Source organism: Pseudomonas sp. MS19, from assembly GCF_013277615.1.
GTDB classification, from domain to species: Bacteria; Pseudomonadota; Gammaproteobacteria; order Pseudomonadales; family Pseudomonadaceae; genus Aquipseudomonas; species Aquipseudomonas marincola.
In genome coordinates this window covers 1-57,671 of the sequence record NZ_VBTO01000008.1, presented here as the reverse complement: position 1 = coordinate 57,671, position 57,671 = coordinate 1, and the positions used below count along the sequence as shown (strand labels likewise).

Here is a 57,671-nt window from a genome sequence, read left to right as displayed (position 1 = left end):
CACAGCGTCGTTCATACCTTCGGTCAGTGATTCTTCAGCTAATTCTTCTGCTGACAGTCTGGTCGACAGCCAGCCGCTGCAGTTTGAACTGGATCGCGAGGCTAATCAGCGTTGGGTTTTCTGATCGTTCAAGGGCTTTAGGTTCAGCGCGGATTTTGCCGTGCGCCAACCGATTTATCTGCGTGCACACTGGAGGGGAATATGTCGAAAGCAGGGCTGGGATTATTGATACTGAGCGTTGTGCTCGGGGCTGTACTGGCAACGGACGCGATCACCGGCGTGTCCAGTTCAGCGGTCATCAAGGGCCTGTTTGGCCTGACATTGGGCGCATCAATTGTTGCGCTGGCATTGGGCCGGCGGATCAAGTTTGACCCGGTGCTGCGTTAAGGCAGCACCCGTCCAAACCTCTCTGAGCGTTAGCTCAAGCTGCGCATCGGCAAGTTGATGCAGAACAGCGCGCCTTCACCCGGGCGTGATTCAAGGGTGATGTGGCCACCGTGCAACTGAATGATCTCCTGGCACAGCGCCAAGCCCAACCCAACCCCGCCTTTACGTTTGCCGACTTGTACGAACGGTTCAAATATCCGTGACTGTTGGCTGAACACCACCCCGTCGCCGTTATCCTTGACGCAGATGATGATCTCGTTGTTCTGGTGCTGCGCATTCAGCAGAATATCGCCGCCTGCCGGCGTGTGGCGCAAAGCGTTGACCAGCAGGTTGTCGAGCACGCGTTCAATCTGAGCGCGGTCGATGGGCAACAACGGCAGGTCATCATCCGGTTCACAGCGCAGGGTAATGCCTTTCTCGGCGGCCTCATTGGCGAAGCGTTGGCCGGTCTGATTGAGCAGGTCCGCAAGGTCGCATGGCGCCAGATCAAGCTTCTGCAAGCCGCTTTGATAACGCGAGAAATTCAGCAGATCGGTGATCAGATCAACCAGGCGCTGCATTTGCTCGTCAACCGTCTGCGTCAGGTCTGCCTCGCGTGAATCCGGGGCAAACTTGAGCCGTTCCTGAAGTAAGGCAAAGGCCATGTGCATGCCGGTGACTGGCGTGCGCAACTCATGCGAGGCGCGCAGTACGAACTCGCTGCGTACTCGCTCGAAAGCCCGCTGTTTGGTCACATCGCGCAGCACCATCACCGCACCTTGAATATTCCCGCCACCTTGGCTTACGGGCGTCAGACTGTAGCTCAGCAGGCGATGTTCGCCGTGGGCGTCTATCTCAAGGTCGGCAATCGCCGACTCCAGGGTTTTGCCCTGCAAAACGCGGCTGATCTGTTCATCGAGGCCTTCTTTGTCTAACGCCTGATCAAGGCGTTCACCAATGTGCTCAAGGCCCCAACCAAGCTGACGCCCGGCAACCGGATTGAAGTGTTGCAGCAAGCCGTTGCGGTCGAACATCAGCAGGCCGTCATCAATGCTGTCGAGTACCGCTTGCAAGCGTTGCTGTTCGGCCATCAAGGCTTCGATATTGCTGTTCTTGAACTGTTGCAGCGATTGCGCCATGAGGCCAAAGCGCCGGCTCAGCGCCGAGAGTTCAGCCACTGGCGAGGTGGGCAGGGATATCTGCAAGTCACCCTTACCAATCTGGTCGGCGGCACTGGCCAGTGCCTCGATTGGGCGGGCGACGCGTTTGGCGATGTTGTGCGCGGTAAGAAAGCCGATCAGCAGCAGCGCCAGACCGATCAGACCCAGCAGGGTGCTGACGATGGTCGCGCGTTCGCGGGAGTTTTGCTGGGCATTCTGCACGGCTTCGACGTAGCGCATTTGCACGGCATTGATGCGATCGCGCAGCGCTTGCAAGGCACGCGTGAACGCATCGTTATGCAGTAAATCGCGGCGTACTTGCACCGGTGAGTCGAGCAGTTTGCCGAACAGCTCATAGGAGCGGGCGATTTCGCTGATGGCCTGACGATCAGCCTCTTCGGTGCTGCTTTCAAGCGCTTGAGTCAACCAGTTGCGAAAACGTACATCTGATTCCTTCAACGCCAGTGGGTCGAAGCTATCCTCCAGCAGCAGGATCACCTGCGTGCCCATTTCCTGACGAAAGCCGATGGTCGCATCAATGATCTCGAGGTTGCGACTCATGGCCTGGTTTTGTACGCGGGTGATCTGCCACACGCTGACCATGCCCAGTATCAGGCCGATCAGCGCCACGGTTAGCAGCGCGCTGCCGCTGACGAACAGCCGGGTTCTTAACTTCATAGGTCGTACTGTTTGCGTTTGCGATACAGGGTCGAAGCGTCGATACCCAGTGCCTTGGCAGCTTGATCGAGGGTTTCGCTGCTGGCCATGACGGCGGCGATATGGCTTTTTTCCAGCTCTTCAAGGCTCAGTGCGCCGCCCACGCGTGGCGCCTGATTGCTGGTGGATTCGGTCAGGCCCAGATGAATCACCTGAACCATTTCTTCCTGGCAGATGATGCTCGCCCGTTCGATCACGTTGCGCAGTTCGCGGATATTGCCCGGCCATGGGTAATTCGCCAGTACGCTCAATGCCTCATCGCTGAATCCGCGCGCGGGGCGGGCGTAGTCCTTGACGAAGCGGGCCAGAAAGCGCTCGGCTAGCGTCAGCACGTCTTCAGTGCGTTCGCGCAGCGCTGGCAGTTTCAGGGTGATTACATTGAGGCGATAGAGCAGATCTTCTCGGAAACGCCCCTGACGAACCATCTCGTCAAGATTGAGGTTGGTGGCCGCGACGATGCGCACGTCGGCCTGACGGGTCACCGGATCACCGACGCGCTCGTATTCCTTGTCCTGAATAAAGCGCAGCAGTTTCGGTTGCAGGCTGAGCGGGAAATCGCCGATTTCGTCGAGAAACAGCGTACCGCCGTCGGCTTGACTGACCCGACCGAGGGTGCTTTCGCTGGCGCCGGTAAACGCGCCTTTGGTGTGACCGAACAATTCGCTTTCCATCAGCTCAGCGGTCAGTGACGGGCAGTTGATGGTGACTGAATTCTTCTTCGCGCGGCGGCTCCAGTGGTGAATGGCGCGGGCCAGTTCGCCTTTACCGGTGCCGGACTCGCCAAGAATCAGGATGTTGGCGTCGGTTACTGCCACCTGGCGGGCGGTTTCCAGCACCGCCATCATCGACGGGCTGCTGGAGTCGAGGTCGTTCTTGCGCTGGCGCACCTGACCTTCCAGAGTTTCCAGGCGCGCTTCCAGTTGCCGTGCTTCTAGCTGTTTGGTGGCGGCCAGACGCAGTTGTTCAGGGCTGCAGGGTTTCACCAGATAATCGGCCGCGCCAGCCTGCATGGCGTCCACGGCGGTATCGATGGCTGAGTGTGCGGTCACTATCACCACGCGCATCCAGGGCGCTTGTACGCGCATCTCGGCGAGCACGTCGAGGCCGTTGTCATCGCCGAGGCGCAGGTCAAGAAAGCACACATCAAATACCTGGCGTTGCATCAGGCTTTCGGCCTGCGCTGCGCTGTTGGCGGTCGCTACGTTGTAACCCTCGTCCTCGAGGCAGTAGCGGAAGGTACGCAGGATCGCCGACTCGTCATCGACCAGCAAAATACGTCCGCTTTTAGGTTCTACCGCATCCATTTCAGGCTCCAATTGATGTGTGCAGAGATTAGTCCACAAGAAATCGTGCAAGTTGCACGGCGAGTATGACCTTATCTTGCAGGCTGCATGCTGGCACCCTGTCTTTTTATGTCGTAAGTGCATGATTTTATTGATAAAAATATTTATCAAAAAGCTGGCACAACGCTTGCGATATCTACTGCATATCCCGCTAAACGCGGATTGTTTATGCACAGAGACAGGAGGACAACATGCATAAGTTGAAAACTCTGGTATTGGCCACAGCGTCGGTTGGCATGTTTGCTCTGACCCCTTTGGCGGCCAACGCAGCAGAAGGTGACATGAGCCAGCAGTTGAGTGAAGCGCGCCAGGAAGGCTCGATCTGGACTGCAATTGCGCTCAACCGTCATCTCAACCCTTTCAGCATCGACAGTGAAGTCGACAACGGTACCGCCGTCCTCACCGGTACAGTCGAGAGCAGTGTCGAGCGTGACCTTGCCGAGCAGGTAGCGTTGAGTATCGAAGGTATCAACAAGGTTGATAACCAGCTCAAGGTCGACAGCAAGGTTGAGCGCAAGACTAACGATTCGAAGTCTCTGGCCAATCGTCTGGATGATGCCAGCATCACCGCCACGGTGAAGTCCAAGTTGCTCTGGAACAGCAACACCGAAGGCCTCGACATCAGCGTTAAAACCGAAGAGGGCGCCGTGACGCTCACCGGTAATGCACGTACCCCGGCGGCCAAGGAGTTGGCCGGTAGCCTGGCTTCCAACACCGAGGGTGTGCGTGAAGTGTTCAACCACCTGAGTATCAGCAAGGCCGACAGCACTGCTGCCGAGGCGCAAGCCGCCGCCGATGATGCCAGTGCCGCGATCAGCGATGCCTGGATCACCAGCAAGGTGAAATCGAGTTTCGTCTACACCCGCAACCTGGATGCGTTCGCCATCAGCGTTGAAACGCACGACGGTGTAGTCAAGTTGAGCGGCACGGTATTGAGCAGTGCAGCGAAGAATCTGGCGGTCGAAACCGCCCGCGATATCCGCGGTGTCCGGGGCGTCGATGGTGATGCCCTGCGCGTAGAGAGTTAAGGATCTTATGTGCCAGGGAAGGCAAAAAGTGACTGATTGTTTAGAACCCGAGTGTCACCCAGCTTCAGGCGTTGCCAGTTGGCTGCGTCCAATCTGAAGGAGAAACATCATGAGCAATAAAACAGAGCAACTGAACGAACTGATCGAAATTACCCGTGACGGTAAGCGTTTTTACGACCACGCGATCACTGAAGTGAAAGATGTCCGTTTGCAGACCATGTTCCGTGATCTCTCAACCGTGAAAACTCAAATCATCGAAGCGCTGGCCGTGAAGGTCGCCGCCAACCAGGACTCGCCAGCATCCGGCGGCACCATGGTCGGCAAAATGCGCGAAGTCTATGCCGATGCGCGGGCAACTTTGTCCAGCGACGAGGAAGCGACTTACGTCGCCCAACTCGAAGAAGCCGAAGACCGCATCCTGCACGCATTTGAAGATGCGCTGGAAAGTGCTGATCCGGATGTGAAGGCCCTGCTGGGTGTGGAAATGCCGAAGGTGCGCGCTTGCCATGACCGCATGCGCAACCTCAAGCAGTCCATGCAGTAAGCCTGTATGCGGGGCAAGGATGCCCCGCTTTCACGGCGGACTCTCAGGGAGTCGTGCAAAACGCCTGATGAAAACGCCAGACCGTGCAGGATGCAAGCTTCAATCGCTTTATTTTATTTCTAAGTAGCTGTTTTTATTGAGTTTTTATTTTTAGCAAAACTGGCACAACCACTGCAATTACCAGGTTAACGAACATAAACGAGCAACCCTGAAGGTTGCTTGCAGGAGCAAACAGATGAGCCGTCAGATTCCCAGCCCCAGTTCATGCATCAAGTATCTGCTTAGCAGTGCAGCTCTGCTGCTGGTGATGATTGGCGAAGGCAGCCTGATTAATACGGCGCAACCTGTGCACAAGGCTACGGCCAATGCTGCTGCGTTAGCGGTACAAGCCGCGAAGCCACAGGCGCAGGGTTTGTTTGCCCAGCGCGGCGCGGTGACGAACATGTTCACCGAACAATCGCCACGTCGGGCGCCGGGCCAGAACATCTGAAGTTAATCGTGGTTGCGCCTTTTCGGGCAGGCACACAAACGAATTCAACCTGATACACCGCAGGACTTACTAAAAACCAAGGAGATACGCCATGTTGAGCTGGGCAATTACTTTTCTGATTATCGCCATTGTCGCTGCAGTACTGGGCTTCGGTGGTATCGCAGGCACCGCAACCGGTATCGCCAAGATCCTGTTCCTCGTGTTCTTGGTGCTGTTTGTCGTGTCGCTCATCATGGGCCGTCGCCCACGAGGTTGACCCTGATGGGTCACATTGAGCAACCATTCACATTAACTAAGGAGCCCCTATGAACGTTCTCAAGACGCTCACTGCCGCCCTGATGATTAGCGGCAGTGGAGCGGCCTTGGCCGCTGACACAGTGACTGATGTTCGCCTTAACGATGTACTCAAGAGCGATCCCCAGTATCAGGAAGCCTGGAATGATGTGCTCGAAGAGCAGGAACGGATGCCTGAATGGTTGATCAACCTCGACGGTGTTGCGCCGCCGATGGAGGCCATGCTGGAGGATGATGACAAGTACCTGGTTGGCGAATTGTGTCAGGCCAGTAACTGTTTCAATCAACGCATTTATGTGGCTTTCAGCTGGGACAAGGAAGAAGCCTACGCGCTTTGGGTGCAAGTGCCGGATGCACTGCCTAAAGGCAAGGCACCCAGCAATTACGCGACCGAGAAATGGCTGGGCGAGCCCGACGAGGGCATGCAGAAGCTGTTGCACGAGCAACTCAAGAAAGACCCTAACTGGTACTAAGTTGCACCTTGTCGCTCCCCGCGACGATCAGGTCATGGCGCCGTTCCAGGCGCCAGTGGCCAGGAGCTGAACCCTTTTCAGCCCGCACACTTCCCTCACGACTCGATAAGCTGCCCCCGCGCAAGCCCTGGCGCGTTATCATCTGCGCCATTGATTGGGGGGATGGAACATGCTCAACGGCTTGTGGCTGAGCTTTTTTATGGTAGCGGCGGTGGCAGGTTTGTCGCGCTGGTTGATTGGAGATGATCCGGCGGTATTCGCGGCCATGGTTGAAAGCCTGTTTGCGATGGCCAAGTTGTCGGTCGATGTGATGATCCTGCTGTTCGGCACGCTCACCCTCTGGCTGGGCCTGCTGCGCATTGCTGAAAAGGCCGGTCTGGTCGAAGCGTTGGCCCGCTTGCTCGGCCCGCTGTTTGCGCGGCTGATGCCGGAAGTGCCGCGGGGGCATCCGGCACTGGGCCTGATTACCATGAACTTCGCGGCCAATGGTCTCGGGCTCGACAACGCCGCCACGCCGATCGGCCTCAAGGCCATGCGCGCGCTGCAAGAACTCAACCCGAGCAGCACCACCGCGAGCAATGCGCAAATCCTGTTTCTGGTGCTCAATGCCTCGTCCCTGACACTGCTGCCCGTGACCATCTTCATGTACCGCGCGCAACAAGGTGCGGAAGACCCGACGCTGGTATTTTTGCCGATTCTGCTGGCCACCAGTGCATCGAGTCTGGTCGGCCTGTTATCGGTCGCCTTCATGCAGCGTCTGCGTCTCTGGGACCCGGTGGTGCTGGCGTACCTGCTGCCCGGCGCGGCGCTGCTCGGGTTGTTCATGGCGGTGTTGGGCACGATGTCGGCCACGGCGCTGGGGGCTTTGTCTTCGCTGACGGGCAATCTGACCCTGTTCGGCATCATCGTGCTGTTTCTGCTGCTCGGTGCGCTGAAAAAGGTGCCGATCTATGAAGAGTTTATCGAAGGCGCCAAAGAGGGCTTTGACGTGGCCAAGAGCCTGCTGCCGTATCTGGTGGCGATGCTCTGTGCGATTGGTGTGCTGCGCGCCTCGGGTGCTTTGGACTTCGGCCTCGACGGCATTCGCTGGCTGCTCGATATGCTGGGCTGGGACACGCGTTTTGTTGAGGCGTTGCCCACCGCGATGGTCAAGCCTTTCTCCGGCAGTGCCGCGCGCGCCATGTTGATCGAGACCATGCAAAGTCAGGGTGTGGACAGCTTCCCGGCGTTGGTTGCAGCGACGGTGCAGGGCAGTACTGAAACCACTTTTTACGTGCTCGCGGTGTATTTTGGCGCGGTGGGCATTCAGCGTGTCCGCCACGCTGTGGGTTGCGCCCTGCTGGCCGAGTTTGCCGGCGTGGTCGCGGCCATTAGTGTGTGCTACTGGTTCTTCGGTTAAGCCGAATTTCCAGGATTAAGGCGCGACTGAGCGGCTCAAAGATGCACGTAAATTGAGCCATTCAGTCGTCAGTTTTTCGATGTTCGTGCTTGCACCAAGGCCTGGCAGTTAAGGGGTCACCTTGAAGCGCAGCACCCCGATCATCTGGCCGCCTTCGGTGAGTACCTGAATCTGCCAGCGACCGGTCGAGTCTTTGGGGTAGTTGCGCTTATGGCTCCAGGCCCGATAACCCTGTTTGCGCCCGCCTTTTATGTCCAGCGCGATGCGGTCAACCTCTTTACCGTTGAGGCGCCACACGTGATAAATCCGCTCGTTCAGGCCGCGCGGGGCGTTTATTGCGGTGTAGGCATACAAACCCTGAGCGCCAAGCTCGGCTACCGACAGCTGTTTGATGCGCTTGCCGGGCTCGCGCTCCTTGCTGTTAAGTTCTGTGCTGACCGCGACTTCTGTCATCCATAAAGTGGCGGGCGGTACCCATATCCGTGCCATCCAGCCGGCACCCGCCAATACCAGCGTCGCAGCGATGAGTAACAAGCTGCGCCACCAGCGTTGCACAGTGATAATCCCCAGCAGGCTGGGAAAAGACAGCAGTGCAGCAATCGCCAGCGCCAACTGGTAACTCTGTGTGGTGGTGAGTTTGAAGATGATCGGCAATGCCGTCAGCGCCAGGGCGAACAGGGTCAGCGAGTGGTACATCAGGTACACCCAGCGCCGCGCCGCCAGATGCTTGTAGTAGAGCGGGTCGATGATTGATACCAGCGCTGCGGCGATAAGCATGCCGCTGAACAGCGCCTGACCGCTGTTCCAAGTAGTGGTGATGATAAAGAACGGCAGCACGAAGAACAGACTTTCCTGGTGGATCATCTGGGTCGCGTAACGCAGCACTGGTTTGGGCAACTCGAAACCAAAGCGCTTCGAGATTTGCTCGCGCAACAGGTTCTCAAGGGCCAGCCATAGCCAGCTGAGAAGCATCACCACAGCCAGCACATGCGCTAGCTCGGCCTGGCGTTTGACCAGCAAGAAGCTCGCTAAGCCGGAGCAAAAGCCAAACGTGGCGATCAACCACGGATGACGCTGGGCGAATGCGATGAACGGGGTGATGCGGTCTTTCAGGGTGGTCATTTAGGGTCACGCAGAAAAGTTTGGAGGCTGCGCCACTTGGCCTGTCCTGCGCAGGCCTTAAGTTTAGCGGGAAAACGCCGGAGCATCGGGCTATTCACGTGACCGTGTAAGCATTCTCAGCGGCGGCGCCAGATGGCCAGCCCAAGCAGAATCAGGATAAGCAGCAGGAGTGCGGTAGACAGCCAGTACACGCCGTAGGTGTTGAGCAGAGGCTTGCTGATGCGCACGTACCCTGGCTGATCCAGCAGCTTGGACAGCGCCTTGTTGGCGTCCTCAACGGTAACCGACTGCAAGCTTTTGCGGCTGTCTGCAAAGTGGCTGCCATCATAGTCGGCGAGCGCGCCCCAGTAGTAATCGGCCATGTCGCTGGCGCCTTGTACCGCCCACGATTGCTCTGCAATTGCGGCGTTCTGCAAGCGCTTGAATACCTCGGCATCGACGCCGTTCTTGCGCAGATCGGCGAGCAATTCACGCATGACCTTCTCGGCCTTCGGCAAGTCTTTGCTCTGCACCTTGGCGTTCAGGCTGAAAAAACTCGAACTGCTGAACACTTCTCGCTCGGTGAACGGGGCATAGGTCAGGCTGTGTTTGATGCGCAGCTGCTGGTAGAGCTGCCAGTCGATGTAGTCACGCAGCAGCTCCCATGTTTCAAAGTCATGGTGGTCGAGCCACGGCTCAGAAAACATCCAGGCTATGCTGCCATCTTCGCCGTAAAGACGGCTGATCAGCTGGCGCCGCTGCTGAGCGTTGCTGTTGGGCTCGGGTTGTTGGCGTGGGGCGGGGAGTTCAGCAGCGGGTAGCGAGCCGTATTGACGATCAATGTAGGCCGGCAGGCGTGAGTCGAGATCGCCGACTACGATCAAGGTCATGTTATTGGCCACGTACCAGTCGGCCCGCAAACCATTTACCTGCTCCAGTGTGAGATCAGCGGCTGTGGCAGGCTGGGCGCAGGCCAGACCCAGTTCCTGGGCGATTTGCTGATGGGCTTCGCGGCCAATGTTGTGTTCCAGCAGCACGTGTTGCAGCGGCGAGTCGTTGACCCCGCTTTCGTGTTCGACTGCCAGCTTGGCTGCGGCCAGTTTGCGTGAGTCTGGCTCGCTTTGGGTCAGGTTCGCCAGCATCAGATCAAGCACTGCGCGCTGATTGCGTGCGGGCGCCTCGACAGTGACCGTGGTGTCGGTGTCGCGGGTATAGGCATTCCAGACGCCGCCAAGGGCCTGCATGCGCGCCTCTACACCCGCCTCGCCAGAGTCGTCGGTGCCGCTGAAAAGCAGGTGTTCGAACAGGTGCGGCAGTTCCTTCTCGGCGCAGTTGTACTGGTCAAAGCCGACGCCAACCACCAGTCGAATGGCCACATGGCCAGTGCCCGGTACTGCTTTAAGCAGCACCTGTAAGCCATTTTCCAGCTGATAGCCTTCCACTCGGTACAGGCTTTCTGCCTTGGGCGTGGTGCTCAGGCAACTAAGGGCCACCAACACGAGTGGCAGAAGCAATTGGCGCATGAAGGTCTTCCTGACAATCCTCAACGAAGCATACCTGTTGGTGCGGGTTGTCGCGATTGATCATGTGTATTGTCCGCGCATATCACAGCGCAAAGCCGATTGTGTTGCTAGGTTACTGTGGGTCAGTCTTTTTTTGTTACATCAGCTGTAATACCTCGCTAATGCGGGCTCGGAGAGTGTTATGCGTGTTTTGATTACTGGGGCTGCCGGTTTTATCGGGCGCCAGGTGCTTGAACAATTGGCTGTGCAGTATCCGCAGTGGAGCCTGATCGCCGCCGATATTCAGCCGATCACTACGCACGGCTTGCGGGCCAATGTTGAGCCTATTCAGCTCGACATCAGCAAGTCCCGGGAAGTGAAGGTGTGCATCGCCAGCTGGAAACCGCAGGTGATAATTCATATGGCGTCAGTTGTCACACCACCGCGTGACATGACTGAGAAGCGCCTGCACGCCATCGACGTTGGCGGCACCCGCTCGGTGATTGCGGCCGCAGTCGCCGAAGGCGTCGAGCAATTGGTGTTCACCAGCTCTGGCGCGGCCTACGGTTATCATCCGGACAACGCCGAGTGGATTAGCGAAGACCAGCCGCTGCGGGGTCACGACACCTTTGCCTATGCCAAGCACAAGCGCGAGGTTGAGCAATTGCTGGCCAACGCGCGCATGGAGCATCCTCAGCTCAAGCAGCTTGTACTACGACCCGGTACGGTTCTCGGCAAGCAGGTCAACAATCAGATTACCGAGCTGTTCAAAAAACGTTCAGTGCTCGGTGTTTGGGGTTACGACAGTCGTTTTGTGTTCATCTGGGACAAGGATGTGGTCAACGTCATCTGTCAGGGTGTGGCGCGTCAGGTTGAGGGGATTTACAACTTGGCCGGGGACGGCGCGTTGTCGCTGAAGGAAATCGCCGGCTTGTTGCACAAACCTTATCGGCCGATCCCCTCGAGCCTGATCAAGCTTGGCCTGCGCATCATGCAGCCGTTGGGTTTAAGCCAATACGGGCCGGAACAGTTGGACTTTCTGCGTTACCGGCCGGTGTTGAGTAACCAGCGTCTCAAGCAGGAATTCGGCTACACGCCCCGCTATACCAGCTTGCAAGCGTTTGAGGAATTCCTTCGTGCGCAGGGCAACAGCTAATCGCTAAACGGCGCGGGAATCAGGCTTCGGCTTTGTGCTGACTGCGATATTCGCCGGGCGTGAGCCCTGTCCATTGACGAAATGCGCGAAAAAACACGCTGGGTTCCGAGTAGCCCAGCAGCAGCGCGATTTCAGCCGCAGGCAGATTGCCACTGCTGAGGTGACGCTCGGCCAGTTGCCGACGTGTGTCATTGAGCAGCGACTGGTAGCTGCAACCCTCATCGGCGAGGCGGCGCTGCAAGGTTCGCTCGCTGATGTTCAGCGCCCGCGCCAATTCACTGCGGTCGGGTTCACCATGCGCCAGCTGCTCGCCCAGAATAGCCACCACACGCACGCTCAAGCTTTCACTGGGCAGGCGCGCGAGCAGTGCTTCGGCGTGCTGGCGGAGCACTTGTTGTAACGGTCGATTGGCTTGAATCAGCGGTGCGCCGAGAAGCTCCCGCGGGATAAGAATGGCGTATTCGCTGGTGGCAAACTCGAGCGGGCAGGCAAATATGCGCTCATACGGGCTGATGTCGTCAGGCTGCTGATGCACGAACCGGGCTTTGCTCAGGCGGAAATTTTCCAGCAACGGATCAACCATCTGTACCCAACTCGCCATCAGTGACAGCACGCGGATGCGGGTGACTGGCAATTGCGGATGCAGCGGCCGGTAGAACAGTTCGATGGCGTCTTTGCGCTCGCGCAGCAGGACTTCGCCGCCTTCGCCGACCAGGCGCTGATAACGCAAAGCAGCTTGCAGGGCCTCGCCTAACGTTGTGCTGCTTTGCAGCAGGTAGCCCAGTACGCTGAACGGTCCAGGTGCCAGATTGCTGCCAATTTCAAGGCCAGGCTCTGGCAGCGGCAGGCGGGCGAGGGTTTGCCACAGTTGCAGCTGGCTCGAAAACGGCACGCGTGCATCGGGGTCCAGCAGCTGTTCTTCGCTAAGATCACTGTGCTTGAGCAGGCTGGCGCGGTCGAGCCCAAGACGCGTCGCCGCGTGCAGGATGGCTTGAGTGAGGCTGGCACTAACCGTGGCTTGTGACGTGCTGGAAGTTGAATTTTGCATGGCCTGATTTTGCCCAAAGCTTAAGGCCGAGGATAGCCCGACGCACCAGTAAGTTATGCTCTAAACGTCTTGATGACGCATTTTCAAGTGTTTCAGGCCGCTGAATATCCGTGCAACTTGCGCCTGAGCGGTTACACTTTCCTGCCTCATCGGGCTCAAAAGGTACCGATGTTTCAAACAACCACAAAGGAGCACTCCCATGAAAGGCAAATCCTTGGCATGGGTTCTGTCCGCAGCTCTCTCAGGCATTACTCTGGGTGGCACGGCACAGGCCGCAGAAAACTTCATCACCATTGGCACTGGTGGCCAGACGGGTGTGTATTACGTAGCGGGTCAGTCGATCTGCCGTTTTGCCAATCGCACCAGCAACGAGACCAACATCAAATGTAACGCGCCTGCCAGCGGCGGCGGTGTTGCTAACGTAAATGGTCTGCGTACCGGTGAGTTCACCTTCGGCATCATGCAGTCCGACCACCAGTTCAAAGCGCTCAAGGGCTTGGCACCATTCGAAGCCGAAGGCGCAATGGATGACCTGCGTGCAGTGTTCTCCTTGCAGAGCGAAGTGTTCACCATTCTTGCTCGCCGCGACGCCAACATCACCAGCTTTGATGACCTCAAAGGCAAGCGCGTAAACGTCGGTAACCCGGGTTCCGGTCAGCGTGACACGCTGGAAGAAATCATGCGCGTCAAAGGCTGGGACAAGTCGGTATTCGCCCTGTCTGCAGAGTTGAAGCCAGCTGAGCAAGCCTCTGCTCTGGGCGACAATAACATCGACGCGATGACCTACTTTGTCGGCCATCCAAATGGCGCGATCCAGGAAGCTACCACCACTACCGACGCAGTATTGGTACCGGTAACTGGCGCTGACATCGACAAGCTGCTGGCTGACAAGACTTACTACACCAAGGCTGAAATCCCAGGTGGCATGTACAAGGGCAACGACGCAGCTACCCCGTCTATCGGTGGTAAAGCGGTGCTCTCGACAACCGCCAAGGCAGACCCGGAAGTGGTCTACCAACTGGTTAAATCCGTGTTTGAAAACCTTGATCGCTTCAAGCGCCTGCACCCGGCGTTTAAAGACCTCAAGGCTGAAGACATGATCAAGGTCGGCCTGACCGCTCCACTGCACGAAGGTGCGGTGCGTTACTACAAAGAACGCGGCTGGATGTAATTCTCCGTGCGGCCCAGCCAGCTAATGGTTGGCTGGGCCTTTTCTTTGGCTAAAACCCTCCAAGCGCAATGCGCTCGACTAGCCTTAACGGTTAAGCCTGCTCGTAAAACAAATTACGGGCGTTGTCGTCTTTGATTACTCGAAATCAGGTTCCAGCCGATGGTAGACAAACAACTTACCACTGAAGAATTGATTGCCCAGGATGTTGGCGCGCGCCTGCCCACTGGATTGATGGCGCAAGCGATTGCCGGACTGGCCCTGTTGTGGTCGTTGTTCCAGCTGTGGATTGCTTCTCCACTACCGTTTATTTTTCATTTCGGTGTGCTCAACAACACCGAAACCCGCGCTATTCACTTGGCGTTTGCCTTGTTGTTGGCGTTTCTGGCGTATCCCGCGTTCAAAAGCTCGCCGCGAGATCGTGTGCCGCTGATCGACATTGCCCTCGGGCTCGTCGCCGCAGCGAGTGCTGCTTACCTGTTTATTTTTTACCAAGACCTGGCGATGCGTCCCGGCAGCCTGACAACGGCTGATCTGGTGACCGCCTGTATTGGTATTCCGCTGTTGCTGGAAGCCACGCGCCGCGCGCTTGGCCCGCCGCTGGCGATTATTGCCCTGATATTTTTGATCTACAGCCTTGCCGGTCCCTACATGCCAGGTCTGCTGGCACACCGCGGGGTAAGCTTCACGGCGATGGCCAACCACCAGTGGATCACCACTGAAGGTGTGTTTGGTATCGCGTTGGGTGTATCGACCAGCTTCGTGTTCCTCTTCGTGCTGTTCGGTGCGCTGCTGGAACGTGCTGGTGCCGGGCATTACTTCATCCAGCTGGCGTTCAGCATGCTCGGTCACCTGCGCGGCGGCCCGGCAAAAGCGGCCGTTGTCGCCTCCGGTCTGACCGGCATGATTTCCGGTTCGTCGATTGCCAACGTGGTCACCACCGGTACGTTCACCATCCCGATGATGAAGCGCACCGGCTTCTCGGCTGAAAAAGCCGGCGCAGTGGAAGTGGCCTCTTCGGTGAATGGTCAAATCATGCCGCCGGTCATGGGCGCTGCGGCGTTTCTGATGGTCGAATACATCGGCATGTCCTATGTCGAAATCATCAAGCACGCCTTTTTGCCGGCGGCCATTTCGTATATCGCCCTGCTTTACATCGTTCACCTTGAGTCCCTCAAGCTGGGCCTGCAGCCGATTGCCGGGCACAAGCCCAAGCCCTGGCTGCGTCGTCTGACCGGCTTTGCCTTTGGCGCAGCGCTGATCAGCGGCTTGTCGCTGGCGGTGTATTACGGCCTTGGCTGGCTCAAGCCGGCGCTGGGTGAAAATGCTCTGCCGGTGATTGCCGTGCTGCTGGCGCTGATTTATCTGGCGCTGCTCAAGGTGGCGGCCAGCGTTGCACCGCTGCCGCCGGAAGACCCGGATGCTCCACTGGAAACATTGCCGCAAACCCGCGCAGTGCTGCTCAGCGGTCTGCACTTCCTGCTGCCGGTTGTGGTGTTGGTCTGGTGCCTGATGATCGAGCGGCTGTCGCCCGGCTTGTCGGCATTCTGGGGCAGCATGATGCTGGTGATCATTCTGCTCACCCAGCGCCCGCTGCTGAGCTGGATGCGCACCGATGGTTCGCATGATCACGGCACTTTCCTCGACGGTTGCATTGATCTGCGCGAAGGCATGATTGCCGGTGCGCGCAACATGATCGGCATCGGTATTGCCACGGCCGCTGCGGGCATCATTGTCGGTGCGGTGTCGCAAACGGGTGTCGGGCTGGTGCTGGCCGATCTGGTTGAACTGCTGTCGATGGGCAATCTGCTGCTGATGCTGGTGCTTACCGCGGTGTTCAGCCTGATTCTGGGCATGGGCCTGCCGACTACCGCCAACTACATCGTGGTGTCGAGCTTGCTGGCGCCGGTTGTGGTCACGCTGGGCCAGCAGAATGGCCTGATCGTGCCGCTGATTGCCGTGCACATGTTCGTGTTCTACTTCGGCATCATGGCTGACGTAACGCCACCTGTGGGTCTGGCTTCGTTCGCGGCGGCGGCGGTGTCCAAAGGTGACCCGATCAAGACCGGGATCACCGCGTTCTACTACAGCCTGCGCACGGCAGCATTGCCGTTCCTGTTCATCTTCAACACCGATCTGCTGCTGATCAATGTCGACTTCTGGCACGGGGTGCTGATCTTCATTGTCGCCACAGGGGCGATGCTGATCTTTGCCGCCGGCACTCAGGGCTACTTCCTGGTGAAGAGCCGCTGGTACGAAAGCGTGCTGCTGTTGCTGATTGCGTTCACGCTGTTCCGTCCGGGTTTCTGGATGGATATCGTCCACGATCCGTATCGCAACATTGCCCCGGCAGAGCTGGCGCAAACCCTCGGTGATGTTGAGCCCGGCAGCAAACTGCGCATGCGCATCAAGGGTGAAGATGCGGTGGGTGATGCCCGCGAATTCTCCATCCTGTTGCCGGTACCGGAAGGAGCCAGCGGTGACGAGCGCATGGAGAAACTCGGCCTGATGACCTATGTCGACGGTGACAAGGTGCTGGTTGATAGCGTGACCTTTGGCAGCCCGGCTGCCGAGGCCGGTATCGAGTTCGATCAGCAGATCATGCTGGTGCGTGCGCCCACTCAGGGCTGGCCGAAGGAGCTGATGTGGATACCGGGCATTCTGCTGTTCCTGCTGGTTATCTGGATGCAGCGCCGACGCAAGCCTGCGCAGTCGGGCAACGAGTTGCCTCGCGCAACCTCCGCTTGATGCAACGCATTGGGGCTACGCCCTGATGCATAGCTGCTAGCCAGAAAGGGCCTCATGTTTGAGGCCCTTTTTTATTGCCTGCAGAGTGCGCTGCCAGGGTTCTTTGAGCTACTCGCCGCCCATGATTTCGACGCGCAGGGCGCCGCTTTCATGTTCTTCCAGCACCGCATAGGCGCTGCTGCAAAACAGCGAGTTGAGGCGTTTCATGTCGCTGATCAGGGTCAGGTGCAGCGAGCTGGTTTCAATGCTTTGAACCACCTGTTTATGCAGACGCGCCACGTGCGAGTGCGCCAGACGCCGTTCCTGTGCGCGGAAGCGGCGTTTCTCGCGGAGCAATTGCTGGGCACTTTCGCGATCCCCCGAGACAAACACCGAAAGGCCCAGACGCAAGTTGCGGGTGAGTTGGGCGTGCAGGTCGCTAAGCTCCTGCAAGCCGCTTTCGGAAAAGTCGTGGCGCTGCGCGGTCTTCTGATTCTGAACCTTGCTGAGCATGCGCTCGATGATATTGGCCGCCTGCTGAAGATTAACCGCCAACTCGAAAATCTCCGCCCAGCGCTGGCTGTCTTTCGGCCCCAGCGCATCACGCGGAACCTGCGCCAGATACAGCTTCACCGCGCTATAGAGCGTATCGACATCATCTTCCAACCGGCGCAACTCCTTGCTCAGCCCCGCGCCGTTGCTGTGCAGCACCTCCAGCAGATGATTAAGCATGGTCTCGACCAAATCGCCGATGCGCAGGGTTTCGCGCACCGCATTGGCCAGTGCCAGGCTTGGTGTGGTCAGGGCGGTGCGGTCGAGGTGTCGCGGTCGGGCAATACCTTCCTGCTCCATTTTGTCGGGCATCAGCCAGTTGCACAGGTTCGCCATCCAGCGCACGGTTGGCAGCATGATCAGGCAACGCAGGGTGTTGTAAAGCAGGTGAAAACTGATCACCACTCCCTGCGGACTCAAATCGAGACTGTCGAGCCAGCTGGCTACATGGTTGAGTATCGGAATCACCAGTAACAACCCGATAACCTTGTACAGCAGGCTGCCCAGCGCGACTCGCCGGCCGGCCGGGGTTTGCAGGCTGGAGGTGAGGAATGCGAGCAAGCCGCTGCCGATATTGGCGCCAATCACCAGCCCAATGGCCACGGGCAGGCTGATCAGCCCGGCACCGGCCAGTGTTGCCGTCAGCAATACGGCGGCCAGGCTGGAATAGGTGATCAGAGCGAACAGCGCACCGAGCAGAGCGTCGAGCAAAATGTCGCCGGTCAGCGATGAGAACAGCACCTTGATGCCATGTGCCTGCGTGATGGGCGCGGCCGCATGAACAATCAAGTCCAGCGCCAGCAGAATCAGGCCCAAGCCGATGCCGACACGGCCAAGCTGGCCGGCGCGGGTCTGCCGGCGCGAGAGAAAGAAGATCACGCCGAGAAAAATTAATAACGGCGACAACCAGATCAGGTCGAAGGTCAGCACGCGAGCCATTACTGCGGTGCCCACATCGGCGCCGAGCATGATCGCCAGCGCCGGAGCGAGGCTCATCAAGCCCTGGCTGACAAACGAGGTGACCAGCAAGGCCGTCGCGTTGCTGCTCTGGACCATTGCGGTCACGCCAATACCGGCCACGAAAGCCACGGGTATGCGGCCCATGTTGTTACTGAGGACGTTGCGCAACTGCGAGCCGAATACGCGCAGAATGCCGGTTCTTACAATGTGCGTGCCCCACACCAGCAGGGCGATGGCGGAAAGCAAGTTGAGTAGGGTCAACATAAATACGTACCCCAAACCAAGCCGGTAAATTATGACTGGACCCGGCGTGTGTTGAATCGTCAAACGCGTGGTAACCACGCTGTTGTTTTATCGCGGCGCCGTCTCTCCGTATGGGCGCGGGCAGGGATTACTGGTTTTTATCCCCCGCTGCTGTCGAAGTTGTCTTCATAGTTGCCGCCGAATTTCATTTTGAGAGACAGGTCGGTGCGTGAGTCGGCGTGCTGCAAAGCCTCTTGCTCGCTGATCAGACCCTGCTCGACCAACTTCAGTAGATGCTGGTCGAAGGTTTGCAGGCCTTGCTCCATTGCCTCGCCAATGGCCGCCCGCAGGGTGTGCAGTTCATCGCGCTGGATCAGGTCGCGAATATAGGGTGTGGATATCATCACTTCGGCCGCCAGCACGCGCTTGTTTTGCAGGCCCGGCACTAAACGCTGGCAGACCACTGCAAGCAGGTTGTTCGAGGCATCGGCCAGTGCTTGCGAGCGCGCACTGTCATCAAAGAACCGCACCAGCCGCTCAACCGCGTGGCTGCTGGAGGTCGCGTGCAGCGTGGCTAAACACAAGTGCCCAGATTCAGCATAGTGCAAAGCCTGGCGCATGGTGCTCTCGTCGCGGATCTCGCCGAGCATGATGACGTCGGGCGCTTCGCGCAGAACATTGCGCAGGGCGTCTTCAAAACTGTGCGTGTCGAGGCCGACTTCGCGCTGGTCGATAATCGACTTCTGATGGGTGTGAAGAAACTCGATCGGGTCTTCAATGCAGACAATATGCCCGCTCTTGTTGCGGCTGCGATGGTCGAGCATCGAGGCCAGCGTGGTCGATTTACCGGAGCCGGCCGGGCCTGTGACCAGAATCAGGCCGCGATCCTCCAGCGCCAACGCGGCAACAGAAGGCGGCAGGCCAAGGTCTTCAAGGTGGGTGATGTGGCTTTGAATCAGGCGGATTACCATCGCCACTTCGCCGCGCTGATAGTAAACATTCACCCGAAAGCGGCCGGCCTGTTTCTGGCTGACGGCAATGTTCAGTTCCAGATTGCGCTCGAATTCGGCGATCTGCTTGGGGTTCATCAGCTGGTACGCCAGCTTCTGCACATCGCCCGCCTGCAGCTTGCGCTGGCCCACGGGCTGGCTGTGGCCCTCGATTTTCAGGTGCGGTGGCGCGCCGACACTAAAAAAGAAGTCCGAACCTTTGTGGCGCTGCATGAAGTGCAGAAATGCAGCAATATCCAGCGCCGGGCTTCCCTGTTCTTCCGTCATGGCCATTCCTTGCGGTTGTCGTAACACTGTTACAGCAAGCATAGTTGGCTGCTGGCCAATTACATGGCGTTAAGCGGCCCGGCAGTTGGCAGTGAGGCGACACTGCGTAGGTAATCTGTTGCGACAGCAAATGTCGCTTGGGTGTGGGAGGCTGGTAACCTAGCGATATTCAAAGGATGCGAATCGTCGATGCTCAGTCTTTATCATGCCCCCGATCTGGAAACGCTTGGCGAGTTGGCCACCACCCTGCTCGCGCAACCCTTAAGCGACCCGTTTGCGCCCGCGCACGTCGTGGTTCCCAGCCAGGGCATGGGCCGCTGGCTGACGTTGCAACTGGCGCGCAAGCAGGGCATTGCGATGCAACTCGACGTGCAGCTCCCGGCGAGTTTTATTTGGGCGCTGTCGCGCACCGTGCTGGGCGATCTGCCGGAAAACTCGGCATTCTCGCCGACCACCCTGAGCTGGCGGATTTACGACTGGCTGTGCGAGCCCGGGCATTTGGCGCAAACCCCGCGTCTTGCGCATTATCTGGACGGCGGCGACGAGCGTCGACGCTTGTCACTTTCGGCGAAGATATCCGACGTTTTCGACCAATACCTGCTTTATCGCGATGATTGGCTGGCTGCGTGGGAGCGCGGTGAGTTGCTCGATCTGGGCCCGGATGAAGGCTGGCAAGCCTTGCTGTGGCGTGAGTTGACCAAAGACGGCCACCCGCACCGTGCACGGTTGCTGGATGACCTGCTGCGTCATCTGTATGCCGATGAACCGATTGCCGGCTTGCCCGAGCGCTTGCTGGTGTTTGGCATCAGCAGCTTGCCGCCGCACCATATGCGCGTGCTCGACGGTTTGGCGCGGCACACCGAGGTGGTCATTTTTGCCCTCAACCCGTGCCGTGAGGCTTGGGGCGAGATTCGTGACATTCGCGAACTGGCGCGTCAGCCTGAGCTGAGCCCGGATGAGTGGTATCTGGATGTCGGCCATCCGCTGCTGGCGAGCCTCGGCAAGCAGGGCCGCGATTTCTTCGACAGCTTGCTGTCGCTGGCGTCAAGTGAAGGCAGTCAGGAGATCGGAATTTATTCGGAAGACAGCGACCTGGCTGACAACAGCCTGCTGCATGCGCTGCAAAACGACATTTTGCGCCTGCACACCCGTGCGCTTGAGGAGCGTCTGGTGCTCGACAGCGGCGACCGTTCGCTGGAGATTCACGTTGCGCACTCGCCGCTGCGCGAAGTGGAAATTCTGCATGATCAATTGCTCGCGCGCTTTGCCAGCGACGCCGAGCTGACGCCGGATCAGGTGGTCGTGCTGACTCCGGATATCGAGCGTTATGCACCCTATATTGAAGCCGTATTCGCGCCGCGCGAAGGCGTGCCGCGGATTCCTTTCAGCCTCGCGGATCGCAGCATGCGCGCGGAAATTCCGCTGATTGAAGCGTTTATCAGTCTCCTGGGACTGGCGGACAGCCGTTTTACCGGCGAAGACATTCTCAGCTGGCTTGAACAGCCGGCCATCGCCCGCCGCGCCGGGATTGAAGCGGAAGACTTGCCGCTGCTGCGCGACTGGCTGCGTGATGCCGGAATCCGCTGGGGCCGTGATGCGCAACACCGTGCGGAGCTGGGCCTGCCCGCGGACTCGGCGTTTACCTGGCGTCAGGGGCTCGACCGGCTGTTGCTGGGCTTTGCCGCGCCGCCGCAATTAGCCGGTCTGGCCGCCCCGTTGCTGGGCGATAGCTGGCCGTTGGACGCGCTGGAAGGCGCGCGTGCGCAACTGCTCGGGCGCTTGGCGGGCTTTGTCGAGCGGCTGGCGCGCATTGCCGAAGACATGCAGCGCCCAAGGCCGTTAGCGACCTGGGCTGAAACCCTGCAAAAAATGATTGATGAGCTGTTTGATGAACGCGAAGCGGGAGACACCTTGTTGCTGCTTTCCAAGGCGTGCGCGGCGCTGAACGAGCAAGCAGAAGCGGCCGGTATCGAACGACCCATCGAGATGGCCTTGATTCGTCAGCAGTTGAGCGCTGCGCTGGATCAGGGCAACAGCGCGTCGGGCTTTCTCACTGGCGCCGTGACCTTTTGCACGATGGTGCCGATGCGCAGCCTGCCGTTTCGTCAGGTCTGCCTGCTTGGTCTTGATGACGGCGCATTGCCGCGGCGCACCCCCGCCGCCGGTTTCGACCTGATCAGTCAAAAGCCACGCCGTGGTGATCGCGCCCGCCGGCTGGATGACCGCTATCTGCTGCTCGAAACCCTGCTCTCGGCACGCAGCGGTCTGTACCTCAGTTATGTCGGCCGCGATCCGCGCAGCAACGCGGTGTTGCCGCCTTCGGTGCTGATCAGCGAACTGCTCGATGTAGTCGATCTCACGGCCGTGTGCAGCGATGGTGCGCCAGCCAGCGAATACATTTGCCTTGATCATCCGCTCCAGCCATTCGCTCCGGGTAATTTCAGTAGCGCCCGCCATGTCGGCTTTGCTGCGCCCTGGTTTCGCGCGGCTCAGCGCCTAGCCGAGCCTGTGCTGGCGCAGGCGGCGGTATTTGCAGAGGCGCTGGGCGAACCGAACGAAGACTGGCTAACCCTCGAGCCGAGTCAGTTGATCAGCTGCTTCAAACATCCGGCGCGGTTCCTGCTCGAACAGCGGCTGGGTTTACGGCTGGCGCAAAGTGAAGAGGCGTTGGCCGGAGACGAGCCATTCAGCGTGGAGTGGACGGCCTTGCACGGGCTGCGCAAGCTGGCGCTGCAAGCGGTCGAACAGGGCTGGAGCGAGCAGCAGGAACGCAGTGTTGCCGCAGCCTCTGGCTGGTTGCCGGTCGGTGAACTGGGGCAGGCGTACTGGGGGCAGATTCGCGGGCCGATCCGCGCCTTTGCGCCGACGCTGTTCGAGCAGCGCCCGCAAGATCCCGCGCAGCCGCTGCTGGTGGATATCCAGCTGGCAGGCGTGCGCATTCATGGCTGGCTCGATGGTGTCACCGCGGATGGTTTGTTTGATTACCGCCTGCGTGATATCGGCGCGTGGGAGTTGGCGCCAATGTGGTTGCGCCACTTGATGCTCAACAGCGCGGCCACTCCCGGTATCACTCGCCACAGCCGCCTGCTGTCGCCGAAAAAGGACTGGCAGCTGGGGCCGCTGAGCAATCCTCTGCAATTGCTGGAGCCGTGGTTGCGTGCCTATCGGCAGGCTATCTGCGAGCCGCTACCGGTGTTCGCCAAATGCAGTTACGGCTTTGCTCATAAAATGCGCAATCCGGGCCGCAAGGAACCGATTGATGCGGCGCGCAGCGAGGCGCGACTCATGTGGCAAGGCAACGATTTCATGACCGGTGAAGGCGAAGACCCGTGGAACGAGTTGGCCTTTCGCGGGCGTGATCCGCTGGATGAAACATTTGAAGCGCTGTCCAACGAATTATACGGCCCGGCCATGGATGCACTCGGCGCGGAGGATGACCAATGAGCAGCCAGCCACTGAACTTATTGCACGACTCCTTCAGCGGTCGCTCACTCATCGAAGCCAGTGCCGGCACCGGCAAAACCTGGACTCTCACAGCGCTGTTCGCCCGCTTGCTGCTGGAAAAGCAGCTGACCGTTTCGCAGATTCTGGTGGTGACTTACACCACCGCCGCCACGGCCGAATTGCGCGAGCGCATCCGCAAACGTCTGGCCGAATTGCTAGAGGTATACAGCAGCGGCCCCGGCAAAGATGCGTTGCTCAACGAGTTGTATGCGCAATACCCGGACCCGGCCAGCCACCGGCGCTTGTTGCTGGCGGTGCACGGTTTCGATGAAGCGGCGATCTTCACCATTCACGGTTTCTGTCAGCGCGCGTTGCAAGATGCAGCCTTCGAGGCGGGCGGCGATTTTGATAACGAGCTGACGCAGGATGACCGCGAGATTCTTGATGCGCTGTTGGCGGACTTGTGGCGCCATGAACTGGCAGCCGCCGAGCCCGAGTGGGCGGCGTTTCTGGTGCAGAAAAAAATCACCCCGCAGAGTTTACGCCAGCGTTTGCGCAATCACTTGGGCAAGCCGTACATGCGCGTTGAGCCGCAGCCGGGCGAGCTGGGCGATATGGCCGATCTGCAACACGCCTGGCAGCATGCACGGGATTTCTGGCAGCGCCAGAGCGCCAGCTGGATCGCCGAGCTAAGCGCATTCAGCGGCTTCAACAAACGCAGCTACGATGCTGCCAAGTTTGCCCTGTGGCAGGTCGAGCTGGACGGCTACTTCTGTGATCCGGCGGCGTTGTTCAGCAAGGTCGACGGGCTCAAGCGCTTATCCCGCGAAGCACTGATCAAAGGCACCAACAAGGGTTTTGAACCGCCGCTTGAGGCCGTGGCCGATGCGCTGCAAGGTTTGTGTGATGCGCTGGATGCTGCGCAACCCGAAGCGGAGATGCGCCTGATTGACCTGCAAGTGCGGCTTATCGCCCAGCTCAATGAGCAACTACCGGCGCGTAAGGCGGCGCAGCGCATGCTGGCATTTGACGACCTGCTCAATCGTTTGCAGCAGGCGCTCTATGGCGAAGGCGGCGAGCATCTGGCCAGAACCTTGCGCGAACAATATCCGGTGGCCCTGATCGACGAATTTCAGGACACCGACCCGATTCAGTATCAGATTTTCAGCACCATTTATGCCGCCGATGCGCCTGCGTCGAGCAGCACTGAGTCCGCTGATCTGTGTTTTGTCGGCGACCCCAAACAAGCGATTTATGCCTTTCGCGGGGCTGATCTGGCGACCTACATGCAGGCGCGCAGCGAAGCGGATCGTGAATACAACCTAGGCACCAATCACCGCTCCACGGCGCAATTGATCGACGCCTTGAACCTGCTGTTTGCCCGCGCGCGGCCATTTGCCGAACACGACCTGAGTTATCCACCGGTCGCGGCCAGCACCCGCTCGCGTGAACAACTGGTGCTGACCGGGCAGGATGAGGCGGCCGTCGGGCTGGTCTGGCTGGGCGATGAGCCGCTCGGCAAGGGTGAGGCGGGTGGTCTGGTCGCCACCGACACCGCGCGGCGAATTGCCGGTTTGCTGGCGGCGAGCGCACGTGGCGAGGCTTATTTCGAGCAGGAAGGCAGTCGCAGGCCACTGGCTGGTGCCGATATTGCGGTGCTGGTGTCGAGCCATCGTCAGGCCAGTGAAGTGGCCAGCGAGCTGACCGCACGCGGCGTGCCGAGTGTGCGCCGTGGCAAGGAAAGCGTGTGGCACAGCGAAGAGGCCACGGCATTGGCCGCCGTTCTGGCCGCCTATATCGAACCGGGCCGCGAAGGCGCGCTGCGCTTTGCCCTGGCCACTCGCTTGCTCGGGCGTAATGCCCGCGATCTTGCGGCAACCCAAGACGATGCCCGCGCGTGGGATGAAGAACGCGAGGCTGCCGAACGCTACCACCAACTCTGGCAGCAGCAGGGTTTCATGCGCGCGTTTCGCGCCTGGCTGGATGAGCAACAGGTTGCCCAGCGCTTGCTGGCGATGGATGACGGCGAGCGACGGCTGACCAATCTGCTGCATCTGGCCGAACTGCTGCAAACCGAGAGCCTGAGCCGTCCCGGTCAGGAGCAATTGCTCAGCTGGTTCAATGCCCAGCGCGAAGTGGATAACCACGGCGAAGATGCCTTGTTGCGGCTGGAGAGCGATGCCGAGCGGGTGCAGATCGTCACCATCCATACCTCCAAAGGTCTTGAGTACCCGTTGGTGTTTTGCCCGTATTTGTGGGACGGCGCGTTGCTGCGTAAACAGGAAGACATCACCTGTCACGCCGATGACGGCACGCCGCTGCTCGACCTTGGCGGCGAGCAGCTCGACCACCACCGCGAACGTGCCCGTCGTGAGCGTTTCGCTGAGCGGCTGCGACTGGTTTATGTGGCGCTTACCCGCGCGCGCGACCGTTTGTGGCTGCATTGGGGGCCGGTTGATAGCAAGCCGAAAAAAGACGGCACGCTGAGTGAAGAGGGCCTGCACAGCAGCGCGATGGCGTGGCTACTGCACGGTCGTGACTTGGCGGGCGAGGATGCGCTGAGTGAGCTGGCAGAGCACATGCGCACCTTGTCTGCCCAGGGTTTGCTGGCAGAGCTGGAGCAACTGGTGAGTAGCAGTAACGGCCAGTTCAGCGTGCTCGCGCTGGCGCAGGATGAAACGCACAGCGCCGGTGAGCAACGCGCTCCGGCCCCCGAGCAACTGGCGCATTTGCCGCGTTCCTTGCACAGCGCCTGGCGAATTGGCAGCTTCTCCGGTTTGGCGGCAGGCATGCACATGGAAGCGCCGGACCGCGATGGATTGGTGATTCCCGATGCCAGCGAGCCCGGCAGCGGTTTCTACGCCTTCCCGCGAGGCGCGCGCGCCGGTACTTGCTTGCACGCGATTCTCGAAGACTGGGCCATGAACAAGGCGCCGCTGGCTGACTTGGTCGAACCAGCGCTGGCAGGCCACGGTATTGATACTGACTGGACTGCCGTGGCGCAGGCGCATTTGCAGTTAGTGGTGGACACTAATCTGGACGGCAACGGCCTGACGCTGGCAACGCTGCAAGCCGCGCGCCGCTTGCCTGAGTTGGGCTTTACCTTCCCGGTTGGCGGGCTGGATGTGCAGCGCCTGCGCAAGATTCTCTGTGACCCGGCGTATGGTCTGGACGAGCCGATGCGCGACGCCGCTTCACGGTTGGAATTCGACAGCCTCAAGGGCTTTCTCAAAGGCTTTATCGACCTGACTTTCGAGTATCAGGGGCGCTGGTATATCGCCGACTACAAATCCAACTGGCTTGGGCCAGATGCCAGTTACTACGGTGGCGAGCGCCTTATTCAGGCGCTCGCGGCAGAGCATTACTACCTTCAATACCTGATTTATCTGGTCGCCTTGCGGCGCTTCCTGCGCCAGCGCCTGAGTGATTTTGAGGATCAGCAACTGGGCGGCGCGTATTACCTGTTCCTGCGCGGAATGCCGGGCGCGGGGGTGTATTTTGCGCGGCCCAGTGACGCGTTGCTGGATGCATTGGATCAGTTATTTGCGGGTGAGGCAGGCGTATGACTCTCGACAAGATCGACCTCGGCCCGCTGGAGCGCGCACTGGTCAACAGCCTGCAGCGCCTTGATCCGGATGCCAGTCCAGTCCTGCTGGCGTGCGCCGCATTGCTGTGCAGTGCGCTGGAAAAGGGCGATGTGTGCCTGCCGCTGCGGCGTATCGCCGGACTGCGACCCTGGGCTGATCAGCCGTTCAGCCTGCCGGGGCTGCACGAATTACTAGACGCGCTGAACGCATCGCAGCTGGTGGGCCCGGCGGGTTCGTTCAAGCCGCTGATTATGGTTGGCGAGCGGCTGTATCTGTCGCGGTATCAGGCCTACGAGCAACAGTTGGCGGAGCAGTTGCTGGCGCGTTGCAGTGATATTCCGCCGGTGGATGAAGCCGTTCTGAGTGCTAGCCTGACCCGCCTGTTTGCGTTTAACAGCCAGCAGTCGGACTGGCAGCGTTTAGCAGCGGCGCAAGCGGTGCGACGTAAGTTGGCGGTTATTTCCGGCGGCCCCGGTACGGGCAAAACCACCACGGTGGTGCGCTTGCTCGCGGCCCTGTTGGAGCAACCTGATTCCGGGCATCTGGCTATCGGTTTGGCAGCGCCGACAGGCAAGGCGGCGGCGCGCATGGCCGAAGCCATTCGCAACGCCAAGGCGCAATTGCCGGTGAGTGATGCGGTTAAAGCGGCGCTGCCGGAAGAGGCGCGTACGTTGCACCGCTTGCTCGGCAGCCGGGGTGACAGCCCGCAGGTTCGGCACAACGCCGCCAATCCGTTACCGCTGGATGTGTTGGTGGTGGACGAAGCGTCGATGGTCGATCTGGCGCTGATGGCCAAACTGGTGGATGCGCTGGCGCCCAGTGCGCGGCTGATTCTGCTGGGTGACAAAGACCAGCTGGCGGCTGTGGAAGCGGGTGCAGTGTTTGCCGAGCTATGCGAGGGACGCGGTTTTGATGCGCAGGCAGCGGCCGACTTACAGCGTATTACCGGCCAGCAGGTGGCAGTTGAACAACCGCGCTCAAAGCTCGGGGATGCGGTGGTTCTGCTTACTCACAGCCATCGCTTTGCCGGTGACAGCGGCATTGGCGAACTGGCCCGGCGGATCAACGGCGGCGATGTGCCCGGCACCTTGAAAGTGCTCAGGGAAGGTCGCGAGGATTTGGCCTGGATTGAGACGCCGACGCCTAATGATCTGCTGGTGCGGTTGGAGCAAGGTTATGCGGGCTTTTTGCAGGCGGCCAAAAGCGCTGACCCAGCGGCAGCCTTTGCGGCGTTCAATACCTTTCGGGCGCTGACGGCGCAGCGCGAGGGCCCGTGGGGCGTCTCCGGGATCAACGAGGCACTGGAAGCGCGCTTTAAGCGGCGTCTGCAGGTTGCCAGCCGTGAGCGCTGGTACGCCGGGCGGGCGGTGATGGTGCGCCAGAATGACTACGCGCTGGGATTGTTCAACGGCGATATCGGCATTTGCCTCATGACCGAGCACGGGCTGCGCGTGGTGTTCGAGGCCGAGCAGGGTTTCCGCCCGTTTGCCCCGGCACGATTGCCCAGCCATGACAGTGCCTTCGCCATGACGGTGCACAAGAGTCAGGGTTCCGAGTTTAATCAGGTGTTGCTGGCGCTGCCCGAACAGCCGAGCCCATTGCTCATCCGCAGCCTGTTCTATACCGGTATTACCCGGGCCAAGAACAAGGTCGAGATATGGGGGCTACCGGTGCGTCTGGCCGAGGCGGTAAGTACCCGCGCCGAGCGCGCGGCGGGGCTGGCCGAGCGCCTGCAGAACGGCGTGCCAGCGCCGGCTGCGCCGGTGCAAACCCCCGCTGCCACGCCCGCAGGCAATCAACTCGATCTGTTTTGAGCCGCTGCTGAGTCAGGCCCGCAGTGGCCTAACTCAGCAGGGTTAGAATAATCGGCAGGCTGGCCGCTGCCAGCAGCGTTTGCAGGGTAATTACGCCGGCCATCAACTGGCTGTCACCACCGAGATGACGCGTCAGCACATACGCGGTCGGTGCAGTCGGCAAGGCGAAGAACAACACCAGCACGGTGCTTTCCATTGCTGGCAAGTGCAGCGCATAGGCCACCAGCCAGGCCATCAGGGGCATCGCCAACAAGCGAGCGAGGCTGTTCCAGCCGAGGGCCGGAATTTCGCCGCCCAACTGCTCGGGCCGCAGTGCTGCGCCCACACAGAGCAGACCCAGCGGCAAGCTGGCAGCGGCAAGCAGGCTGAGCAGACGGTCACTGCCAAACGGCAGGCCAATCCCGCTAAAATTGATCAAAGCCCCGGCAAGACAGGCCAGAATCAGTGGGTTTTTGGCAATCGGCAACAGCAGGCTTCGCGCACTGACGCCACGCTCAGCGGTTAGCGACCAAACTGACAAGACGTTGACCGTTGGCACCATCAAGGCCAGCATTATTGCGGCAAGGGTCAAACCCTGCTGGCCGAACAGGCTGCCAACGGCGGCAAGCCCCAAGTAGGTGTTGAAACGCAAAACGCCTTGGGTAAATACGCCGAAACGTGCCGCTGGCCAACCGCGTATACGACGAATGACAAGCAATGCGACCCAACCGATAGCGAGGGCGAGCATGACCGCAAGACCCAGACGTGGCAGCGCCGGATTATTCAGCGGTGCACGCGCTAAACTGCTGAACAGCAGTGCCGGGAAGAGTATGAAATAGTTGAGGCGTTCAGCGCCTGGCCAGAATTCTTCATTGGGGAAGTTCCAGCGGCGCAGATAGAAACCCGCGATGATCAGGGCAAAAAGTGGCCACAGCGCCAACAGCAGATCAAGCACGATCACCTCCCAAGTAGTTAGGGAGCTATCTTGATCAGCGCCAGCGTGCAAAGCAAGTAAAGAGGCTTGATCAGAGCGTTTATAGAGGAGAATTTATGAGCGATTTACACACCGGTGGTTGTCAGTGCGGCGCGTTGCGTTATCAATTCGACGCGCCGTTGCACGATATCGCACATTGTCATTGCGCCACTTGCCGGCGCAGCAGTGGCGGTATTGTCACGACCTGGATCACGGTGCCGCTGGAGCGTTTTCAGTGGTTGCAGGGCACGCCAAGAACCTTTGCTTCATCGTCCAGTTGCGTGCGCAGTTTCTGCGCGGATTGCGGCGCCCAGTTGGCGTTGTTCACCACGCTTAGCCCGAACACGCTGGATGTAACGGTGGCGACGCTGGATACGCCTGAACTGGCCCCGGCAGATCGGCATATCTGGGTGCATAACCGGTTGCCGTGGTTGCAGCTCGATACGCATCTGCCCGAAGAGCATGAAGAAGACATTGATCCCCTGATCTAGAGCGCTCAGGGCAACATCAGCCCGCCGTTGGCTTTATGCACCTCGTGCAGGTGATTGGCGAGTTGCTTGAGGTTAACCCCGATGGCTTCCATTTCAGCCAAACGCTCGGGGTCGAGCAAGTTGCGAACCTCCTGATTGAGTTCTTCGCTAAAGCGCAACATCAGCTGTTGGCGGCTGCTGCTGGAGTCGCGCAGGTCGTCCAGTTCACTCGCCTGCGGCAGGCCGTAGCCGCTGCTGAGCAGCTCTGCCGGACGGCTGAGAAAACCTGAATTGGCCAAGAGCTGTTCCAGCGCATTGCCCGCCTTCTCAAGGCTTGGGTCGTTGCTGTCGTTACCGCTCAGATAGCGTTGTTTGAGTTCGTCCTGAGCCAGCAGCAGTTGTTTGCGCTGCGCCGCTTTCTCCAGCAATAACATGGCCGCGCTGGCGCGCATGTCGGCTTTTTCGAACCAAGCCCGGCGCTCGGTTGCCGGCAGTGTCAGCCAGTCTTCAACGGCTTTTTGCGGGATGTTCAGGCGCTCGTGAAGCACCTCGAACATTTTCTGGTAACGGTCGCGGTAAGAGTCAAACCAGTAACCGAGGCGCATGGCTTCACGGCGGTCATCGAGCACTGTGTTGTCGGCCAGATTGTGTGCATCGAGTACTTCCAGCAAGCCGTTGGGCATGATGCTGTCCAGCGATTGCATTGGTGCCTGATTGCCGCCGGTACGGATCAGTTTGAGCGTTTCGACCGCACAGTTATTCGACAGGAAGAAGTAGTCGCCGTCATAACTCCAGTGCAGTTCGAGCGAACGGGTTACCAGATCGTTGATCTGCTGGCGATCGAGTTTCAGCGGCACCGAGGCCAGGCTGCGTAATTCGGTTTTGGTGTATTCATCGATTACCTGCGCCAACGGCAAGACAAACAACCGCGACGGATACTGGCCAACCAGTGCGCCCCAACTGGAGAGCTGAACATCACCGAGAAAGGCGCGATACGACAGCACCAGATGCTGGTCCAGATCGAGCCGGCAGGCAGGCCCGCGTGGGCGGCCCGGTGCACATATAACCAGGCGCAGCATGCTGTGGCCCCAACGGCTGGCGAGTGCGTCGTTGGCTTCGGCAAGCAGGTAATCGACTTCATAGACCCGCTCCGGATCGAGCATGCCGAGCGGTTCGCGGGCAAAGTCACTGCCGGCATTCAAATAAGCCAGCTCGTTGCCGCAAGCAGTCTGCGCGCTGGGCGACCAGTTGAAATGTTGATTGAAGTACGCCGCGAGTGAAGGTCGGCGGCAGGCATAAGTCGGGTCGAGAAGGTAGTACTCCATGTTCACGGCCACAAACTCGAGCGGATTGGTCAGCTCGTATTCATCAGGGCTGCGGACATTCTGATGGTTTTCATCTTCACGCTCACCGCGCCGCCCGACATATTGCTGCCAGCCGGCCAAATCCAGCAGGCGTGGGTCGTCACTGAGGGTGAAGCGACGCTCGGTCTGGCCGCGGCAGCCATCTGGCAATCCGACCAGTCCGCTGCTGTGCGCGCGTTGCTGGCAGTGGCGGAACTGCTGGCGCTCGGCGGCAGACCACAAGCGTTCGCGGTCGTAGAGATGCGTGAGTTCGTGAATCAGGGTTGCCAGCAGCTCTTTGCGCACGGTGCCGTGTGGGCGCTGGGTGGTTTGCGTCGATGCGCTGCCATCGACCAGTGCAGGCAGTAACCGCTGATTAAGAGTGATCCCCGAGAAGCGTCCGGCCTGACCATAGATTTCGCTCGGCAGCGGCTGCCATTCAATAGCAACGCTGCGATCGAGTTGTTGGATAAATTTCGGAGGGAGTGCGGCAAAGGCCTGCTTGATCAGTTGCTGGCTGGCTTGTTTTTGCGCGTCATTGAGCGCGCTGTCTGCCAGTTCCAGTTTGAGAGCTGCATAGCTGCCGGAGCTGGCCAGCAGCATGATCAGCAGCAGGCTTTTGCACAGCCAGCTCACAGAGAAAGAATGGCTTCTGCGAGTTCCTGGTCTGAAGCAGTTTGCGCTTCAGGCACCTGAGCGCGAATGGTCGTGAGCGCGGCTTCGAGGTTGGCGCCGCGAATTTCGCCTTGGCTGGCGACAAAGCTGGCGGCGTCTTCATGCGCCAGCTGAACAATTTTCGAGTCGCGGATCGACGTGGTCGTGTCCGATGTAAAGTCCAACGAGCGATCAAGTGCCCGAATCAGTACATTGCTGGTGGCAATGATGGTTTGAGCCTGGGCAGTGCCGGTAATCAATGCAGTGGCGGCAACAACAGCGAGGAGCGGACGATACATGGACGATATCCGATAAGCAGAAATTGGTTTGGGTACAGCGTGCGCATTACAGCGGGGAGCTGCTTGGGGCGCAATAGCCTTGACGCGATTGGCTGCATTAAAGCCCGCGTTGCTATCAAATAATCAGCCAGCCCCATGGCGTGATGCGTTGGGGCTGGCTGTCTCTGTTACAGGCTGAGGATAGCCTGAGCCAGTTGCATGTCATTGGCTTGCAGGCTTGGTGCGACCTGACGCACGTGGACCAGAGCAGCCTCTAGGTGGGCGCCACGGATGGAACCCTCGCTGGCAACGAAGCTGGCGGCGTCATCGCGGGCGGCGAGCACAACTTTGTCGTCTTTGAATGAGGAGCTGACATCTGATGTCGCATCGGTTGTGGCGCCAAGTGCGCCAACGGTTGCGTCGGTGGTTACCACAAAGCTGGTAGCAGAGGCGCTGGTTGCAAGTGCAAACAAGGCGAGAAAGCTAAGACTGCGGATAGGATTCATCCTGAAAGCTCCAAAGGGTTTATAAAAGCACGCCATTTTGCATGCTTGTCGAATAATAGATTAGCTCAGCTGCGCCGAGACGCACGGCGATAACTCTACACATAAAATTTCAGCCAGCGACTGGGATTAGTCTGGAAAATGTGACAAAAGTTGCGCCGCGTCTTCATCATGTTATGAGGGGCTGGCCAAATCGGCCCGAATGCGCGTGTTGATTGGCCAATATAGGCTGCGAGGAGAGTTTAGATGTTGGTCCCTGTTGTGCTTTCCGGTGGCGCTGGTACGCGGTTATGGCCAGTGTCCAGAGCGGGCCAGCCCAAGCCGTTCATGACCTTGCCGGATGGCGAGTCGCTGTTGCAAAAGACTTATCGCCGCGCAGCCGGGCTGGCAGGCAGCGGCGAGATCGTGACGGTGACGCATCGCGATTACTACTTTCAGAGCCGCGACCATTGGCACGCGGCCTTGGGCATCGGGCAACCAGCGCATTTCATTCTTGAACCCTGTTCACGCAACACCGCCCCCGCGATTGCTGCGGCGGCGTTGGCCATTGCTTCGCGCCACGGTGATCAGTCCATTGTTTTGATTATGCCCGCCGATCACCTGATCGCAGACGCGGAGGCGTTTGAGCGGGCGGTAACGCAGGCCCGCAATCTGGCTGAGCAGGGTTATCTGGTGACCTTTGGCCTCGAGCCGCAATCCGCCGAAACCGGCTTTGGCTACATTCAGGCCGCTGCAGGGTTGGGCGGGCAGGGTTGGGCGATGGTTCGCCGGTTTGTTGAAAAGCCCGACCGTGTCACCGCTCAGGCATTTGTCAGCAGCGGGGAATACCTTTGGAACTGCGGCATTTTCTGCGCCACAGTCAGCACCCTGCTAAGCGAGCTGCAAGTTCATGCGCCAGAACTGCTGGCTGAAGTTAAGCGCTGCGTAGACCTGAGCCCTGCATTGGCCGCCCCTGCGCTGGTGCAGCAAGAGCTGAACGGCGCGCATTTTAGCCAGTGTGCAGATATCTCGATTGATTACGCCTTGCTTGAACAAAGCACAAAAGTCGTGGTGGTGCGTGCCAGTTTTGACTGGAGTGATATCGGCTCATGGCCGGCGGTGGCGGCACTGATGCCGCCCGATAGGGCCAATAATCGGGTGCTCGGTGATGTGCTGCTGGTCGATAGCCAGCGCAATTTAGTGCATGGTGATTCGCGGCTGATCGCCACGCTGGGCGTTGAGGACCTGCTTATTGTCGACACCGCCGATGCTGTGCTGGTCGCGCATGCAAACCGAGCACAGGATGTGCGGGTGTTGGTCGATCAGCTCAAGGCCACGGCGCATGAAGCGCACCTGATCCACCGCACGGTGCAGCGGCCGTGGGGTAATTACACGGTGCTTGAGCAGGGCCAGGGCTTCAAGATCAAGCGGGTGGTGGTGCGCCCCGGCGCGGCTCTTTCGTTGCAGTCGCACCGGTTACGCAGTGAGCATTGGGTCGTGGTGCAAGGGCAGGCGCGGGTAATCAGCGGTGATACCGAATGTGTGCTGGAGCGGAATCAGTCGACCTATATTGCCGCCGGCCAGCGCCATCGTCTGGCTAATCCGGGGGAGTCGGATCTGGTGCTGATCGAGGTGCAGAGCGGTGATTATCTGGAAGAGGACGACATTGTTCGCTACGACGACGATTACGGTCGCGACGCTTGAGCGGCTAGCTGGATGACTGGTTTAAGCGGCGCCACTGAGCGTGCTGTATAGGCGCCATACCGCGTTGGGCGTGGCTGCTCAGATAGGTTTGGATGATGCGCTGAAGCTGTACGGGTTCGCCGGCCCTGAAATGCAAAAAGCCCCGTTGTGCTTGGCACTGGCGGGGCTTTTTTGTCATGCGAATCTAGCGGCTATTGGGCCAGTCGATTCGGCGTTCGGCTTAACGCCAGAACGGCTTGCTCAGCTCGCTCATGCGCTGCGCTTCGCTGATACCTGCGTCTGCCAGCAGGCGGGAGTCAAGGTGAGCCAGTTGACGGCGGCTGGCCAAACGGCGCTGCCAGAGAACCAGAGTCGATGCCAGGCGTAGCGGCAGCGATGCAGTAGCTTTAGATGAAGACTCAGCAAAAACCAGATCGGAACTAAGGGTACGTTCCATGTTGATATCCTTCCGCTTGTGGCGGCGTTGGAGTGACTAATTAGGGTGAATTAATTATCGCCAAATACAGTGATACGCAGTAGTCACAGCTGCGCTCAATTACTATTTAGATAGCTAGCTTGCTTTGTAACTGTATCTGCCATTTTTGACTCAACTGTACTGCCTGTAAGTTAAAGGTCTGTTTAATTCTAAATTAGCGAGATTTATCACTGCTGCTGAGCAAGGTGGTAGTGACTTGCTATAGGTACAGTTGCAAATTGATCGAGATTATAACTTGACCGCTAATTCAATTTTTTGCCTTCGATTTCCCACTTGTCCACGCCCAGTTTGGCAGCAGAATTTTGTGCCAAGCGAAAGGTTGGTCTTGCTGTAATGAATTGCCATGGACGGGCTCTATAGCCACTCTGAGTCAGTAATTCCTATAGGCTGCGGGAGCCCGAAAGCCTCGTACGGCGGGATGGGTAACGCTGTATTTGGCCGCGCCAGATGCTAGGGTCCGCCCGGCGGATTGTTCACTGCGTTGCGGCTGGTATCAGGGAGCTAGGCCACGTGCCATGGCGTGTTGCGGGTGCAATCCCAGCAGGACGCGTCATTTATTAAGGAGTGATAACCGTGAAAATTACAAATACGCTGACAAGTGCTTTGATCATCGCCTCATGTGCAGCTTTGCCTCTGGCGGCCCAAGCTGAAACGGGCTTCTCGAATAGCGTCGACGCCAAGGGCAACATCAGTTTGCCGGCTGATTTCCGCGCAACCATGGTCCATCTAGGCTCTTGGTATGTGCCTGAAGGCGGCGCCAGTGGTTTCCATGATGTTTATCTGGAGCCGGATGCCGTGGGTGCTTTCCGCAAGACCGGCAAGTTCCCGGATGGCGCGGTCATGATCAAAGAGTTGCGCCACGGCAAAGAAGGCGACTACACCACTGGTAAGGGTGTGAAGTACGCGGGTGATGTAAAACAAACCTTCGTAATGGTGAAAGACAGCACCAATCGCTTTGCTGAGAAGAACCCGATGTGGGGCGAAGGTTGGGGTTGGGCTTTGTTCAAAGGCGATAATGCCAAGAACGTTGCAACCGACTACAAGAAGGATTGCCTTGGCTGCCACGTACCCGCCAAGAAGAATGACTGGGTCTACACAGAAGCGTATCCAACGCTGACCGCCAAGTAGTCAATCGCGCCACGCACGCGATAAAAAAATGCCCAGCCCGATCACTCGGGCTGGGCATTTTTATTTGGCCTGGCTGCGATTACTCGACAGCTTTAACCATGTCTTCAATGACTTTCTTGGCATCGCCGAAGACCATCATGGTCTTGTCGAGGTAGAACAGTTCATTGTCGAGGCCGGCATAGCCGCTGGCCATCGAGCGCTTGTTGACGATGACGGTCTTGGCTTTGTAAGCCTCAAGAATCGGCATGCCAGCGATTGGCGACTTGGGATCGTTCTTCGCGGCCGGGTTAACCACGTCGTTCGCGCCCAGTACCAGCACCACGTCGGTCTGACCGAACTCGGAGTTGATGTCTTCCATCTCGAACACTTGCTCGTAAGGCACTTCGGCCTCAGCCAGCAATACGTTCATGTGGCCAGGCATACGACCGGCAACCGGGTGAATCGCGTACTTAACGGTAACACCGCGATGCGTCAGCTTCTCGGCCAGTTCCATCAGTGCGTGCTGGGCACGGGCTACAGCCAGACCGTAACCGGGCACGATAACCACGGTGTCGGCGTTGGTCAGCAGGAAGGCGGCATCGTCGCTGGAACCTGATTTAACCGGACGCTGTTCTTTGCTGCCCGTGGCAGGGCCGGCATCTGCTTCGGCGCCGAAGCCACCGAGGATCACGTTGAAGAACGAACGGTTCATCGCCTTGCACATGATGTAAGACAGAATCGCGCCGCTCGAACCCACCAGCGAACCGGCGATGATCAGCATCGAGTTGTTCAGCGAGAAACCGATACCTGCAGCCGCCCAACCGGAATAGCTGTTAAGCATCGACACTACAACCGGCATGTCTGCACCGCCGATCGGGATGATGATCAGCACGCCGATGACGAAGGCGAGGATCAGCAGCAGGGTGAACGCGGTGATGCTACCGGTGAAGGTGAAGTACAGGCCCAGCACCAGAATCGCGATACCCACGGCGAGGTTGATCTTGTGCTGACCGGCAAACGATACAGGCGCGCCCTGGAACAGGCGGAACTTGTACTTGCCCGACAGCTTACCGAAGGCGATGACCGAACCGGAGAAGGTCACAGCACCAATCGCAGCGCCGAGGAACAACTCCAGACGGTTGCCCGCCGGAATCGCGTCACCCAGTGCCGCCACGATGCCCAGTGACTGCGGCTCGGCGACAGCGGCGATAGCGATGAATACCGCGGCCAGACCGATCATGCTGTGCATGAAGGCAACCAGCTCAGGCATCTTGGTCATTTCAACGCGTTTGGCCATGATCGAGCCGGCAGTACCGCCAGTCAGCAAGCCAAGGATTACCCAGCCAATGCCTGGCGATGTGGCTTCGGCGCTGAGTTTGTACATCAGGCCGATGGTGGTGACGATGGCCAGGCCCATACCGATCATGCCGAACAGGTTGCCACGGCGTGAAGTGGTTGGGTGCGACAGGCCTTTAAGGGCCTGAATGAAGCAGATCGAGGCCACTAAGTAGAGAACAGTGATGAGGTTCATGCTCATGATCAGTGCTTCTCCGTCGGCGCTGCTTTAGGCGCCTTTTTCTTGAACATTTCGAGCATGCGTCGGGTGACCAAAAAGCCACCGAAAACGTTAACCGCTGCCAGTGCAACGGCCAGTGTGCCCATGATCTTGCCGAACGTGGTGACGGTCAGCGCTGCTGCGAGCATGGCGCCGACAATCACGATCGCCGAAATGGCGTTGGTTACAGCCATCAGCGGCGTGTGCAGGGCCGGGGTGACGTTCCAGACCACGTGGTAACCGACATAAATTGCCAGTACAAAGATGATCAGGTTGTAGATACCGTCGGAAATCATATCCATGTCTCTACTCCTTTAGCCGTTGCTGCGGACAACTTCACCGTCGCGGCACATCAGGCACGCGGCGACGATATCGTCTTCGAGGTTGACGTTGAACTGGCCATCTTTGTCGATGACAAGCTTGAGGAAATCGAGCAGGTTGCGTGCATACAGGGCCGAAGCATCGGCTGGCACCAGTGCCGCCAGATTGCTGTGGCCGACGATGGTCACTCCATGCTTGACCACAACCTTTTCGGCTTCAGTCAGCGGGCAATTGCCGCCCTGAGCAGCTGCCAGATCGATAACCACGGAGCCCGGCTTCATTTCCTGCACGGTCGCTTCATGCAGCAGCGTCGGTGCCTTGCGGCCCGGAATCAGTGCTGTGGTGATGACGATGTCTGCCAGTTTGGCTTTTTCGTGCACGGCCTTGGCCTGGCGCTCCATCCACGAGGCCGGCATCGGGCGGGCGTAACCGCCAACGCCTTGAGCCGCGTCGCGCTCTTCATCAGTCTCGAACGGCACGTCGACGAACTTGGCCCCCAGCGACTCGATCTGCTCCTTAACGGCAGGGCGCACATCGGAAGCTTCAATCACCGCACCCAGACGCTTGGCGGTCGCAATGGCCTGCAGGCCAGCAACACCAGCACCGAGAATCAGAATACGCGCGGCCTTAACGGTCCCCGCAGCAGTCATCAGCATCGGCATGAAGCGTGGATAATGGTGAGCAGCCAGCAGCACAGCTTTATAGCCGGCAATGTTGGCTTGCGAGGAGAGCACGTCGAGGCTCTGCGCGCGCGAGGTGCGCGGGGCAGCTTCGAGTGCGAAAGCGGTAATGCCGCGAGCGTTCATCAGGGCAATGGTTTCGTTGCTGAACGGGTTGAGCATGCCAACCAGTACAGCGCCGGAATTCATCTGCGCTAATTCTGCTTCAGACGGAGCGACGACCTTGAGCACCAGTTCGGCACCAAATGCAGCGCTGGCGCTGCCAATAGTCGCGCCTGCTGCTGCAAACGCCTCGTCGGTAATGCTGGCTGTAATGCCGGCACCGCTTTCAACTGTCACCTGATGGCCTTGGCCAACCAGCTTCTTGATGGTTTCGGGAGTCGCCGCAACGCGCGTCTCGCCGTCATGGGTTTCGAGAGGAACACCGATGTGCACTTCAAATCTCCTGCGTGATCTTTTTTTGTGAACCGACACACTACGGGTGGCGTGTTGGCAGAGGGGGATCAGCACACTCCCGCAACAGCATTACTGTTATTAAGGCGGGGGCGGCATTTTGCAGGTGAAGCGCGAGGGCATCAACAATTTCTGGAGTAAAACATTGCGATAACTACAAGTCACAGTGTGACTATAAGCTTATAATTTTTGGTTAAGCTATTGAAAAAATTGGGGTTTATACGGGTTTAGAGGTTTTTGTCGAGTGTTTTCCCGGGGGTGAAAATGTTTAGGAAAAATAATGTCGCATAAACAACAGAGTAGGCGTGGAGATGGCGGCCTGTGGCCTTCCGATGCACTTAAGTGTTCAATAAATTAAACAGTTCTTTGGGCTGGAAGGTAGCGCTTTGTAGCGATTTATAATTCTGACTACGGGGTCAGTAATAAGCGCTAAGCCTTTATTTATAATGGAAACAGGCGATTCGTCTCTGCTGCTTTTCAGCGCCGGCAGATCGAGTTAGTTTGCAGGGTGTCATTTATTTTAGTCCATTGGCGTCGGCATAGAGCTCCGCTTCCCGGATTAACCAGTCGCGAAAGGCCAGCAGCGCTGATGATTCGACCCGGCGCTCAGGGATCATCAGATGATAGGCCTTGTCGCTCCGGTAACCGTGCGGTGATGCAATGACCAGGCGACCTTCGCTCAATTCGCGCTCAATTAAAAATGGCGGAATCAGGGCGATGCCCATCTGGTGCATGGCAGCCTGAGCGAGCATCGAAAATAGCTCGTAGCGTGGGCCGCTCATGTCGCGCGCAATGTTCAGGCCTTGTGCGTTAAACCACTGGCGCCAGCCGTAGGGGCGCGTGGTTTGTTGGAGCAGTGGCAACTCGGCAACGGCTTGCGGGGTCAGTTGCGCTGCGCCGGCGAGCAAGGCCGGGCTGCACACCGGCATCGGGTTCTCGCGCATCAGGGCATGTGCGCTGGTGCCAGACCACACACCATCGCCAAAGTAGACGGCTGCATCGAAGTCGGTGTCAGCGAACAGGAATGGCCGGGTGCGGTTGGTCAGGTTTACCGTGACTTGCGGGTGCAGGTTCTGGAAATCCTTGAGGCGTGGCAGTAGCCACTGTGTGCCGAACGTCGGAACAACCGCCAGTTCTATAGTCATGGCGCCCTGTTGCCCGATAACCGCCAGCGTGTCGCGCTCGACGGCATCCAGTTGGCTGGCAATCCGGCGTGAGTAGGACACTCCCGCTTCGGTGAGCACAACGCCCCGACGCGAGCGGCGGAACAGTTTGACATTAAGAAACTCTTCAAGCCCGGCGATCTGCCTGCAGATGGCGCTCTGGGTCAGTGCGAGTTCTTCTGCCGCTTTGGTGAAACTTTGGTGGCGCGCAGCCGATTCGAAAGCGATCAGGGCAGTGGTGCTGGGTATTTTTCGGCGCATGGTGGGCTGTGTCTTGGTTGGCTACCTGCTGACTATGATCAGGGCGTCGCTGTGCTTTGGCCAGTTATTCCTTTCTTGCCCAGGTTACAGCGCTCGTGTGTCGGCGCGCTGGCTCATGCCTGCCTTAATGCGTGACGGATGAACGACTATCCAGTTGGAGGCTTTTGTGTGCGCATCTACGGCATTGCTGAACATGACCCTGCACGGCTGCGTGCACGCCTTGACGCAATTTTTGGACGTATTTTTCACAAGTTATTCATGTCGGCCCAGACAAGATGCGCTGCATTAATTCATCCGTGTAACGCTGTAAGGCCAGCCTTAAGTCAGGCTTTTGCAGTTGATAAGGCGTTACCAGCTTCGAGTCGCCTGGCCTTTTCGGTGAGCAAACCGGTTAGGCCAAGTGGCTTGGCAGCGATTGATGAGTGCTCAGGCGCTCTGGAGTGGGCTGATGTTGAAAGTAGATGCCTATGCAACACCTGCGAAGCTGCCGCGTCAGCTTCAGGTCGGGGCAATTGTGGCGCTATTTATCGCCGCATTTTTTGCGGTTTACGCAATGCTCAAGGTGCCGCAGGTGCCTGAGCTGGCCAGCGCGGGTGCGCAAACGACTGCCGATATGCTGGCGCAGTGGAAGCAGGGTCACGTGATTGTGTTGGTTCGTCATGTTGAGCGTTGTGACCATTCGAGCGCGCCTTGTCTTGATCGTCCCGACGGCATTACCGCGCGAGCTAAAGAGGTTGCCCAATCGATTGGCCAGAGTTTTATGCGCCTCGGCGTGACTAACTCGGACATCTACACCAGCCCGCTAACCCGCACCGAGCAAACAGCCGGCTTCATGTTCAACAAGGCCGTGGCCAGCCAGAGCTGGCTGGCGGAATGTCGCAACGGCATGCTCGAAAATGCGCTTAAACATAAGGTGCGCCAACGCAATCTGGTTCTGGTGACTCACAGTGAGTGTTTTGACCAGATGGAAAAAGAACTGGGTGTGCATTCCCCGCTAACTCCGGCGTACGGCTCAGTATTGATGATTGCGTCCGGGGAAGTGGATGGCGCTGCCCATATTCTTGGCTCGGTCAACGAGCAGCAATGGTCGAAAGTACTGGCTAATTAATCCGGCAGAGCCCCTGCCTGCATTGACTCACGACAGGTTTATTCATGCCCACTTCGTCATCGCGCACCTTGTATCTGTTCAATGTCTGGCTACCGCTGCTTTGCGCTGTGGCCATTTTCGTCATCTTCGACATGACCAACATAGACGTGGCCATCAGCAACTGGTTTTACGACCCGGCAACTCACTCATTTGTGTTGCAGCACAGTGTGCTGTTTGAAAAAGCCACGCATAAATGGCCGCGGATTATCCCGAACTGGACCGGTGAGTTTGCGATTATCGGCAGCCTGCTCTCGTTTGTGTGGCCACTGTTGAGCAAGGGCCAGCACCCAAAAATGCTCGGCACCTTGCAGCGTTTCAAGCTGGCCGGGCCTTTGCGCTGGTTTGCCGAGCACCGCCGCGACCTGCTGTTCATTGTTGTGTCATTTGCCATCACGACGGGTTTTATCCATTACTTCAAAAGCCACACGAGTATTTATTGCCCCGTCGAGACCACGTTGTATGGCGGGCTGCAGGCAAAAATGGAGTGGTATGAAAACTTCACGCTGCTGAGCAAGGCGGGTGACGGTCGCTGCTGGCCGGGCGGCCATGCATCGGGCGGCTTCACCATGCTCGCGCTGTACTTTGTGGCGCGCCGCTATCGCTGGCAGCATGCGTACAAGTTACTCGGTGCGATCATGCTGCTCGGCTTCATCTTTGGCACAACCCGGGTTTTCCAGGGCTGGCATTACATGTCCCATACTTTCTGGTCGGGCGTTGTCGTGTGGTTCTCTATGCTGCTGACCGCGCTGACGTTCTATGGTCGCGAGGCTTTGCAGCAGCCACTGTTGGGTGCCGATAAAGTCCCCGTGGCTTCGCGTGAAGCATCACCAGAGGCGTTGCCAGCAAACTCGTGAATCAGCGGTCTTAATCTTTCGGAGTGAGTATTTCGCACAAGTTAGTGCGAAATACTCGTTTGCTTCAACCTGTCTGCGCGCCTAGGATCACTCCACAAGATTAATACGTGGAGTACTGGCGCCGGCCTGTTGCTCCCTTGCTCAACTGAGGATTTCGCGATGGCCAAGGCAAGCTTTAACTGGATTGATCCCCTGCTGCTCGATCAGCAATTGACTGAAGAAGAGCGCATGGTGCGTGACAGCGCCCAGCAGTTTGCCAATGACAAGTTGGCCCCGCGTGTTCTTGAAGCCTTCCGTAACGAGCAGACTGACCCGGCGATTTTCCGTGAGATGGGTGAAACCGGTCTGCTCGGCGCGACTATTCCCGAAGCCTACGGCGGCAGTGGCCTGAACTACGTGAGCTACGGCCTGATTGCGCGGGAAGTTGAGCGTATCGACTCCGGTTATCGCTCGATGATGAGTGTGCAGTCGTCGCTGGTCATGGTGCCGATCTACGAGTTCGGCAACGAAGAAACCCGTCAGAAATACCTGCCAAAGCTGGCCAGTGGCGAGTACATCGGCTGCTTTGGCCTCACTGAGCCCAACCACGGCTCCGACCCTGGCGCGATGGTCACCCGGGCGCGTGCAGTGGACGGTGGCTACCGCCTGACCGGCAGCAAGATGTGGATCACCAACAGCCCGATTGCGGATGTATTTGTGGTCTGGGCCAAAGATGATGCCGGCGAAATCCGCGGTTTCGTTCTTGAGAAAGGTTGGGAAGGCCTGAGCACGCCGGCGATTCACGGCAAAGTAGGCTTGCGCGCCTCGATCACCGGCGAAATCGTCATGGACAACGTGTTCGTGCCAGAAATTAACGCCTTCCCGGACGTGCGTGGCCTCAAGGGTCCGTTCACTTGCCTCAATTCTGCGCGCTATGGCATCAGCTGGGGCGCGCTGGGCGCAGCCGAGTTCTGCTGGCACACCGCTCGCCAGTACACGCTGGATCGTCAGCAGTTTGGTCGCCCGCTGGCGGCAACTCAGCTGGTACAGAAAAAACTCGCAGACATGCAGACTGAAATCACCATGGCTCTGCAGGGTTGCCTGCGCCTGGGTCGTATGAAGGATGAAGGGACTGCGGCCGTTGAGATTACCTCGATCATGAAGCGCAACAGCTGCGGTAAGGCGCTGGACATCGCCCGCGTCGCCCGTGACATGCTCGGTGGCAATGGCATTTCGGACGAGTTCGGGGTGGCCCGCCATCTGGTCAATCTGGAAGTGGTGAATACCTACGAAGGTACGCATGACGTCCATGCGCTGATTCTTGGTCGCGCACAAACCGGTATTCAGGCGTTCTTCTAAGCCTTCGTGGCGGGTGGTGAATCATTGATTCCTCACCCGCTCAGGTTGCTTCGCGGTAAAAATCCCCTTCTCGTTAATAAGGAAGTCATTGCGATGTCTGGCGCTCTGTCTCATCTGCGTGTGCTTGATCTTTCTCGTGTGCTGGCTGGTCCATGGGCCGCGCAGATCCTGGCGGATCTGGGTGCAGAGGTGATAAAGGTGGAGCGCCCATCGGTGGGTGATGACACGCGTCACTGGGGCCCGCCGTTTCTCCGCGATGCGCAGGGCGAGAACACCCGCGAGTCAGCCTATTTCTTGAGCGCCAACCGTAACAAGCAATCGGTGACCATCGACTTCACTCAGGCAGCCGGGCAGAAACTGGTGCGCGAGTTAGCTACCAAGTCCGACATTCTTATCGAGAATTTCAAGGTTGGCGGTCTGGCCGCTTATGGGCTGGATTATGAGTCGCTGCGAGCGCTCAACCCACGGTTGATCTATTGCTCGATTACCGGCTTCGGCCAGACCGGCCCGTATGCTAAACGCGCCGGTTATGACTTCATGATTCAAGGCTTGGGCGGGCTTATGAGCCTGACCGGGCGAGCCGAAGGCGAAGAGGGCGCAGGCCCGGTGAAAGTGGGCGTTGCGCTCACCGACATCATGACCGGTCTGTATAGCTCATCTGCCATTCTCGCGGCGCTGGCGCACCGTGATCAGAGCGGTGAAGGGCAATACATCGACATGGCGCTGCTTGATGTACAAGTGGCGTGCCTGGCGAATCAGGCCATGAACTATCTGACCACGGGCACTGCGCCTCGTCGCCTCGGCAATGCGCACCCGAATATTGTGCCGTATCAGGATTTTCCGACCGCAGATGGCGACTTTATTCTGACCGTGGGCAATGACAGTCAATTTCGCAAGTTTTGCGAGGTCGCCGGCTTTCGGGAGTGGGCCGACGATCCGCGTTTTATTAGCAATCAGGCGCGCGTTGCCAACCGTGCCGCGCTGATTCCGTTAATTCGCCAGGCCACGGTGTTCAAAACCACGGCGCAATGGATTGCCGAGTTGGAGCAGGCGGGTGTGCCTTGTGGGCCAATTAATGATCTGCAGCAGGTGTTTGCGGATGAGCAAGTGGTTGCCCGCGGCTTGCGCGTGGATATTGCGCACTCTTTGGGCGGCACGGCGCCATCTGTGGCCAGCCCGATTCGGCTGTCTGCAAGCCCGGTGCAGTACCGCAATGCGCCGCCTTTATTGGGCGAGCATACGGATGAAGTGCTGCAAAACTGGTTAAGCTTGAGCGCTGAAGAGATCGCCGAATTGCGCGAAGGGCGGGTGCTCTAACTCAAATACGAGCGGCTCTATGGCGCGCGTTTTCGGAGGTGTCAGATTAATTACCTGATGCCAAATTAATGGCGCCTATGAATATTCGAGATATCCAGATAATTATTAATAATTTAATTTCACGCCTACGCAAATACTTACTATTCTGACTACTTGGTCGTCAGAATAACCCTACAGGGCTGTGGATGTTTAGGTATTGCTGTATTCGGTCCTTCGTGATCTTCACCGCTTCATTTCTCTCCTCATTGGTCCATATTCCGCTTACTTTAATCAGTAAGAGACGGCACCTTTTGGCATGCTGCTGCGTGCTGTTTACCGGCAGCGCGCTGGCTCAGCCGCAGGCACCGAAGAGCGTGGTGTTCTGGTACGCCGACTCGCCGCCACTGGCCGAACTCGCTCAGTTCGATTGGAGCGTAGTCGAGCCGGCACACTTGACCAGTGCCGATGTCAAATATTTGCGTGACCAAGGTTCACAGCCTTTTGCTTACCTTTCTGTTGGCGAATTCGATGGCGATCTCGATAAGCCAGAAAATAAAAGCCTGCAAAATGGCGCCAGTCCTACGCGCAACGAGGCGTGGGAAAGCCAGGTTATGCGGCTCAGCTCTGATGTTTGGCAGCGCCACCTGTTGGCCCGGGCCAAGGCCCTGAAAGCACAGGGTTACAGCGGTCTGTTTCTCGACACCCTCGATAGCTTCCAGTTGCTGCCCAAAGATCAGCAAGAAGCTGAGCGTATTGCCTTGCGCGACTTCCTCAAGCAGTTGGCCAGGCAAGAGCCCGATCTCAAATTGTTCTTCAACCGCGGCTTCGAAGTCTTGCCGGAGCTACCAGGTGTTGCAGCCGCTGTAGCGGTCGAATCCATCCATGCTGGTTGGAACCCGGACAAACGCACTTACCGTGAAGTGCCGGCCAGTGACCGTGAATGGCTGGAGGGACATCTCAAGCCGCTGCGTGAACAAGGCATCCCGCTTGTCGCGATCGATTACCTGCCTGCCGAACGCCGCGATGAGGCGCGCAAGCTCGCGGCCAAGTTGCAACGTGAAGGCTTTATCCCGTTCGTGACAATGCCGGACCTGAATTATCTGGGCATCAGTTCAATTGAGGTGACATCCAGGCGTATCGCCCTAATTTATGACTTACGCGAAGGCATGCTCTATCAGTCGACCGGTTTCAACATTCTCGGCGGCCTCCTTGAATACATGGGCTACCGGGTTGACTACATCCCGGCCGATGAGTTGCCTGAAGTGCCTGCCGCCGGCCTCTATGCCGGCGTTATTACCTGGATGAACACCGGGCCACCGGTGAACTCCAGCGTATTCAACAAGTGGATCAATCAGCGCCTTGATGAACATGTGCCGTTGGCTTTTATGCAGGGCTTGCCCATTGGCGACCCGCAGCTTTTGCGTCGTCTGGGTATGCAGTTAAGCAACGAGGTTATCAGCAAGAGCGCGACGCTTGGCAGTTATGACAAAACCTTGCTTGGCAGCTTTGAAGCGCCGGTGAAAATGCGCACGCGTGAATTGGCTTCAATCAGTGTTCTGGAGGATGGCCCCAAGCCAGCGCTGACCGTGCACGACCAGGACAATCAATACAACCCGGTCGCTCTCGGCGATTGGGGCGGCATTGCACTGAGCCCCTTCGTATTCGAGGCGATTCCGGATCAGAAGCGTTGGATTATTGATCCTTTCAAATTCGTCCAGCGCACCTTGAAGCTGCAAACCCTGCCGCGCCCTGATGTGACCACCGAGAACGGTCGTCGCGTGGCAACCGTGCATATCGACGGTGATGGTTTCGTCTCGCGTGCAGAGGTGCCGGGCAGCCCGTATTCCGGTGAGGAAGTGCTCAAGTCGTTTATCCAGCCTCATCCTTTTTTGACCTCGGTTTCGGTCATTGAAGGGGAAGTTGGTCCGAAAGGCATGTACCCGTTCTTGTCTGCCCAATTAGAGCCGATTGCGCGCAAGATTTTTGCCGAAGACAAAGTCGAGGTCGCCACTCACACCTTTAGTCACCCGTTTTTCTGGCGGCCGGATGATGCGCGCAACAGCGAAAAGTTCGATCCTGAATACGGCTTCATGATGGCCATTCCCGGCTACAAGAAAATTGACTTCAAGCGCGAAGTAATCGGCTCTACCGACTACATCAACGAGCGCCTGACCACGCCTGAAAAGCCGGTGAAAATGATTTTCTGGTCGGGTGATGCAATCCCCGATGCCGCCACCGTCAAGCTGGCCTACGACAAAGGACTGGCCAACGTTAACGGCGGCAACACGGCGCTGACCAATGCCTTCCCTTCGCTGACCAACTTGTCGCCGCTGATCAAGCCAAGTGCGGGCGGCGTGCAGTACTACGCGCCGGTAATCAACGAGAACATCTACACCAACCTCTGGCACGGTCCTTATTACGGTTTCCGCGATGTGCTGCAGACTTATGCGTTAACTGATAAGCCACGTCGCTTGCGCGGCCTGCATCTGTATTACCACTTCTATTCAGGCACCAAGCAGGCCTCAATTAAAGTGATGAACAAGATTTATCGCTCGATGCAGGACGAGCATCCGATTTCGCTGTGGATGAGTGATTACATTCCGCGCATGCATGGTCTGTATGAAACCAGCATGGCGCAGCGCGCCGATGGCAGTTGGCAATTTCGTGGGCTGGATAAATTGCGCACCGTGCGCATTGATCCCTCAATGGGCTGGCCAGACCTCACCCGCTCCAAGGGTGTAGCGGGCGTGCGGGATCTGCCGCAGGGGCGTTATGTGCATTTCAGCAGCGAATTTCCGTTGCTGGCGCTGCGTGATAAGCGTGACCCGCGCCCCTCCCTTGAAGAGGCAAATATTCCGTTGACCGGCTGGACTTACCAGGACGATCAGCGCGTACGCATTTCCTTTTCTGGAGAATTCCCCTTGCAGTTCAGCGTCCGCGCCAAGGGCGCCTGTACGCTGGATGTCGCGGGCAAAAAGCACGCAGCCAAGTCAGTTAATGGCCTTTGGCAGTTCAATCTCGATCAAAAACAGGTGAAAGATGCGCAACTCACCTGTCGCTAATAAGACCCGGTTGCTGAGCCCCTGGATTCTGCTACTGATTGTCGTCGTAGTCGGCGCGTTATTGGTCGTCAGTTTTTCCGGTAAAGACGCCTTCTTGCCCGATGACGGCAAGCCCGACGCTGTTTCGGTGAACTACGCCGAGCTGTTGCTAAAGGCAGATCCGACCAATCAGGCGCTTCGCGAAAAACTCATCGGCCAACTGATCGAGCTTGGTAATTACGACGCTGCACGCCGGCATATTCAAGAGTTGCCGCAGTCCAGTGATGGCCTTAAAGATTTCCTCGCGCTTGAGCTCGACACGTTGCAAGCGTTGTCTTTGAGCGGCGGTGTTCCGGCCAAGACTGGCGCCGAACTGGTTGCACGCATGCAGGCGCTGTCACTCGACAGCCTTACCCCAGAGCAACTCCGGCGTGAAGCTACATATGCCCTCGCGCTAGGCGCACCGGTTGTTGCCGCGCCGATCTATGAAGTGTTGGCAGCGCGTGAGCCCGAGAAAAAGACCGAGTGGCTGACCGAGGCGGCCAAATGGCACATGGCGGCGTCTGAGTCCGAGCGCGCTGCGCTGATCTATCAACAATTGCTGGCAGATGAGCAGGTTGCCGAAAAGCGTCTCGATTTGATTCAGCAAGCGGTTATGGCCCTGCGCGGAGCGGGCCGGGAAAGTCAGGCAGCAGAGTTTCTGGCTGAGCATTTGTCTGAGCTCAGCGGCGATGACTCGATCCTGCTGGATGAAGGCTTCCATGCCGCGCTGGGCAGCAATCGTTACGATCTGGCCGAGAAGTTTGTTCAGCTCTGGCGCGAGCAACAACCGCAAGACATGCAGGCCATCAAGGCCGAGTTCGATCTGCGCATGGCCTCGGGCGATATTGTGGCGGCGTGGCCGTTAGGCAATATGCTGGTGGATAACGACCCGGAAAACCCGGAGCTGCTGCGCACCATGGGCATGCTGGGTGAATGGGTTGGTCAATCAGTCGAGGCGCTGGACTATTGGGAGCGCTTGCTCGCTATGGAAGAAGACCCCGTTATTCGCGAGCACTCATGGCGTCTGGCGGCGCAGTTGTTCGAATTTGAACGGGCTATTCCCTTGTTGGTAACGCTCAGCGAGATGCGTCAACTGACGACGGAAGAGCTAGACGCTCTCGTCTACAGCTACGAGTCGCTGGGTGAGCCCGAAGAAGAGGAACAATGGCTGCGCAACTACCTCAAGGCGCAGCCGAATCAGCAGTTGGCATGGGTGCGTTTGCAGCAATTGCTTGAGCGTACTCAGCAATTCCAGGCAGAAACCGAGGCGTGGGCGCAGCTCGACAAGCGCTTTGGTTTGTCCCCGGCCGACCGTGTTAGCTGGGCGCAAACACACTGGAAGCTGTTTGACGAAGATGCCGCCTGGCGCGTGATGGCTGCCAAAAACGCTAATGCCGAGAAGATCACTGATCCCGAGTACTGGCGTGTTCGGGCGGAGCTTGCCTGGATTACCGAAAACGATCAGGACACCCAGGATTCTTACGAGCGTCTGCTGGCATTGGGTTCGCCACTCTACAGCTCTGACCGCGAACAACTGCTGACCATTTATCAGACCTCGAACCCGCAAAAGGCTTTGGCATTGCTGGTTGAATTCTGGAATGCCCGGCACAAACCGGATCGTCTGGTCAGTGCGCTGGATCTGGCTGAAAAACTAGGTGACTGGGAACAATACGCAGCGTTGGTTGAGGGCGCACAGAAAATTCCGGGCACCGAGAAGTTGCCGGTTCTCTGGAACGCACGGGCGGTGCTAGCTATGCGTGCAGGCGATATTGCTGCTGCAGAGCGCATCTACGCGCAGGCGCTCAGTCGCTTCCCGGAACAGAACATTTACCGTGAGCAACTGATGTGGCTCTACATCGAGCAGGGCCGGCGCGAAGACATTCAGCAGTCGTTGGCCAAGTGGCAAATGATTGCCCGCGCCGATGGCATCATGTGGCTGCCATTCGCCAGTGCCAACTTGATGCTCAACCGTAACGAACGGGCGCTGGGTTGGTTGAAGCTGTACCTGCAAGGTAACCCGAACGACCTTCTGGCTAATGCCACCTACGCCGATGCCCTTGACTCGGCGGGTTATAAGGACGCATCGCTGCGATTGCGCACCCGCTTGCTCAAGCAATTGCAGGAACAACCCCTGCCAGCAGATCCGGAAACCCTGCGCACCTACCTTCGCCTGTTGAGCAGTTCCCAGTCTCCGGGCGCGGCCAGTTTGCAGGCGGCTCAAGGGCGCGGCGACTCTAAAGCCATGCTGCAAATCTGGTACGAGTACTTCACCGCACAGCTGAGTGCTAACGGCCAGGCCGATATCGCTTCGAACTGGGCCGGCTGGGCGCGGGGCCAGGGCTTGCAGATCGAGCGTTATGAGCAATTGGCACAAACGCTGCGTACGGTTAATCGTCCAATGTTGCAGACCGAGCTGGACAAGGGCGGGCTCGACCCATTACAGCAGGTTGAAGTCCTCGCAGCGCTGGGCGAAGAAGGCCGGGCTAATGCATTCGCGCTCAGCCATATCTCTGATGTATACCCGCAAGATATCAGTCATCAGCTCAGGGCTACAGCGACCAGCATGCTGGAGCGCACGCCGCAGGGCGCACAACTGGGCTGGAAAAGCGAGGACTTCGGTGGGTTGAAATTTGAGGGCGCGCGCGGCGCCATTGCGCGCAATCTCAATGATGACTGGTACGCGCGGCTGGATATGGCAGAGGGCCGATATGACTCCTCAAGCCTCGATTCCAGTGTGATCGGTACTGAGCGCAACGCTGAATTGTCGCTACAGCGCACGCTGCGTGATGGTTTGCTGGGTATCACCTCCGACAACAGCTGGCGTGATGACGAAGACCGCTTCGGTTTTGGTCTATTTCGCACCCTGCAGCTGACATCGCGTGATGTGCTGCGCGTCGATCTCGATTATCACCGCGAAGCGGATGAAACAGGGCTGCTCCGGGCGCTGGGCATGCGTGATGGTTTGACCATTGGCGGCCAGCACAGCCTGACGGCGCGTGACCAGCTCTCCTGGTCGATTGGCCAGCAGCATTATCAGACCCGTCAGGGCGATGACATCGGCCGGGGCCAGAACTACAACCTTGAACTGAACCATGCGTTGTTCTTCGAGGGGCCGGCCTGGTTTATTCGTGGCGGCGTGACGTATCAGCGCAACAATCTGGAAGACAGCCTGCCGGATGATCTGCTGGTGCGCAAAGAGGTGGTCAACGACAACGGTGATGACTTCTTCATTCCGCTTGGCGGCGCTTTGGCGGTTGATGACGCAACGCCGGAGACCTTACTTGAAGAACGCTACGGCCAACTTTATCTGGGGACTAGCTGGCAGCGGGGCTTGCCCGGTTCATTGAACCGCAGCCACCCACAATTCACCTGGTTTGTTGATCTGCAGGCCGGTTGGCAATGGGTCGAGCAAGACATCAACTACGCCGTTAGCACCGGCGTCGGTGTTGAAGTGCTGGGCGATGATGAGCTGGCATTTTCCATGGGCTATCAGTCGGCACCGCAAAACGGCAATGGCGAGCCGGGCGGTACGGCAGCAATTACTTACAGCTCCCGCTTTGGGCGCTGAACAACGATTTAAATGGAGGAACTGACAATGTTGAGTATTCGTAAGCTGGCTTTGTTGGCTGTGGTTGTAGCTGTCTCGGGCTGTTCGAGTTTCACCAGCCCAGATGGCCAGGTGTTCCCGCGCGCGGCTCAGTGGGGCGTGCTGCCAATGGTCAACTATTCGCAGACTCCGCAAGCCGGTCAGCGCAGTGAGCAAATTTTGCTCAGCGTGCTGTCGGAAGAGGGCTTGCATCCGCGCCTTTATCCGGCAGGTGTGCAAAGCGAGCTGCCGCTGTTGGATGACCGCGCCCGACTGGACGAAGCCCTCAACTGGGCACGTAAAGAAGGCCTGGATTATGTCATCAGCGGCAGTGTTGAAGAATGGCAGTACAAGAGCGGCCTGGACGGCGAGCCAGCGGTCGGCTTGAGCCTGCAGGTGTTGGAGCCGGCAACAGGGCGTGTGCTCTGGAGCAACAGTGGCGCTCGCGCGGGTTGGTCACGCGAGAGTCTGTCCGGTACCACGCAGAAAGTACTCCGCGAATTGGTCGGCGAATTGCAGGTTGAATAATGGCAACTGAGTCTGCTCACAAGGACTTTGTCCTGGCGCCGCGCGCCAGTGGTCAGGTCTCCTGGATTGAAACCATTTTGCTCAGCGTGGTCGTTATCGCGCTGGGCTATTGGTTGTCACCCGCCGATCCGCTGCTGGTATACGGCACGTTCCCATGGCTGATTCTTGCCCCGTTGCTGCTGGCTGTGCGCTACGGCTTCATGCGCGGGTTGATCAGTGCGCTGATTCTGGTTGCTGCGCTGTTTGCATACCGGGCCAGTGGCTTGGGCCTGTATGCCGAGCTGCCGGCGCCCTTTGTGGTGGGCGTGATGATCAGCACGATGCTGATTGGTGAGTTTCGTGACATCTGGGAGCGGCGCGTAGAGCGTCTCGATCTGGCTAACGAATACCGTCAGCTGCGCCTTGATGAGTTCACGCGGGCGCACTACATCCTGCGCATTTCCCATGACCGTCTCGAGAAGCGCGTTGCGGGCAATGATCAGAGTTTGCGCAGTTCCTTGCTGGGTTTGCGCGCCAAGATGCGCGATTTGCCTCGCGGTGAAGCCGCTATTTCGGTGCTCTCCGAGTCGATTCTTACGCTACTCGCGCAATATGGCTCATTCCGGGTCGCCAGCCTGCATAAGGTCAACGCCGATCACTCAGTGGTGCTTGAACCTTTGAGCAGCATGGGCGAAGTGCGCCCGATGCCGGCAGATGATTTGCTGGTGCGCCAGTGTTTGAAACAAGGGCAGTTGGTCAGTGTCCGCGAGGAATTGATGGAGCGCGGCGAGAATCGCAAGTTTTCCCAATACCAGGTGTGTGTACCGCTGAAAGACACCGAGGATCGGATTGTCGCCCTGTTGGCGGTCGAGCAGATGCCGTTCTTCGCCTTCACGCAGCGGGTTCTGAGCCTGCTGATGATCCTGTGCGGGCACATTGCCGACTTGCTGCAGACCGATCAGCAGACCCTGCAACTTGCCGACATGGATGCGCAGGATTTCAGCAAGCAGCTAAAGCGTTCTCTCAATGACGCAGTCGAGCATGATCTGGAAGCGCACATGTTCGCCATAGAGGCCAGCCCCGGTGAGCACCGTGATGCTTTGCTACGTCTGGTCGAAGACAGTCGCCGTGGTCTCGATGTGCAATTGCGGGTGGATAACGAGCACGGCAATCCCTGTGTTTTGGTGCTGTTGCCGCTGACTTCGGCTGATGGCGGGCAGGGTTATCTGACGCGTCTCAACGGCATCATTCACGAGCGTTTTGGTCTGGATCAGAGTTTCGAGTCGCTAGGTATAAACATCCGCGAGTTCGACATCAGCGGCCAAGGTGGTCGCGAGAGCTTGCGGCGTTTCCTGTTCAACGAGTGTGCGATCAATGATCAGCAAGTGGCTATTTAGCGGGGCGGTATTATTTGAGGTCAGCAGCTTTGCCGCTTTCCTCGATAAGTTATCAATAGTTGAGGCCACCCTGCTGTATATCTCAGCGCATGGAGCGGCTAGCGCGCTGCTGAGTGCCGGTGTCTGGTTGTTGTTGCCTACCCGTTACAAATTTCCATTGCCGTGGAGCCCGTTGGTGCTCTTCAGCTTGTCTTTCTTTATGCCGATTCTCGGAACGCTGGGCGTAGTGCTGGCAGTGTTCCCGGCGTTGTATCTGCCGCGTCGGCAAAAAGAGTCGGTATGGCGCTCAATGGGTGTGCCGGAATTGCCATTCCGGGCTCAGGAGGCAAGCGGCGAGTTGATGTTCAACGATGGCGGCTTGCAGGATGTACTGCGTCATGCGCCGAACCCGGAGCGCCGCACCATGGCGCTGATGGCGACACGGCGAATGAATGGCAAGGACTCCATCCCGATTCTCAAACTGGCCCTGCGCGATCCATCTGATGATGTGCGCTTGCTGGCCTATTCGATGCTTGATCAGCAGGAAAGTCAGATCAACCAGCGAATCGAGAAGACCCTTGCGCAACTGCAGGCGGCGCCCGAGCAGCAGCATGGTCCCTTACATTCGACGCTGGCCCGCTGGTACTGGGAACTCGCCTATATGGGATTGGCGCAAGGCAGTGTACTGGAGCATGTACTGAGCCAGGCGCGTGAGCATGTGGAGTTGGCCTTTGCTCAGGGTGTGGGTGATGACGCGCATCTCTTGGCGGCTCGTATTGCCATGGAGCAGGGTTTTCTGGATGAGGCGGTCAGTCATTTGCTGACAGCCAAGGCAGCGGGTCTGGCGCAGGAAAAGATTGCACCGTACAAGGCAGAGATTGCGTTTCAGCAAGGTCGCTACACCGATATTCCTATGTACCTTTCCCAGCTTTCGGCCGAAACCCTGAAGCGTCCACCGTTTGCCGAGCTGGCGAGATACTGGTTATGAAGTTCAAAGCGCAAGACACTGCGCCGATTGCTGATGTATGCCTGTTGCTTGAAGGGACCTGGCCTTATGTTCGCGGCGGTGTTTCCAGCTGGGTTAATCAACTGATCCTCGGGCTACCCGAACTGACGTTCTCGGTTTTCTTCATCGGCGGGCAGAAAAGTGCCTATCCCAAGCGTCAATATGCGATCCCGCCCAATGTTGTGCACATCGAAGAACACTTCCTTGAGAGCTCATGGACCGCTGGGCGAGCAGTCATGTCGGCCAAGCGTGAAGGGCCCAGGGATGAGATCAATGCACTGCACGAGTTCTTCCATCATCCCGGCACGCCATTGCCTGAAGACGGTGCGCGCGTGCTGGATATCCTCGCTGCAGGCAGCGTGACACTCGATGACGTTCTGCACAGCCGCGCCAGCTGGGAGGCTGTGACCGATGGTTATACCCATCACTGCAGCGACCCCTCTTTCGTCAATTACTTCTGGACCGTGCGCACCATGCAGGCGCCGTTGATGATGCTCTGCGAGGCCGCCATGCGCATGCCGCGTGCGCGTGCCTTGCACTCGATCTCAACCGGATACGCCGGCTTGCTGGGAAGCATTCTGCAGGCCCGTTGGAACTGCGCCTATTTACTGAGTGAACACGGCATATACACCAAGGAGCGCAAGATCGATCTGGCGCAGGCCAACTGGATCTCCGAAAGTCCTGATGAAGCGCTGAAAACCGGCATCAATTCGGATGTGAACTATGTCCGGCGCTTGTGGATTCGCTTCTTTGAGCGCATTGGTTTGTTGGCCTACCGTTCGGCGAATCCAATAACGGCCTTGTATGACGGTAACCGTCAGCGTCAGGTTGCCGATGGTGCGGACTTTGCGCGCACGCTGGTAATCCCCAATGGGATTGCCATGGACGTTTGGGCCAGCTCGATCGAGCAACGGCCAGCCGGTATTCCCTTGACGGTGGGCTTGGTTGGCCGTGTTGTGCCCATCAAGGACGTAAAAACCTTTATCCGCGCTATGCGCGGTGTTATCAGTGCGATCCCTGAAGCCGAAGGCTGGATTGTCGGCCCAGAGGAAGAAGATCCGGATTACGCCAGCGAATGCCACAGCCTCGTGGTGAGTCTGGGGCTGCAAGACAAGGTCAAGTTTCTCGGTTACCAGAACATCCGCGAACTGTTACCCAATCTCGGCATGATGGTGCTGACCTCTATCAGTGAAGCGCAGCCGCTGGTGATTCTCGAGGCGTGGGCGGCAGGCACGCCGGTGGTGAGCAGCGATGTGGGCTCGTGTCGCGAGTTGATCGAAGGTGCTGCGGGGGAAGACCGGGCGCTTGGTTTTGCGGGGGAAGTGGTCGCCATTGCCGATCCTCAAGCGACATCGCAGGCCATTGTCGGCCTGTTGAGCGACTCTCAACGTTGGCATGCAGCTCAAGCCGTCGGCCTCAAGCGGGTTAACACCTATTACACCGAGACCTTGATGCTGCAGCGCTACCGCAATCTTTACCTTGAAGCTATTGCCAAGGAGGCACAATAAGATGGCTGGCATTGGCTTTGAACTGCGCAAGATTCTTTCGCGCGACTCCTACACCTCGACCTTACGCGCCTATGTATACGCCGGGCTGATCGGCTCCGGCCCCTGGGTGCTGTCGATTCTCAGTGTGATGATGATCGGCGTGCTGAGTATTGGCATCGTTGTGCCGGAGTTGCTCATTCGTCAGTTCCTGATCACCATCACCTACTTGATGGCTAGCTCGCTGATTATTACCGGCGGCATCCAGTTGATGTTTACCCGCTTTATATCGGATCAGTTGTTCAAGAAAGCCAATGACACGATCTTGCCCAATCTGGTGGGCATGTTGTTGGTGACTACTGTCATTGCAGGGCTGCTGGCCTTTGTGCTGATGGCAACGCTATTCGATGCTTCGTTCACCTATCGCTTGCTGGTCGTCTCGATTTTCGTGGTGCTGTGCAATCTCTGGTTGGTTATTACCTTCCTCTCGGGCATGAAGGCTTATAACCGCATCCTGATGGTCATGGTGCTGGGTTATTCGTTAATGCTGGTGTGCGCTGTACTACTGCGCTTCCTGAAAACCGAAGGCCTGTTGCTGGCGTTCCTTATTGGTCACGCCAGTTTGTTGTTCATGTACCTGTTCGACATCCTGCGCGAGTATCCGTCCAAGCAGCTGGTTGCCTTCGACTTCGTCAAGCGCGGACGGGTGTTCTATAGCCTCTTCATTACCGGCTTCTGCTACAACCTTGGTGTGTGGATCGACAAGTTCATCTTCTGGTACACGCCCAGCACGTCCAGCCAGGTCATTGGGCCTATGCGTGCCTCTCTCTTATATGACTTGCCAATCTTTCTGGCGTACCTGGCCATTATTCCGGGCATGGCCGTGTTCCTGGTGCGTATCGAAACCGATTTTGCCGAATGGAACGAGCGCCTGTACTCGGCGATTCGTGGGGGTGAAACCCTGCAGCACGTGGCTCAGTTAAAAGAGCAGATGGTCTTGTCTATCCGTCAGGGCCTGCTCGAAATCTGCAAGGTCCAGGGTGTGACCATTACGCTGTTGTTCCTGTTGGCGCCACAGCTGCTCGAGTGGCTGGGCATGTCCAGCCACTATTTGCCGCTGTTTTACGTGGACGTGGTGGGCGTGAGTATTCAGGTGGTGTTCATGGCGCTGCTTAACGTCTTCTTCTACCTGGACAAGCGCGCCATAGTGCTTGAGCTGTGCATCCTGTTCGTGGTGATGAACGCAGCACTGACATTGTTAAGCATCTATATGGGGCCAAGCTTCTTCGGCTACGGCTTTACCTTGTCGCTGCTGGTATGCGTACTGCTGGCGCTGGGGCGGCTATCCAGCTCGTTGGACGACCTTGAGTATGAAACCTTCATGCTTAGTCGTTAGGTGGGTTGCACCTGGCATAACCACTATTTGAAACAAATCCGCAATAAACCCTTGACGGCAAAACTGAGGTGCCTATAATGCGCACCTCTTCCGGCGTCGACCTCTCGGAAAACTTCTTATAAAACAAGAAGTTGGCTTAAAAAGAGGGGTTGCAAAACAGCGAAGGCTGTGTAGAATGCGCCGGGCTCTGAAGGGTGGTTTAAAGCCTTTTAGAGTGATCGCCACGGTGATCGAAAGCGGTAAAAAACGAGGTGTTGACAGCGAGTTTGAACGCTGTAGAATGCGCCTCCCGCTGACGATAAGCTGG

Annotated in this window: 44 protein-coding genes (1 of these 44 running past the window's edge); 28 read left to right on the top strand and 16 right to left on the bottom strand. The window is 58.2% G+C overall.

Annotated features, from left to right (window positions below; genetic code table 11):
• A protein-coding gene (locus FEZ62_RS07465; protein WP_172927304.1) for a hypothetical protein crosses the window boundary here: on the top strand, window positions 1-124 show its final stretch. It extends 164 nt beyond the left edge of the window; the window shows 124 of its 288 coding nt (coding positions 165-288); its start codon lies beyond the left edge, outside the window; its stop codon occupies window positions 122-124.
• Between the two features lie 77 nt (window positions 125-201).
• Window positions 202-387, top strand: coding sequence for a PA3371 family protein (locus FEZ62_RS07460; protein WP_090512625.1), 186 nt, complete (start codon window positions 202-204; stop codon window positions 385-387).
• A gap of 29 nt (window positions 388-416) precedes the next feature.
• On the opposite strand, the gene FEZ62_RS07455 is transcribed toward FEZ62_RS07460, so the two are convergent.
• Both FEZ62_RS07455 and algB read right to left on the bottom strand, forming a co-directional pair.
• The gene (locus FEZ62_RS07455; RefSeq protein WP_172927303.1) at window positions 417-2,204 is read right to left on the bottom strand and encodes a KinB sensor domain-containing domain; all 1,788 of its coding nucleotides are present in this window, start codon (window positions 2,202-2,204) and stop codon (window positions 417-419) included.
• The gene (algB, locus tag FEZ62_RS07450; protein WP_069900869.1) at window positions 2,201-3,547 is read right to left on the bottom strand and encodes a sigma-54-dependent response regulator transcription factor AlgB; all 1,347 of its coding nucleotides are present in this window, start codon (window positions 3,545-3,547) and stop codon (window positions 2,201-2,203) included. Before algB ends, FEZ62_RS07455 begins: the two co-directional genes overlap by 4 nt.
• Window positions 3,548-3,777: 230 nt before the next feature.
• Here algB and FEZ62_RS07445 point away from each other — a divergent pair, with 230 nt between their 5' ends.
• The 6 genes from FEZ62_RS07445 to FEZ62_RS07420 all read left to right on the top strand — a co-directional run bounded on the left by FEZ62_RS07445 (window position 3,778) and on the right by FEZ62_RS07420 (window position 7,814).
• On the top strand, window positions 3,778-4,614 hold the full coding sequence (locus FEZ62_RS07445; RefSeq protein WP_069900867.1) for a BON domain-containing protein: 837 nt from the start codon (window positions 3,778-3,780) through the stop codon (window positions 4,612-4,614).
• A gap of 109 nt (window positions 4,615-4,723) precedes the next feature.
• Window positions 4,724-5,158, top strand: a complete 435-nt coding sequence (locus tag FEZ62_RS07440; protein WP_069900865.1) for a PA2169 family four-helix-bundle protein — start codon at window positions 4,724-4,726, stop codon at window positions 5,156-5,158.
• A gap of 235 nt (window positions 5,159-5,393) precedes the next feature.
• The gene (locus tag FEZ62_RS07435) at window positions 5,394-5,648 is read left to right on the top strand and encodes a hypothetical protein (protein WP_172927302.1); all 255 of its coding nucleotides are present in this window, start codon (window positions 5,394-5,396) and stop codon (window positions 5,646-5,648) included.
• A 91-nt stretch (window positions 5,649-5,739) separates the two neighbouring features.
• Complete coding sequence (locus FEZ62_RS07430) at window positions 5,740-5,904, top strand: DUF1328 domain-containing protein (protein ID WP_069900861.1); 165 nt, start codon at window positions 5,740-5,742, stop codon at window positions 5,902-5,904.
• Between the two features lie 49 nt (window positions 5,905-5,953).
• Window positions 5,954-6,415 carry an inhibitor of vertebrate lysozyme family protein gene (locus FEZ62_RS07425; RefSeq protein WP_172927301.1) on the top strand — a complete coding sequence of 154 codons (462 nt, stop codon included), beginning with the start codon at window positions 5,954-5,956 and terminating at the stop codon, window positions 6,413-6,415.
• A gap of 169 nt (window positions 6,416-6,584) precedes the next feature.
• Window positions 6,585-7,814 (top strand): spore maturation protein, encoded by a 1,230-nt coding sequence (locus tag FEZ62_RS07420; RefSeq protein WP_090512638.1) that lies wholly within the window; start codon window positions 6,585-6,587, stop codon window positions 7,812-7,814.
• 108 nt (window positions 7,815-7,922) lie between these two features.
• Here FEZ62_RS07420 and FEZ62_RS07415 read toward each other — a convergent pair whose 3' ends face one another.
• Window positions 7,923-8,936, bottom strand: coding sequence for a DUF5924 family protein (locus FEZ62_RS07415; protein ID WP_172927300.1), 1,014 nt, complete (start codon window positions 8,934-8,936; stop codon window positions 7,923-7,925).
• Between the two features lie 116 nt (window positions 8,937-9,052).
• On the bottom strand, window positions 9,053-10,438 hold the full coding sequence (locus tag FEZ62_RS07410) for an insulinase family protein (protein ID WP_172927299.1): 1,386 nt from the start codon (window positions 10,436-10,438) through the stop codon (window positions 9,053-9,055).
• Window positions 10,439-10,619: 181 nt separating this feature from the next.
• Here FEZ62_RS07410 and FEZ62_RS07405 point away from each other — a divergent pair, with 181 nt between their 5' ends.
• Complete coding sequence (locus tag FEZ62_RS07405) at window positions 10,620-11,573, top strand: SDR family oxidoreductase (protein ID WP_172927298.1); 954 nt, start codon at window positions 10,620-10,622, stop codon at window positions 11,571-11,573.
• A 19-nt stretch (window positions 11,574-11,592) separates the two neighbouring features.
• Here the strand turns inward: FEZ62_RS07405 and FEZ62_RS07400 are convergent, their stop codons facing one another.
• Entirely contained in the window at window positions 11,593-12,621 is a 1,029-nt protein-coding gene (locus tag FEZ62_RS07400; protein WP_172927297.1) for an AraC family transcriptional regulator, read from the bottom strand.
• Window positions 12,622-12,820: 199 nt separating this feature from the next.
• Between FEZ62_RS07400 and FEZ62_RS07395 the strand changes: the two genes are divergently transcribed.
• Both FEZ62_RS07395 and FEZ62_RS07390 read left to right on the top strand, forming a co-directional pair.
• Complete coding sequence (locus FEZ62_RS07395) at window positions 12,821-13,792, top strand: TAXI family TRAP transporter solute-binding subunit (protein WP_069900849.1); 972 nt, start codon at window positions 12,821-12,823, stop codon at window positions 13,790-13,792.
• A gap of 159 nt (window positions 13,793-13,951) precedes the next feature.
• On the top strand, window positions 13,952-16,537 hold the full coding sequence (locus FEZ62_RS07390; protein WP_172927296.1) for a TRAP transporter permease: 2,586 nt from the start codon (window positions 13,952-13,954) through the stop codon (window positions 16,535-16,537).
• A 108-nt stretch (window positions 16,538-16,645) separates the two neighbouring features.
• Here FEZ62_RS07390 and FEZ62_RS07385 read toward each other — a convergent pair whose 3' ends face one another.
• Together FEZ62_RS07385 and FEZ62_RS07380 are read right to left on the bottom strand one after the other, a co-directional pair.
• On the bottom strand, window positions 16,646-18,292 hold the full coding sequence (locus FEZ62_RS07385; RefSeq protein ID WP_172927295.1) for a Na/Pi cotransporter family protein: 1,647 nt from the start codon (window positions 18,290-18,292) through the stop codon (window positions 16,646-16,648).
• Between the two features lie 137 nt (window positions 18,293-18,429).
• On the bottom strand, window positions 18,430-19,548 hold the full coding sequence (locus FEZ62_RS07380) for a PilT/PilU family type 4a pilus ATPase (RefSeq protein ID WP_172927294.1): 1,119 nt from the start codon (window positions 19,546-19,548) through the stop codon (window positions 18,430-18,432).
• A 189-nt stretch (window positions 19,549-19,737) separates the two neighbouring features.
• Here FEZ62_RS07380 and recC point away from each other — a divergent pair, with 189 nt between their 5' ends.
• Genes recC through recD form a run of 3 tightly spaced genes read left to right on the top strand, consistent with a single transcriptional unit; the run spans window position 19,738 to window position 28,393 of the window.
• Complete coding sequence (recC, locus tag FEZ62_RS07375) at window positions 19,738-22,992, top strand: exodeoxyribonuclease V subunit gamma (protein WP_172927293.1); 3,255 nt, start codon at window positions 19,738-19,740, stop codon at window positions 22,990-22,992.
• On the top strand, window positions 22,989-26,558 hold the full coding sequence (gene recB, locus FEZ62_RS07370; RefSeq protein WP_172927292.1) for an exodeoxyribonuclease V subunit beta: 3,570 nt from the start codon (window positions 22,989-22,991) through the stop codon (window positions 26,556-26,558). The genes recC and recB overlap by 4 nt, the downstream gene beginning before the upstream one ends.
• A complete protein-coding gene (gene recD, locus FEZ62_RS07365) occupies window positions 26,555-28,393 on the top strand; it encodes an exodeoxyribonuclease V subunit alpha (protein ID WP_172927291.1) in 1,839 nt (612 codons plus the stop codon). The genes recB and recD overlap by 4 nt, the downstream gene beginning before the upstream one ends.
• Window positions 28,394-28,421: 28 nt before the next feature.
• Here the strand turns inward: recD and FEZ62_RS07360 are convergent, their stop codons facing one another.
• Window positions 28,422-29,327: an AEC family transporter gene (locus FEZ62_RS07360; protein ID WP_150548024.1), complete on the bottom strand. Its 906-nt coding sequence runs from the start codon at window positions 29,325-29,327 to the stop codon at window positions 28,422-28,424.
• 95 nt (window positions 29,328-29,422) lie between these two features.
• On the opposite strand from FEZ62_RS07360, the gene FEZ62_RS07355 reads away from it, so the two are divergent.
• Window positions 29,423-29,836 carry a GFA family protein gene (locus FEZ62_RS07355; protein WP_172927290.1) on the top strand — a complete coding sequence of 138 codons (414 nt, stop codon included), beginning with the start codon at window positions 29,423-29,425 and terminating at the stop codon, window positions 29,834-29,836.
• A 5-nt stretch (window positions 29,837-29,841) separates the two neighbouring features.
• Here the strand turns inward: FEZ62_RS07355 and FEZ62_RS07350 are convergent, their stop codons facing one another.
• The 3 genes from FEZ62_RS07350 to FEZ62_RS07340 form a co-directional block, all read right to left on the bottom strand.
• A complete protein-coding gene (locus FEZ62_RS07350; RefSeq protein WP_172927579.1) occupies window positions 29,842-31,761 on the bottom strand; it encodes a DUF4105 domain-containing protein in 1,920 nt (639 codons plus the stop codon).
• Window positions 31,762-31,790: 29 nt separating this feature from the next.
• On the bottom strand, window positions 31,791-32,111 hold the full coding sequence (locus FEZ62_RS07345; protein ID WP_172927289.1) for a DUF2388 domain-containing protein: 321 nt from the start codon (window positions 32,109-32,111) through the stop codon (window positions 31,791-31,793).
• A 167-nt stretch (window positions 32,112-32,278) separates the two neighbouring features.
• Window positions 32,279-32,596 carry a DUF2388 domain-containing protein gene (locus FEZ62_RS07340; RefSeq protein ID WP_069900831.1) on the bottom strand — a complete coding sequence of 106 codons (318 nt, stop codon included), beginning with the start codon at window positions 32,594-32,596 and terminating at the stop codon, window positions 32,279-32,281.
• A 243-nt stretch (window positions 32,597-32,839) separates the two neighbouring features.
• On the opposite strand from FEZ62_RS07340, the gene FEZ62_RS07335 reads away from it, so the two are divergent.
• Window positions 32,840-34,276, top strand: a complete 1,437-nt coding sequence (locus tag FEZ62_RS07335) for a mannose-1-phosphate guanylyltransferase/mannose-6-phosphate isomerase (protein WP_172927288.1) — start codon at window positions 32,840-32,842, stop codon at window positions 34,274-34,276.
• 220 nt (window positions 34,277-34,496) lie between these two features.
• Here FEZ62_RS07335 and FEZ62_RS07330 read toward each other — a convergent pair whose 3' ends face one another.
• Window positions 34,497-34,712, bottom strand: coding sequence for a DUF1127 domain-containing protein (locus FEZ62_RS07330; protein ID WP_069900827.1), 216 nt, complete (start codon window positions 34,710-34,712; stop codon window positions 34,497-34,499).
• Between the two features lie 612 nt (window positions 34,713-35,324).
• Between FEZ62_RS07330 and FEZ62_RS07325 the strand changes: the two genes are divergently transcribed.
• Window positions 35,325-35,879 carry a cytochrome P460 family protein gene (locus tag FEZ62_RS07325; RefSeq protein ID WP_069900825.1) on the top strand — a complete coding sequence of 185 codons (555 nt, stop codon included), beginning with the start codon at window positions 35,325-35,327 and terminating at the stop codon, window positions 35,877-35,879.
• A 79-nt stretch (window positions 35,880-35,958) separates the two neighbouring features.
• On the opposite strand, the gene FEZ62_RS07320 is transcribed toward FEZ62_RS07325, so the two are convergent.
• The 4 genes from FEZ62_RS07320 to FEZ62_RS07305 form a co-directional block, all read right to left on the bottom strand.
• Window positions 35,959-37,395, bottom strand: a complete 1,437-nt coding sequence (locus tag FEZ62_RS07320; protein WP_172927287.1) for an NAD(P)(+) transhydrogenase (Re/Si-specific) subunit beta — start codon at window positions 37,393-37,395, stop codon at window positions 35,959-35,961.
• A 2-nt stretch (window positions 37,396-37,397) separates the two neighbouring features.
• Window positions 37,398-37,715, bottom strand: a complete 318-nt coding sequence (locus tag FEZ62_RS07315) for an NAD(P) transhydrogenase subunit alpha (RefSeq protein WP_069900821.1) — start codon at window positions 37,713-37,715, stop codon at window positions 37,398-37,400.
• Window positions 37,716-37,727: 12 nt separating this feature from the next.
• The gene (locus FEZ62_RS07310; protein ID WP_069900819.1) at window positions 37,728-38,849 is read right to left on the bottom strand and encodes a Re/Si-specific NAD(P)(+) transhydrogenase subunit alpha; all 1,122 of its coding nucleotides are present in this window, start codon (window positions 38,847-38,849) and stop codon (window positions 37,728-37,730) included.
• 533 nt (window positions 38,850-39,382) lie between these two features.
• Window positions 39,383-40,291: a LysR family transcriptional regulator gene (locus FEZ62_RS07305; protein WP_172927286.1), complete on the bottom strand. Its 909-nt coding sequence runs from the start codon at window positions 40,289-40,291 to the stop codon at window positions 39,383-39,385.
• Between the two features lie 448 nt (window positions 40,292-40,739).
• On the opposite strand from FEZ62_RS07305, the gene FEZ62_RS07300 reads away from it, so the two are divergent.
• The 11 genes from FEZ62_RS07300 (at window position 40,740) to pelG (ending at window position 57,364) form a co-directional block, all read left to right on the top strand.
• Window positions 40,740-41,399: a histidine phosphatase family protein gene (locus FEZ62_RS07300; RefSeq protein ID WP_172927285.1), complete on the top strand. Its 660-nt coding sequence runs from the start codon at window positions 40,740-40,742 to the stop codon at window positions 41,397-41,399.
• A 44-nt stretch (window positions 41,400-41,443) separates the two neighbouring features.
• The gene (locus FEZ62_RS07295; RefSeq protein WP_172927284.1) at window positions 41,444-42,292 is read left to right on the top strand and encodes a phosphatase PAP2 family protein; all 849 of its coding nucleotides are present in this window, start codon (window positions 41,444-41,446) and stop codon (window positions 42,290-42,292) included.
• A 159-nt stretch (window positions 42,293-42,451) separates the two neighbouring features.
• Window positions 42,452-43,630, top strand: a complete 1,179-nt coding sequence (locus FEZ62_RS07290) for an acyl-CoA dehydrogenase (RefSeq protein ID WP_069900811.1) — start codon at window positions 42,452-42,454, stop codon at window positions 43,628-43,630.
• Between the two features lie 93 nt (window positions 43,631-43,723).
• Window positions 43,724-44,947: a CaiB/BaiF CoA-transferase family protein gene (locus FEZ62_RS07285; RefSeq protein ID WP_172927283.1), complete on the top strand. Its 1,224-nt coding sequence runs from the start codon at window positions 43,724-43,726 to the stop codon at window positions 44,945-44,947.
• Window positions 44,948-45,252: 305 nt separating this feature from the next.
• A complete protein-coding gene (locus FEZ62_RS07280; RefSeq protein ID WP_345940435.1) occupies window positions 45,253-47,988 on the top strand; it encodes a bifunctional glycoside hydrolase 114/ polysaccharide deacetylase family protein in 2,736 nt (911 codons plus the stop codon).
• Window positions 47,966-51,577 carry a tetratricopeptide repeat protein gene (locus FEZ62_RS07275; RefSeq protein ID WP_172927281.1) on the top strand — a complete coding sequence of 1,204 codons (3,612 nt, stop codon included), beginning with the start codon at window positions 47,966-47,968 and terminating at the stop codon, window positions 51,575-51,577. The genes FEZ62_RS07280 and FEZ62_RS07275 overlap by 23 nt, the downstream gene beginning before the upstream one ends.
• 27 nt (window positions 51,578-51,604) lie before the next feature.
• The gene (locus FEZ62_RS07270; RefSeq protein ID WP_069900805.1) at window positions 51,605-52,123 is read left to right on the top strand and encodes a penicillin-binding protein activator LpoB; all 519 of its coding nucleotides are present in this window, start codon (window positions 51,605-51,607) and stop codon (window positions 52,121-52,123) included.
• Window positions 52,123-53,499 carry a PelD GGDEF domain-containing protein gene (locus FEZ62_RS07265; RefSeq protein ID WP_172927280.1) on the top strand — a complete coding sequence of 459 codons (1,377 nt, stop codon included), beginning with the start codon at window positions 52,123-52,125 and terminating at the stop codon, window positions 53,497-53,499. The genes FEZ62_RS07270 and FEZ62_RS07265 overlap by 1 nt, the downstream gene beginning before the upstream one ends.
• Window positions 53,477-54,466 (top strand): HEAT repeat domain-containing protein, encoded by a 990-nt coding sequence (locus FEZ62_RS07260; RefSeq protein ID WP_172927279.1) that lies wholly within the window; start codon window positions 53,477-53,479, stop codon window positions 54,464-54,466. The genes FEZ62_RS07265 and FEZ62_RS07260 overlap by 23 nt, the downstream gene beginning before the upstream one ends.
• Window positions 54,463-55,992: a GT4 family glycosyltransferase PelF gene (pelF, locus tag FEZ62_RS07255; RefSeq protein ID WP_172927278.1), complete on the top strand. Its 1,530-nt coding sequence runs from the start codon at window positions 54,463-54,465 to the stop codon at window positions 55,990-55,992. Before FEZ62_RS07260 ends, pelF begins: the two co-directional genes overlap by 4 nt.
• Before the next feature lies 1 nt (window position 55,993).
• Window positions 55,994-57,364, top strand: a complete 1,371-nt coding sequence (gene pelG, locus FEZ62_RS07250; RefSeq protein ID WP_172927277.1) for an exopolysaccharide Pel transporter PelG — start codon at window positions 55,994-55,996, stop codon at window positions 57,362-57,364.
• Window positions 57,365-57,671: the final 307 nt, after the last annotated feature.

Coding starts and splice junctions, on each gene's coding strand:
- FEZ62_RS07400 (WP_172927297.1), bottom strand. CDS start 12,621: ATGCAAAATTCAACTTCCAGCACGTCACAAGCCACGGTTAGTGCCAGC.
- recC (WP_172927293.1), top strand. CDS start 19,738: ATGCTCAGTCTTTATCATGCCCCCGATCTGGAAACGCTTGGCGAGTTG.
- pelF (WP_172927278.1), top strand. CDS start 54,463: ATGAAGTTCAAAGCGCAAGACACTGCGCCGATTGCTGATGTATGCCTG.
- FEZ62_RS07275 (WP_172927281.1), top strand. CDS start 47,966: ATGCGCAACTCACCTGTCGCTAATAAGACCCGGTTGCTGAGCCCCTGG.
- FEZ62_RS07335 (WP_172927288.1), top strand. CDS start 32,840: ATGTTGGTCCCTGTTGTGCTTTCCGGTGGCGCTGGTACGCGGTTATGG.
- FEZ62_RS07285 (WP_172927283.1), top strand. CDS start 43,724: ATGTCTGGCGCTCTGTCTCATCTGCGTGTGCTTGATCTTTCTCGTGTG.
- FEZ62_RS07440 (WP_069900865.1), top strand. CDS start 4,724: ATGAGCAATAAAACAGAGCAACTGAACGAACTGATCGAAATTACCCGT.
- FEZ62_RS07270 (WP_069900805.1), top strand. CDS start 51,605: ATGTTGAGTATTCGTAAGCTGGCTTTGTTGGCTGTGGTTGTAGCTGTC.
- FEZ62_RS07460 (WP_090512625.1), top strand. CDS start 202: ATGTCGAAAGCAGGGCTGGGATTATTGATACTGAGCGTTGTGCTCGGG.
- FEZ62_RS07420 (WP_090512638.1), top strand. CDS start 6,585: ATGCTCAACGGCTTGTGGCTGAGCTTTTTTATGGTAGCGGCGGTGGCA.
- FEZ62_RS07430 (WP_069900861.1), top strand. CDS start 5,740: ATGTTGAGCTGGGCAATTACTTTTCTGATTATCGCCATTGTCGCTGCA.
- FEZ62_RS07300 (WP_172927285.1), top strand. CDS start 40,740: ATGTTGAAAGTAGATGCCTATGCAACACCTGCGAAGCTGCCGCGTCAG.
- FEZ62_RS07305 (WP_172927286.1), bottom strand. CDS start 40,291: ATGCGCCGAAAAATACCCAGCACCACTGCCCTGATCGCTTTCGAATCG.
- FEZ62_RS07345 (WP_172927289.1), bottom strand. CDS start 32,111: ATGTATCGTCCGCTCCTCGCTGTTGTTGCCGCCACTGCATTGATTACC.
- FEZ62_RS07390 (WP_172927296.1), top strand. CDS start 13,952: ATGGTAGACAAACAACTTACCACTGAAGAATTGATTGCCCAGGATGTT.
- pelG (WP_172927277.1), top strand. CDS start 55,994: ATGGCTGGCATTGGCTTTGAACTGCGCAAGATTCTTTCGCGCGACTCC.
- recD (WP_172927291.1), top strand. CDS start 26,555: ATGACTCTCGACAAGATCGACCTCGGCCCGCTGGAGCGCGCACTGGTC.
- FEZ62_RS07445 (WP_069900867.1), top strand. CDS start 3,778: ATGCATAAGTTGAAAACTCTGGTATTGGCCACAGCGTCGGTTGGCATG.
- FEZ62_RS07330 (WP_069900827.1), bottom strand. CDS start 34,712: ATGGAACGTACCCTTAGTTCCGATCTGGTTTTTGCTGAGTCTTCATCT.
- FEZ62_RS07455 (WP_172927303.1), bottom strand. CDS start 2,204: ATGAAGTTAAGAACCCGGCTGTTCGTCAGCGGCAGCGCGCTGCTAACC.
- FEZ62_RS07355 (WP_172927290.1), top strand. CDS start 29,423: ATGAGCGATTTACACACCGGTGGTTGTCAGTGCGGCGCGTTGCGTTAT.
- FEZ62_RS07385 (WP_172927295.1), bottom strand. CDS start 18,292: ATGTTGACCCTACTCAACTTGCTTTCCGCCATCGCCCTGCTGGTGTGG.
- FEZ62_RS07410 (WP_172927299.1), bottom strand. CDS start 10,438: ATGCGCCAATTGCTTCTGCCACTCGTGTTGGTGGCCCTTAGTTGCCTG.
- FEZ62_RS07415 (WP_172927300.1), bottom strand. CDS start 8,936: ATGACCACCCTGAAAGACCGCATCACCCCGTTCATCGCATTCGCCCAG.
- FEZ62_RS07290 (WP_069900811.1), top strand. CDS start 42,452: ATGGCCAAGGCAAGCTTTAACTGGATTGATCCCCTGCTGCTCGATCAG.
- algB (WP_069900869.1), bottom strand. CDS start 3,547: ATGGATGCGGTAGAACCTAAAAGCGGACGTATTTTGCTGGTCGATGAC.
- FEZ62_RS07265 (WP_172927280.1), top strand. CDS start 52,123: ATGGCAACTGAGTCTGCTCACAAGGACTTTGTCCTGGCGCCGCGCGCC.
- recB (WP_172927292.1), top strand. CDS start 22,989: ATGAGCAGCCAGCCACTGAACTTATTGCACGACTCCTTCAGCGGTCGC.
- FEZ62_RS07405 (WP_172927298.1), top strand. CDS start 10,620: ATGCGTGTTTTGATTACTGGGGCTGCCGGTTTTATCGGGCGCCAGGTG.
- FEZ62_RS07425 (WP_172927301.1), top strand. CDS start 5,954: ATGAACGTTCTCAAGACGCTCACTGCCGCCCTGATGATTAGCGGCAGT.
- FEZ62_RS07320 (WP_172927287.1), bottom strand. CDS start 37,395: ATGAGCATGAACCTCATCACTGTTCTCTACTTAGTGGCCTCGATCTGC.
- FEZ62_RS07395 (WP_069900849.1), top strand. CDS start 12,821: ATGAAAGGCAAATCCTTGGCATGGGTTCTGTCCGCAGCTCTCTCAGGC.
- FEZ62_RS07380 (WP_172927294.1), bottom strand. CDS start 19,548: ATGACGGAAGAACAGGGAAGCCCGGCGCTGGATATTGCTGCATTTCTG.
- FEZ62_RS07340 (WP_069900831.1), bottom strand. CDS start 32,596: ATGAATCCTATCCGCAGTCTTAGCTTTCTCGCCTTGTTTGCACTTGCA.
- FEZ62_RS07315 (WP_069900821.1), bottom strand. CDS start 37,715: ATGGATATGATTTCCGACGGTATCTACAACCTGATCATCTTTGTACTG.
- FEZ62_RS07260 (WP_172927279.1), top strand. CDS start 53,477: ATGATCAGCAAGTGGCTATTTAGCGGGGCGGTATTATTTGAGGTCAGC.
- FEZ62_RS07435 (WP_172927302.1), top strand. CDS start 5,394: ATGAGCCGTCAGATTCCCAGCCCCAGTTCATGCATCAAGTATCTGCTT.
- FEZ62_RS07295 (WP_172927284.1), top strand. CDS start 41,444: ATGCCCACTTCGTCATCGCGCACCTTGTATCTGTTCAATGTCTGGCTA.
- FEZ62_RS07350 (WP_172927579.1), bottom strand. CDS start 31,761: ATGCTGCTGGCCAGCTCCGGCAGCTATGCAGCTCTCAAACTGGAACTG.